We start from the raw sequence: 49,756 nt of genomic DNA on the forward strand, positions 1-49,756 counted from the left end.
AATATTCCCTCCTGATTTCTATCAAGGTCATGAACAACAATTAAGACACCACATCCCTTTTGCTTTAATTGATTTGCCCAAGCACTACATTTTCTTTTGATTTTTCCACAACCTTTACCAACAAACTTTTTAGCACCAATATTCTCTTTACCAGATATCCTCTTAATTAATAATCTAATGGATTCAACGTCTGAATCATCTTCAGCGATTATGCCAACAAGAGAGGTCTTCTTACTCATTATCGAATCCCCCCTCTTTCCAGTATTCACCAAGATTGCCTGATTCCTCCAAATAAGTTTTTAATGCTTTATAATCGTTTTTGCTCATATATTTATTTAACGGTTTTACAGTAGTGCCACTTTTTTCTGATTTTTTAACAAGTACAATATTATCAGGTTCAAGATGGTCTAAAACGAAATCTGAATGAGTGCTTATAATGATTTGTTTTTTCTTTGACTGTGTTTTTATTAGTTCAATAATGCTACTTAGCAAGCCGTGATGGATACATACTTCAGGCTCTTCAATCAACAACACTTTACTACTATCTGTTAAAATATAGTACACTAGAGCCAATGTTTTGAAAGTTCCCTCAGACAACTGATTTGGTGATAAATTATTGCCGTCTATATTTATATTAGGTACGACAAGTAACCTATTTTTCTCAATTTTATGTATTTTACCACCTGACCTCACCTCGTAAGAGCTTGAAGGCATCTCCACTTCAGTAAAAGAAATACTATCAATCAAACCAATGCCATTACTATTTACTGCATTTATATATTTTTTGTAGGAGACTTCATCAGCTTTAAAGGATTTATATAAATCTAATATAAATTGATCGTGCGAAGTAGAATATCTTGTTCTTCTAACAGGCTTATTATCTTCTAATTCAATTGAAACTGGGCAGCGTGAAGGATCTGAAAATTGGCTAGCACTGTAATAGCTTATACTATTCAATAATTCGATAGCCTCCTTTATTAAAGGATATCTATTGATCTCGACTATTTTTTCAATATACTTGTGATTAAACCACCATCTACGGTGATTAATCATTCGATTATCTGAAGTAATGTGACTTGATTCGAAATTAAGTACAAATTCGATCGGAATAACAAGCCATTCTGATTTTCCAGTGTAGTCTTTAAGATTACACTTTATCTCAGAAGAAATAACAAAATCTGTATTTTTTTCATCCGTATCATAGTTTATTCTGCCTTTTAAATACAGGCACTTATCGCCTTGCTCGATGTCAACACTAATTTTGCATGTATATGTAGAAAATTCAGTTTCTTGTATAGGAGAATACCTTATTCTACATGACTTCTTAAGCAACTGTATTCCATTTAGCACTGAACTTTTTCCTGCACCATTTATCCCAATTAGGCTTGTTAGCTCGGCATTAAATGGAACTGCTGTTTTAATGCACGACCTATATGCTTCTATGCAGAACCTCTTTATTTTCATTTCCCCCCCTAATAACGTCTGTGGATCAAAATTCAGTAGTGGTACGCAGGTTCTTTATACAGGTATTTTTACTGCCGGTGGCAATATCAAAATTTGCCCCCGTTTAAGTAACACAGGAACCTAGCAATACATTCCTTCCATATCACATGAGGTCCTTCATATAAAGCAGATATCCACTTAGCCCGTGGCCGCCCCGATGGAGTGCGGAGGCCGGGTGCAGACCGGAGCAAACCAATGGGCGACGTTAAGGCCCGAAGCGAGCGAATGTGAGCCGGTAAGCGGAGCGATAGCAAAGCGTCGAGGGTTCTTCGGTATCAGTGTTCAATCGTCAAAAGTCTCCATCTTCATTATTTGATTTGTGGTATTCATGATAATCTGCCTGATAACATCAAAAATTTCCGGAGTCCGCATGCTTGCAGTTGAAAAATGGGCACAGAATAAACACCCACTTATTGCCCTGTTTGCCCCCCAGGTTGCCGCTTTTGCACGTGAAGCACCGGATATACTCAAGCACCAGAAAAGTCACAGGCTCTTGTCTCACACCTTTCCAGTCCCCGACCTGCCTTCCTGGCACGCCATGTACCGTTCACATCGGCGATACATCAACCCTTTCCTTGAAATGATCTTCCAGGCTTCGCCATATGCACGACATTTGATTGAATTCGGGGCGGCACTCCAAGACATTCCCCGCCACCTGGAACAATTTAAAGAAAAGGGCATCAGTCCTGAACAGCTCAAAGAGGGGCAAGAGTACTTAAAAGAAATCTTGCAGATGTCTTTTGCCGAAATTCAGGGAGATTTAGACGACACTCCGCTTACACCGGAAGTACGTGCTGCAGTCCAGCAATACAAGGATAATGACGAAACGGCGCTTGCTTTCATGTTCCTGGTAGCTTATCCCTGCTGGTTCCTATACAAGGAATGGCCCTCCAGGCTTTACCACAAGGCAATCAAGGGAGACACCACTGCCATTCATAAACTATTACGCCTTGACCCCTTCACGCTCCATGATCCAGCAATCGGCAAACAAATTCAGCACATTCGAATTCATGGCCGCCAGAGCCTCTATGCGGAATTATTGGCCGCCCCATTAAAACCGGTCAGAGTCAAACTAACCAGTCGAACCATAAAAGACATGCTTGCCGGGGCTATATCTCTACTGGCTGAGGCTATCAAGCAACCTCTCACATCAACAGACATTCGCGACCTCTTTGATGCTGTGGCCCAGGATGCCGACAAGCAAGAGATTGACACGAGCCTTCCTGAAAGCCAGGAAGCATACTCCAAAGTTATTCAGCGTAACCGGCCCGATTGGAAACCGCTGTTACAGCCCGGACAGAAGAAAGTGAAGTAGTGTCCGGGTACACTCCCCGGCTGAAGAGTAAACCACCTCCTAAGATTTCTACTTTTCTTAGGAGGCAGTATGAAAAACCAAAGCAACACCCCCGCCGAATGCAATCCCATTCCCGAAAACAGCAATCATCTTCTTAATGTCAATTCTTCTGATGAAGCGGCAGGGTTCGCTGGCTCTGCCGGCACCCCTGCCGCAAGCTCGGAAGGATCCTTTTGCATGGCGTCATCTGTAACACGCCATGCGCAAAACCCACCTGCTGAAAATTTCCAGTTCCTGCTCTGCGGTTTCGACTCTCTGGATCTCGGTTTGTTTGTCAAATGGGAAACAAACTGGGAGGAGATTTGTTCTTCTCTCGAATCAAAAAAGCAAACTGCCCAGAACCAGAAAGGAATTACTGACACCACCGACATTGGCCGTGAATTTTTACACCTGCCCAGCGGCAAACCACCAAACTACCGCTTTCATCTTCAGTTCCTGGAATATCATCTGTATCTCGCCTCTTCCAAAGAGTACGGCACCTCGCCCAATGTCTATGTATCAATCAATTCCTCTGCACTTTGGCATTTAAAGATTGGCTGCCTCCTGGAACTGTTAGAGTTCGACCTGGCAAATTTCGGCGGCACAATAGAGCGTGTTCAACCAAGCCGTGTCGATCTCTGTGCAGATTTCAGACTTGATGCTCCACTTAGCTTTCCCTTTCTGGAAACCCACCGAACAGCAAGAAGCCGCAAAACGGAAACCTTCATGGACGGCACCACTCTGGAAACCTTCTATTGTGGGGCTCCTGGGGCACCGATGCGGCTCCGTATCTATGACAAGGGCAAGGAAATATGCAAAAGCAATAAATTATGGTTTGCCGCTCTCTGGAATACGGACGACCTTACCGGCATTTGGCGGGTGGAATACCAGATCAGGCGTTCAGTGCTCCGCCAATTCCGAGTAAAGGACCTGGACGGCCTCCTAGAGATGCTCGGTTCAATCTGGCAATACCTCACCTCGGAATGGTTCTCTTTGCGAATCCCAGACAACGACAAAGCAGAAAGGCGCACTGTTCATCCTTGGTGGCAGGCTGTTCAGGGATGCGGCGCTCTGCTTGGTGACAACATCGGAATAAAACGAATCTACGCCAGTGATGATGTGCAAAGCATCAAAGAGATACTGCCGCACGTGTTCGGCCGCATGATCACCATTGCCGCTCTCTCCGGCGTCAAGGAAAGAACAAAGTCAATCCATCACCTGTGCAAGCTTCTTTTTGACAGCACCGATGATGATAAGTTCAACGCAAAGTATCAGGAAAAACTGATCAAACTTGGCTATCGTGGAACCCTGGGAGGTGCTGAAGATGATTCCCTCCCCTTCTAGTCTGGAGCTTCTGACTGTTGATCAATTCGCAGTGTTGCTCAAGGTATCCAGAACCACTGTGTTCCACCTTCTGAAAACTGGCGACCTCCAGGAAGGTGTTCATTACATTCGTCTCGGTCGAATTCTCCGCTTTCGCTGGCAAGAAGAATTACTTTTCAGAAAGAGGCCAGGGAACAAAAAGAAGACAGCCTCCAAGAAGCGACCAACAGCACCGGGACGATCGGCACCATCAGCAACGGCAGCGGTGAATTTGGATTATGGGGCTTTGACTGTATGAAAGGTCAGGCCGCAGGCCTCAATAACCATGGCGTGTGGGCCTTTGCTTTCACGCCATCCACAACCGCCTTTGCTTTTCCGTGTGCCGGTGCATTACCCGATGAGGCTGAATCGCGTAGAAGATGCCGGAATCACTGGCGCTGTCTCTCGCGGCCTCAACAACAGATTGTAAAGGGAAGTTAAAGCCGCTATGCTCCCTCTCGAACTTTTGGCACATCGAAGGGAGGGTAACGGAATGGAGTAATTAAATGAGAGCAAGAAAGGGCACGCTAGCCCTGGAAACACCAGCAAAAGAAATAGGCAGCGTCAAGCGGCGCAAGGATTCGAAGAAGCTCTATGTGGACTTTTACTATTTTGGTCACAGGATCATCCGTTCCACTGAACTTGATGACACCCCGGCCAATGAACAGAAAGTCAGAGACTTCCTCAATCGGATTACGGGACGGATAGAAGCGGGAACTTTCAAGTTTGCTGAAGCATTCCCAGGATCAACCAGAAAGGAAAAGGCTTTCTTCACAAGCCTGGAAGGAAGGGAATATCATCCTGAGCCTCACCAGGTGCTTTTTGGAGATTACGTCAAAGAATGGATGAAAACCGTCTTCCCTTCTTTCGGATCACCAACTAAGCACCGGGATTACCAGGAATCAATCAGGAAGATTCTACCTTACTTCCGCAACATGACCTTTCACCAGATCACCGGCCAGGAGCTTTACAGATTCACCGAGTCACTGAAATGGAAGACCGGAGCCAACAAGGGCAAACCGCTGTCCCGGTCACGCAAGGTTAATATTCTGATTCCCTTCCGCGCTATCTGGAATGATGCCTGTGAGCATTACAGATGGGTGATAAAAAGTCCTTGTGACGGTATCCACAAGAAGCTGCCAAAGACCGAGAAGAAAGAGCGCCTTGCCCTTCGGTTCCACGACTGGCAACTGTTCCTTGAAAACCTGGAAGAGCATTACAAGCCTATTGCAGAACTGATGATCCTGACCGGAATGATTGTTTCAGAACTTTCGGCCCTGACAAAAGACAGCATTCAGGGGGAATACCTGAAACTGACCTCTTCTTATGTGCTCAAGGAAGAGAAAACCAGCATGAAGACCGCTTTCCGCAAGCGTGATATCTACATCACAGAGGCGATCAGGTCACGGCTGAACATTCTGACTGCAAGAGCAAAGACCCCTTTCCTTGTAACAAGCAGTCGAGGAACCAGACTGAACAGCACCGACTTTGCCAAAGTATGGAAGAAAGCGGTGGATAAAGCCGGGATAGCTCCAATGACCTCCTATATTGCACGACACTCTTTCGCCGCCTGGAGCCTTACCATTGGAATCAATCATCTTCGACTTGTAAAGCTCATGGGGCATGCATCTAAGCAAATGGTGTTTGAGGTGTACGGGAATTACGTGGAAGGTCTTGAAGAGGATGCGGAAGCGATTTACCACTACTTCGGCCAGGACTTCATCATGCCCCGGAAAAGCAAAAGCCCGATACCGTTTAGATACAGTACCGGGCACAGTGCGGGGTTCGATGCTGCTAACTTATCAAACCCATTAATGATTTAATGGAGCGGGAAACGGGATTCGAACCCGCGACCTTCAGCTTGGGAAGCTGACACTCTACCACTGAGTTATTCCCGCTTGGTGAGCATGTATAAATGCCAAGAGATCGCAGTTTTGTCAACAGTTAATTGGCCGTGACAGCTGCGCCAATCTAAACGATATGCTTGATGAAGAAGTCTTTGACCTGCTCCAGGTCGGCATCCATCAGGTCACAGCGGGTCGGTTTGCCGTGCAGAGCAGCTATCCCGGGTGGAATGGGCGTGGCCGCGCTGGTGGCTTTTTCCACCGCTTCTCCGAATTTTGCAGGATGGGCCGTGGCGAGGCATACACGTGCAATATCCGCAGGTAGCAGGTCCAGTGCCGCCCGCACGCCTACTGCTGTGTGCGGATCAAGAATGTAGCCGGTTTCCCGATTAAAGCTGCCGATGGTTTCTAGTGTTTGGGCCTGATCCACCGAAGCGGAAGCAAAGTCAGCCTGCACACGAGCCATTTCTTCACTCGAAAAGGTAATACGCCCCTGCTCCTTTAGTTGGGTAAAAGCACCCCGCACACGAGCGGAATCTTGGTTGTAGAGATAAAAAAGGTAGCGTTCAAAATTGGAGGCCAGCTGAATATCCATTGAGGGTGATGCAGTGGATACAACGTCTGAAAGCGAGTAATCACCATCGTTGACGAAGCGGGTCAGGATGTTGTTTTCATTGGTGGCCAGCAGCAGCTTATCAATAGGCAGTCCCATCTTCTTTGCAACATACCCGGCAAAGATGTCGCCAAAGTTTCCGGTAGGAACGGAGAAGGAAACCTTCCGCTCATCTTCATCTGTTACACGCAGCCAGGCATAGAAATAATAGACAACCTGAGCCAGCACGCGTGCCCAGTTGATGGAGTTAACTGCACCGAGGGAATATTTTTTCTTGAATTCAAGATCGTTGAAGAGCGCCTTGACGATGTCCTGGCAATCATCAAAAGTTCCGCTTACGGCGATGTTATGCACGTTTGCATCGGTAACGGTGGTCATCTGCAGGGCCTGAACCGGGGACGTTTTACCATGGGGATGCAGGATAAAGATGTTGATCCCCTTCTTGCCGCGCACACCGTGAATGGCAGCACTGCCGGTGTCGCCGGAGGTTGCGCCGATGATGTTGAGTTGCTCATTTCGCTCGGCGAGGATGTATTCAAACAAATTGCCGAGGAACTGGAGCGCCACGTCCTTGAATGCCAGAGTGACACCATGAAACAGTTCCAGAATATAAACGCCGTCGTGTTTGACCACCGGGGTTATTTCCGGATGGCTGAAGGTCGCGTAAGAGCGATTGATCAAATCCTTGAGGTCTGCAGGCGGGATGTCATCGACGAATCCCGAGATAATGTGAAAGGCAAGCTCTTGATAGGAAAGAGAGCGCCACTCTTCCAACTGCTGACGGCTGACCTGAGGGTATGCTTCCGGAAGCAGCAAACCACCATCTGTTGCCAGTCCCATCATGACAGCGTCTTTGAAGGCGATCGGCTGGATTCCGCCGCGGGTGCTGATATAGTGCATCAAGGTAACCTCTCTTGCGAAGTAAATGATCGGTAAATATAACAGAAAGGGATCGGATTGAAAAGAGGTTCACCCGCCAGAAGAGACAGAAAGCACTCCCTGGCGGAGTTCTCCGGGAGCCATCAGGAAAAATGCCCGAAACATGCAGTATTTATAGAATTCGCTGAACAGCAGGGAAAAGCTGCCGCCATGATTCCACCAGGTTTCCTTCAGATTCTTTGTATCAACCGGATGGGGATAAATGGCAATATCCTTGGGCAAAGCATTGCGCAAAAGGATTGAAGCCCTTTTCATGTGGTAGCGCGAGGTGATGAGTTTGATGGAGCGGATGTTTTTCTGTACGATTACATCACGTCCGTAAATGGCATTCTCCAAAGTGTTGCGTGAGTTTTTTTCCAGGATCACGCCTTCGGAAGATGGATCGCCCTGCCTTGGCCGATAGAGATCTGAACGACGCACTGATGGATCGACCCCGATAAGGAAAAGCCACGCAGCTTTGCCTTCGCGATACAACCGCACTCCCTCCTCTACCCTCCCCTTGCCGCCAGCCAGTACGACGATCGCATCGGCCTTTACCTCACGAGGGCGATAGGAAAAGGTTTTATAGGTAAAATCTATAAATAGAATTGCGACCACAACCAGTGCAATTAACAGCAATGTAAGCAAAGCCTTGATGATCTTCATAGGTAATCCGGAAGTTTTCCCTTGCAACCTTGGGGCGGATCTGATAAAAAATGTTTTTCAGAATTTAACGGAGGAATAACTATATGTCGAGAATTTGTGAAATCTGCGGTAAAGGTCCCAGCTTCGGTAACAACGTGAGCCACGCTAACAACAAAACCCGTACCGTATGGTACCCGAACCTTCAGAAGGTTAAAGCAGTGAGAAACGGCAACGTCAGATCCATCAAGGTCTGCACCCGTTGCATCCGCTCCGGCCACGTAACTAAAGCGCTCTAAGGGCAACTTACAACAGTTTGCAGTTTTTAGCCGCGGTGCATTTATTGCCCGCGGCTTTTGCCGCTTATTCATCCGATTTACACACCTTCTGCCCAATCAATTCCCCAATCGACAATTCGAATACTACGAAGCAACCTGCTATTCCTGCACCCTGGCTATGACTTCAATTTCAAGCAGTGCACCACGCGGCAGACTTTTAACGGCTACTGTCGAGCGCGCCGGTTTGTGAGCAGCAAAGCAGCTGCCGTATATCTCGTTTACTTCCGTAAAATAAGCCATATCGACCAGAAAGATGGTGCTCTTGATTACATCGTCAAATCCTGCCCCGGCAGCAGCGAGTGTAGCTTTGATATTGGCCATCACCTGTCTTGCCTGACCACCCACATCTTCCCCGACCATTTCACCTGTAGCGGGATCAAGGGGTATCTGTCCGGAGCAGAATAGCAATCCACCTGCCTGAACAGCCTGGGAATAGGGACCTATTGCTGCTGGAGCCTTATCAGTTGCAATCGATTTCAAGTTCATTGTTTTATCCTTTCCACTTTGATCACACCCTTAACCTTCATTATCGAATTCATAACCTTCTGCAGGTGTGCCAGATCGACAACGTTCACCTCAAAGACATTCTCACCGCGTTTGTCCACCGTGCTGTGAATCTGGGCACTGGCGATATTGGCCTCGCAGTTGGTGATGGCGAGAGTGATACCTGCCAGCACCCCCTTCACATCATGACAAAGAACGCGAATTCTGACCGGCAGTGCAGCACTCTTGGCCTTGCTCCAAGCCACATCTATGCGGCGCTGGATGTCGGTTTCCATGGCTATTTTACAATCAGCGGTATGAACAGTGACACCCTTACCGCGGGTGATAAATCCGATGATATCGTCACCAGGCACAGGATTGCAGCACTTGCCGAAACGTACCAACACATCGTCAATCCCGCTGATCTCAACCGCCCCTGACGATTTACCCTTGAGCTTGTCTATGACCGTGCTGAGACGGGACTCCTTGCGCTCGGCCCGCTCTTGAACCTTTTCTTCCGGCAAAAGTTTGCCGACAATCTGGCCGGAAGAGATTTTTCCATAACCTACGGCAGCCAACAGATCATCGTCACCAGCAAACCCGAACTCGCCAGCCACCTTTTTGAATTCACCGGTTTTCTGAACTTTCTGCAGATTCAGCGAATACCTGCGGAAATCTTTTTCGCAGATCTCTCGTCCCAGCCCGATACTCCGCTTGCGCTCTTCGGTCTTGATCCAGGTGCGAATCCTGTTGCGGGCTCTGGAGCTCTTGACGATCTTGAGCCAGTCCTTGCTGGGGGTGTGATGGGGAGAAGTAATGACTTCAACAATGTCACCATTCTTCAGTTCATGCTTCAGCGGGACCAACTTACCGTTGACCTTGGCGCCCACGCAGCGATGTCCCACGTCGGAATGAATGGCGTACGCAAAATCAATCGGCGTAGATCCTTTTGGAAATGACTTCACATCTCCCTTGGGGGTGAAGACATATACCTCTTCCGAAAAGAGATCGACCTTAACGGAATCCATGAATTCTCTGGAATCCTGCAATTCCTGCTGCCATTCGAGCAACTGACGCAACCAGGCAAAGCGCTTGACTTCTTTCTCGTCATAGCCCTTGCCCTCTTTGTACTTCCAGTGGGCCGCGATGCCGGCATCAGCCACCCTGTGCATCTCATGGGTACGGATCTGCACTTCCATGCGATCACCGTGGGGACCAATGACCGTCGTATGCAGCGACTGGTACATGTTCCCCTTGGGCATGGCGATATAATCCTTAAAGCGTCCAGGAATCGGCTTCCAGGCTGAATGAATCACACCCAGAACCTCATAGCATTCACGCACATCATCAACCAAAATCCGCAGGGCGATCAGATCATAGATCTCCTCGAATTCCACATTGCGCTTTTCCATTTTGCGGTAGATGGAGAACAGATGCTTACTGCGCCCGGAGACCTCTCCCTTGATCGAGTGCAACTCCAGTTTCTCAGCAATAACCGCCTTGGCCTCCTCGACAAAGGCCTCGCGCTCCTGCTTCTTCATCGAAATCTTGCGCGCCAGATCAAAATAAATTTCAGGGTTCAGGTATCTGAACGAGAGATCTTCCAACTCTACCTTTACCCAGGAGATACCAAGGCGATTGGCGATAGGGGCGTAAATATCCATCGTCTCACGCGCAATGGAACGTTGCTTGGTTTCCGGCTGGAATTCCAGAGTGCGCATATTGTGAAGACGATCGGCCAGTTTGACCAGGATTACCCGGATATCAATGGCCATCGCCAAGAGCATCTTGCGGAAATTTTCTGCCTGACTCTCTTCCTTGGTTTTGAAGTAGATCTTACTGATCTTGGTGACACCTTCGACCAGCGTGGCAACTTCATCACCAAACATTTCTGAAAGCTCTTCCGCCGTGGCCAGGGTATCTTCGATTGTATCGTGGAGGAAGCCGGTAATGATACTGGGGACATCCAGACGAAGTTCGGCCAGCAGACCGGCCACTTCCATGGGGTGAATAATGTAAGGCTCTCCCGACAGGCGCGTCTGCCCCTGGTGAACCTTGGCACAGTAGACATAGGCCTTGCGAATAAGGTTCATGTCAGCAGCCGGGTTGTATGCTGCTACCTTCTCAAGGATGTCATTGAGCCTGATCATAGTTCCATTGCCTGGTGAGAGTTGGGAATAAAGATGTTACGGGAAGGATAAAGAAAGGGTGAAACCAACCTGAAATTGGTTTCACCCAGAGAACAACTAGAGGGCACGCTGCTGCTTTTTGGTCAGCTCGAAGCTCACTTTACCGGCTGCAATCTCCCGCAAGGCACTGACGACCAGACGGTTGTTCTTGGATTCCACAAGCGGCTTGGCGCCTTTATAGAGCTGCTTAACGCGCTTGGAGGCCAGCATGACCAAAAGGAAACGGTTCTCTACTTTATCAAGACAATCTTCTACTGTTACACGTGCCATATGGTAACTCCTTCTGCTGCACATTTGAGATTCACGCCAGAACCTCAGGCTGGGGGACGTAAAATGTCCAAAGCAGTATAACATGCTCACTGGAAATTCGCTGCCTTATTACCCAATGTTTCTAAGGATGCGTTGACGAAAGATTTTTTTACCTTATCCAGCCTCAAATATCAAATAGTTTCGCCACTTGTTCCATCATTCGGAAGGTTTTGCGGCTGTGGGCAAGAACAATGGCGGAAAGTTCCTCAATTGCCTGCTCGATGCGGTCGTTGATAATGATGTAGTCATACCAGCGAGCCTCCTTGATTTCTTCGGCTGCCCGCGTGATGCGGCGTTCAATGACTTCCTGTGCGTCGGAGGAACGGCTTTCAAGTCGACGACGAAGTTCAACCATATTGGGTGGCAAGATAAAAACAAACACCCCCCCATCCAGGCACTCTTTGAGCTTCACCGCGCCCTGACAATCGATATCAAGCAGCAGATCGATTCCGTTGCGTCGGGCGTCCTCAAGAGTTGCCAGCGAAGTGCCATAGAGATTGCCATGCACTTCAGCCCATTCAGCAAAAGCATCTTCTGCAACCATAGCCTGAAACTGATCACGGGAAACAAAGAAATAATCTTCTCCGTCAACCTCTCCGGCACGTGGTGTCCGGGTGGTGTAACTGATGGACTCCCGCAGGTGGGGATAGCGCTGACGCAATTCCCGACAGAGGGTTGTCTTGCCCGCTCCGGATGGAGCGGAAATTATCATGATCAAGCCTTCGCGTTTCATGGCACACCTTTCGAACATTTTCCGGCACAGTAGCAAAAACAGATTAAAAAGAAAAGCCCTCCAGGCGGAGAGCTTCAATGGTTTCAGCCTCTTTTACAAGCTGCTATTTCTCTCACTCCACGTTTTGCACCTGCTCACGCATTTTTTCCATTTCCGCCTTGATCCTGATTACCAGCGAAGTAATTTCTGCATCACTGGATTTAGAACCGATGGTATTCACCTCACGGTTCATCTCCTGCATCAGAAAATCCAGCTTGCGCCCGACCGGCTCGTCCAGTAAAAGCGCCTCGTCAAACTGGGCAAAGTGACTGGCCAACCGCACCAGTTCCTCGGTCACATCACATCGGTCAGCCATCATGGCGACTTCCTGTGCCAAACGTGTCGGATCAACCTCCGCCCCTTCCAGCAATTGCCCCAAACGAGTCTGCAGCTTTTGTCGATATTCCCCGGCAACCAGGGGAGCACGATTGCCTACTTGTTCTGCCCACTCCGCCACCTGCCTGCGCCGGTCCGCCAGATCAGATAAAAGCGCCTCCCCCTCGCGCCCCCGCATGCCATCTATTGTTGCGACAGCTTCCTGAACAGCTTCGAGCAACTGCGGCAGATAGTCATGCTCATCTATTTCTGCGGAGGCACTATCCTTGAGCACTCCTTTCTGGGCAAGGACCAACTGAAGCGGCAGATCCCCGGTCATTCCAAGATCAGCGGCAAGCGTACGAAAAAGATGGGCATATCCTTGGGCAAGTGCAATATCCGCCTGGGGAATTGTTGCTGTGCCGCCAGCCTCTTCCCATAGGATGAAAATGTCGATCTTCCCCCTCTTCAACACCTGACCGACCGCCTTCTTGACATCATTCTCAATGGCAAGGAATCCGCGCGGCATGCGCACAGACACCTCACCATAACGATGATTGACCGAACGGATCTCAACCAGAAAGCGCCCCTGATCCGATACTGCTTCCCCCTTGCCGTAACCTGTCATACTTTTTATCATTCAGTCAGTCCCTTTCATATCGTCAATGCAGTGCCGAGACCACATCATTTACCGCCGATTTTTTCCAGATAGCGTTTGATGCCTTTTTCAAAAGTCTGAGCGATTTCACCTTTGGACGGATTAATTGCGTATCCCTGAAAATAGCCGACCATCAACGAAACCAGATAAATAAGAATTAACGCTATAACAATCTTACGAACCATGGCCTTCCAGCCGTTGCTCTCTACGGCTATGTTGTCGTCAATTTCCCAACCGCCACCCAAGGAGAAGTGTTCTCTCAGTTGCCGGATACGCTTCAATTGGACCCCGGCAATATGATTCACAATGGCATCGCGATCACGCTCGTCAATATAGATGAACTTCAAAGCAACACTATAACTTTCCCTGTCATTCCCCAAGACGGCATTAGAGTTTGAAAACATTACCTGCCCTACCGCTTCCACTATCCTGCGCGGAGAGGGCACCAATATTTCCAGTGGCACATATTGGCCCACAACAAAATTGTGATGCGCAACGATACGGATACCACCACCACTGATATTTGCAGCCAGAGGAATTATGGAGTCCCACGATGCATCCGGTTCATCCCCCTCACCGCTCGTGGATATCTGGTGGCGGCGTTCCGCCGGGAGATCAGTATCTGTTCCACTAAAACAAGTCTCCCAGCGCTGCTGCTTGCGACTCATTTCATCGTCAAGGCGCTGTTTACGCCGGGCACTCCATTCCTTTTCAAGCACTTCGGGATGTTGCTCATCTGAAACATGATATTTGATCGGAAGGAATGCATCGATGCGGTAAAACTCACGCAATTCATCGGTTACTATCTCACCGATCAGACGGAGCAGAATCTGGCGCGCCGTGCCCTCGGAAACAATTATGGCACGACAACTATAGGCAGCACCTTCCTTGCCACTTCGCACCTCCAGGATTTGACCCACATGCAGGCCGACGTTTTCAGGCAACTGGTCACGTGACAATTGCAAGGTAACCAGGTCTTCGTCTACCTCGTGGATGATAGCCCAGTCGCGAAAAGTAGCGGCATGCGCCATTGGGATTACAACTCCAACCTTCATGCCGATGGAGTAGTAACTGGAATAGTGTTCCATGTCGCTCACGGGAGTAATTCCGGTTCAGCAGGTAATCGACAGGCGTGGAATCCGGTCAGGGCAGTATGCGTCATGCAAGGGTGCCGTTCAATGCATCAAGCAATTCGCTGATGGCAATCTTATGTACGCCGGCGCCATGCTCCAGTGTTTCCAGATCGGCAATCTGGCACTCGTAGCATTCAAGATGATACTTTTTGAAAATTTGAAGGGTCTGGGGATAGCTGGTGATGATGTCAGCGATGATCATGTCTCTGGTTATCATGCGGGGCCTCGCTCGCTAAGGGCAAAGGATGTAGTAGCATCCTTGTTCATCGGGCTGTTCAGGTATCTTGCGGCCTATTCACTGAGGAAGTCGGCAATATACATTCTCTATTGACAAAGTGCAATCGGTACTGTTCAATTGCGACTTTATAGACATTAACTAATTTTTCATTGCACGTCAGTCTTTCACATCAGCCCAGGAGGAAATCAATGAACCCGTTGGCAAAAGAACTGAACGACCTGCTCACCCAGCATAACCCGTACGTACTGGAAATGTTGTCCGACTTAGGGAAGAACCTCTTCTTTCCCAAGGGAATTCTAACCCAATCGGCGGAGGCTAAAGACAAGGCACACAAATACAATGCCACCATCGGCATCGCCACTGAAAACGGCGGACCCATGTTTCTGCAGTGCATCCAGGACAAGCTGTCCGCCTTCGACCCCAAGGACATCTACCCCTATGCGCCTCCGGCCGGCAAGCCAGAACTGCGTGCTCTCTGGCGCGAGAAGATGCTGCGGGAGAATCCGAGCCAGAACGGCAAGCACTTCAGCAACCCCATCGTCACCAACGCCCTGACCCACGGTCTTTCCATCGTCGGCGACATGTTCGTTGATAAGGGGGATCACCTGATTCTGCCCGACATGCTCTGGGGCAACTATAACCTGACCTTCGGCACCTGCAACGGCGCCATCGTCAAGAAACATCCGACCTTCACCGCAACAGGCGGCTATGACGTGGAAGCCTTCAAGGCCGAGCTCAAGAATACCGCCGAAGAAAAAGGCAAGGCAATTGTCCTGCTCAACTTCCCCAATAACCCAAGCGGTTACACCCCCACGGTTGCCGAGGGTGACGCCCTGGTGGCCGCCATCAAGGAAGTGGCCGAAGCGGGCTGCAACGTGGTCGCCATTTCAGACGACGCCTATTTCGGCCTGTTTTACGAGGACAGCCTCAAAGAGTCCCTGTTCGGCAAACTGGCCAACCTCCACCCGCGGATTTTGGCGATCAAACTGGACGGCGCCACCAAAGAGGAATTCGTCTGGGGCTTCCGCACCGGCTTCATCACCTTTGCCGACGGCAACGAGTATGAAAATGCACCAGTCATCACCGCTCTCGAAAAGAAGGCCATGGGCATCATCCGCGCCAAGATCTCCAACTGTCCGCACCCATCCCAGACCTTTGTCATCGAGGCGCTCCGTTCTCCCCAGTTCCTGGCTCAAAAAGAGGAGAAGTTCCAGGTCATGAAAGGACGCTCCCTGAAGACCAAGCAGGTCCTCGACAGTGGCAAGTATGATTCTGCCTGGACATACTACCCCTTCAACTCAGGCTATTTCATGTGTCTGAAGCTGAAAAACGTGGATGCTGAAAAACTGCGCGTCCATTTGCTGGACAAATACGGCGTTGGCGCCATCTCCACCACCAAGACCGACCTGCGCATCGCTTTCTCCTGCATCGCCGAGGAGAACATCCAGGAATTGTTCGACATCATCTACCAGGGGGTTCTGGACCTAACCTGATCCCGAGATTCTATAATCAGCAAAAAGGGCCCGCGCATTGCGCGGGCCCTTTTTTTATATGCTATGCCTGATTATGCGGCCGACGCCGCTGTGGATGTCAGTCCAGTCCATACTTTTTCCTGAGCGCAATCTTCACCTCAGGCGGCACAAATCCGTCGATATTTCCTTTCAAGGAACAGACCTCCTTGACGATGGAGGAGGAAAGATAGCCGTACTGAAGAGAAGTCATCATGAAAAAGGTCTCAACCCCCTTGCCGATGCAGCTATTCATTTGGGCAATCTGGAATTCATACTCGAAATCCGAAATCGCCCGCAGCCCACGAATGATCACATGGGCCTGACGATCGGAAACGTAATCGATGAGTAGGCCGGTAAAGGTGTCGACCGTGACCCTGCTTTCATCGCCCAGCACCTCCTTGATCAGTGCAACCCGCTCTTCAAAGGTGAACAGTGCGTTCTTCTGGGAGTTACACGCAACCGCCACGATAACCTCGTCGAATACCTTCAGACCCCGTTTTATAATGTCCAGGTGACCAAAGGTAATAGGATCAAAGGAACCGGGGTAGACGGCGATTTTCTTCATGAAACCTCCAGTGTGTACAATTCCAGTGCCGTGTCACCATATACCCGGCGATCAATCTTCATAAAAGTCCCCAGCCGATCAGGAAGTATGGTACGCGCCGCGCTTTCGGCGACGACCAGGCTGTCGGCAGTCACCAGCTCATGGCTGCATAAAGCTTCCAAAACTGCCGGGTATAGTTCCGCGGCATAGGGGGGATCAAAAAAGACTATTCCAAACCTGTCTCCGTCCAGCAGGCGCAGCGCCTTGAGAACATCAATCGGCAGCACCCTGGCCCGTGCGGAAAGCCTGGTTTTTTCCAGATTCTTCTTCAGACTCGCAAGAGCATCTTTATCGTGTTCGATAAAACAGCAGGATTCAGCCCCACGGCTCAGTGCTTCGATGCCCAGACTTCCGGTTCCGGCACAGATATCCAGTACACGTGCTCCCGCCAGCTCAAACCGGCTCATTATAATGCTGAAGAGCGCCTCACGTACACGGTCCGCGGTCGGACGCGTCTTCATCCCCTGCGGCGCAACAAGCTGTGTCCCTCGCGCGCTTCCCGCTATTACGCGCATAAATGCTCCATCTTTCGATCTTTTAATCTGCGCACGCTACCTGAAAAGCAGAGACACGTCAAGCATGAAGGGCATCATTAACACCTCCCCCAGCCGGAAATTATTTATTGTAAATAGCTGAACTCTCTGTACAATAAGCGGAAGATTGTTTATCGCTAATATCTGGAGAAAAGCTAATGAAGGCAAACCGCCAGTTGCCCATTCCCGGACTGCACAACGTGGTACTGCTCGCTTCTCTTTTCCTTGTCACCCTGCCCACCCCCTCACCGGCTGTACAATGGACACAACTAGCCCAAACAGCGCGACACAACGTGGCCCTGGATACGGAATCAGTTCGCCTCACCAGCCTGGGCAGACTGGGCGTGTGGCTCCGGTTCATACCGCGTGGTGAACGTCAGCGCCGGGAAGCTGCTACGGAACATAGCCAGAAGGGGTATCGCCTTCATCTTGAATATTACGAGATCGACTGTGGGGAAAACACTTCAGTCATGGGACTGACTGACGTATTGGGGGCAGGCGGCAGAAGGCTTTCACGCAAAAAAGGAAACGGCAAACCCGAAACCATTGTCCCCGGATCTGCATTGGACCTGGCGGCATCCAAAGTATGCCCAAAACTGGAGGAGACACCTCAGGAAAATGATGAAGCCCCTCCTGCTTCTGACAAACCTGCCGCGCAGCAGACTACGGCGCCCGAGGATCTTCAGCAACAGATCAAAGACGCACTGCAACTCACTCAAAGGGAACCGTCAGATTTCAGGGCGTGGGTGGCGCTCGGCAACGCCTACTATGATGCAGAAATGCCGGACAAAGCCATTCCGGCCTATAATCGGGCGCTTGCGATTAAACCACAGGATACCGACGTGCTGAATGACCAAGGGGCCATGTACCGCCAGACCGGTGATTTTGAAAAGGCGGTGACCAATTTCGAAAAGGCTTTTGCCATCGATTCCAGCAACCTCGAAAGCCTTTACAACACCGGGTATGTTTACGCCTTTGACCTCAACCGGATTGACAAGGCCCTGCAGGTCTGGCAGCGCTACCTGAAGCTGGACAATTCAAGTGAAACCGCACGCCAGGTGCAATCATTCATTGAACGCTACGGGGAGTAGAAGTTAAAGAGACTGAAACCACTCCTGCTAAAGCGGTTGTAAACCGCTCTTCCGCATGTTATCTTACCCAAGTTCTACCCATTGCGCCCGTAGCTCAGCTGGATAGAGTCCCTGGCTTCGAACCAGGTTGTCGGCAGTTCGAATCTGTCCGGGCGCGCCAATAAACAACAGGCACTTACAGCGGTAGGTGCCTTTTTTATTATTCATGGGTCCACCTTTCCCCTGCCCGAACCTACTGTACTTAAACTGTAAAAAAAATGAGAGATCCCATGCTTTTAATCGGCAACTTTAATACCTTGCAAATAATCAGAATAACCGCAGCAGGCGCTGTGCTGTCTTCCGAGGCGGGAAATATCCTGCTCCCCGGACGCCTTGTCCCAAAGGGTGCCGAGCCGGGTGAAACGCTGAGCGTGTTTGTCTACGTTGATTCTGAAGGCCGCCTGACAGCCACCACCAGAAAGCCGTTCGCCGTTGTAGGTGATTTCGCTCTTCTGAAGGTAAAAGACAATGTAAGTGTCGGCACATTCCTGGACTGGGGGCTGGAAAAGGACCTGCTGCTGCCTTTTGGCGAACAGACTGATCAGCTGAGAAGGGGGCAGGATGTGCTGGTGTATGTGTACCTTCACAGCAGCGAACGGGTGGCTGCATCCGCCAGGCTTGATAAATTCCTCAAGCCGGCTGATGACACCCTGGCCGAAGGAAACGAGGTTGAGCTGCTGGTGTATGCCTTCAGCGATCTGGGTGCCAAGGTCATTATCAACAACACGTTCAGCGGGCTGCTCTTTCGCAACGAACTCTACGGCAACCCAGCCATCGGCGAACGGATGCGAGGCTATGTCAAAAAAATCCGCGAAGACGGCAAGGTTGATGTCACCCTGCGAATGGGGGGGACCCGGGAAGCGGCAAACGACCAGGACGTGATTCTGGATGCCTTGAAAGCCCGTAACGGGCTGCTGCCGCTGAGCGACAAGAGCACCCCGGAAGCCATTGCCGAACTTTTGCGCATGAGCAAGAAGAGTTTCAAAAGAGGGATCGGCGGATTGTACAAAGAAGGTCTGGTCGATATAACGCCCGAAGGTGTCAAGCTGCGCTCCCCCAAAAAATGACCATCTCCAGGTACTGCTCCAAAGTCACCATGCCTGCAGCTGAAAAGCCCTATCCTTCCATCCTGGACTTTTTGACCAGGCGGTTTCCCCGTGTTCTGCACACAGTCTGGCAACAACGGATTCAGGAAGGGAAAGTCCTCGATGACGATGGCAATCCGATAACAGCTGATACAGAGTACAAACCCCTCAAAAGAATTTTTTATTTCAGGGAAGTGAAACAGGAGCGGGTTATTCCTTTCACCGAAGGGATCATCTTTCAGAATGATGACCTGGTAGTTGCCTGCAAACCTCATTTTCTGCCGGTCACACCAAGCGGACCCTATGTTACCGAATGCCTGCTGAACCGTTTGCGAAAGAGTACCGGAAACCACGATCTGGTGCCGATCCACAGGATCGATCGGGAAACTGCAGGCATTGTGATGTTCTCTGCCAACAGGAAAACCAGGTCGCTTTACAATGAAATTTTTGTGAATGGTAAGGTGGAGAAGCTTTACCACGCGGTCTCTAAGTGCAATCACGATCCGGAAACAACGGAATGGAGCATTGAAAACCGGATTGTGACCGGAGAACCCTGGTTCATAATGAAGATTGAACCGGGAGATTCAAACTCCCGCTCGATCATCAGGCTTGTGGAACGAAAAGGTGATCTGGCGCGATTCCACCTTGTCCCTTTGACCGGCAAGACTCATCAGCTGCGGCTTCACATGAGCAGCCTCGGGTTCAAAATCCTGAATGACAGGTACTACCCCGAGCTGACACCGGAAACAGATGACGACTTCAGCAGCCCGCTTCAGCTGATCGCCAAAAAAGTACGATTCACTGATCCGGTCACCGGCACACCAATGGAATTCACCTCTGAACGTGAACTTCAATGGTGCCCTCTTTAATTTTCGAGAGAAACCCCAAAATCATTTTACAGGCTCAACAATGAAAATAACTCTCCTGACACATTTCAAAGAATTCGACAAACGCTCAAACACCGGCCAGCTGGTGCTTGAAATCCTGGGGGATGCGGCCGAACAGGTCCGCTGGGACAGGATCAATCCACCAGCACGACTGGTGGAGGAGATCGAGGCGGGGGGCGTGGCACTGGTTTATCCCGGGACACCAGACGAAAATAATGATGACCTGTCGGACATCACCCGCTTCATCCTGATCGACGGCACCTGGCACGAAGCGCGCAAAATCCACCAGCGCAGCCCGTATCTGCAAAAGGCCCGGCGCATCTGCCTCAAGCCGAGCGGCCCTTCACAGTACAACCTGAGAAAGAACCAGAAAAAAGCCTGCCTCTGCACTGCCGAGTGCGTGATTGAAATTCTTCGCAACACAGGCAATACAGAGCAGGCCGAACAACTCCAGGAACGATTCCTGGCTTTCATCAGACCGGCGGGTGTCATGCGCGGCGAAGCGATGGGTATGTAGGGCTCGGCCTCATTCCATTTCTCAGGATTCAAATTATAATAGAGGTTACGGCATGAACCAGCAACCGAACGACATCCTGCACGGCGTCACGCTGAAGATGATCCTTACCGAACTGGAGGCGGAGTACGGCTGGGAGGAGCTGGGCAGGCGCATCGAAATCCGCTGCTTTACCCATGATCCCTGTCTTTCCTCCAGCCTTAAATTTTTGAGGAAAACTCCCTGGGCTCGGGACAAGGTCGAGGAGTTGTACTTGAGGTGGAAGATGGAAGCAGATGAGCCATGAACGATAACGAATTGTTCTGGAAAACCGCAGATCAGTCCGCCCGGTTGGCGGAATTGATCACCATGGAGGGGGAGTTGAGAGAAATCCCCCTGCGCAGGGATGTGCGTTCTCTGGGGCTTTTGTTGGGAATAGTCATCAGGGAGCAGGCCGGAGAACAGGCTTTTGTGGCTGAAGAGGAACTCCGCCACCTGGCTATCAAACATCGCCAGCTGAATGAAGACCAGGGAGAGGCGTGTCTTGACTATCCCGGCGAACAGGAACTGCAGGATAAAGCAGAGGCTATCATCGGCAGGATGTCGATCGCCGGTGCCTATCAGATCGTCAAAGCCTTCTCAACATTTTTCGAGCTGACCAACCTGGCAGAAACCAACCACCGCAAGCGGCGTCAGCGTGCATCCCGGTTGACGAGCACGAGTACGGACAAGCCGGGCTCTCTGCGCGGCACCCTGCTCCGCATGCGGCAGAACGGGATTACGGTGGAGCAGGCTCTGCAATGGCTTGGTCAGGTGGAGGTTGTGCCGGTTTTCACCGCTCACCCCACCGATGTGGCACGACGGGTGATCCACTTCAAACGCCGCCGCATTGCGCGCGAACTGGAGGCGCTTGATCGCCTTCCCCTGACCGACACCAGGGCGCTGCACGGCCAAAGTGCCATGCTGGCCGAGATTACGGCGCTCTGGCAGACCGATGAGGTGCGGCGACGGAAACCGACGGTGCTGGACGAAATCAAAATGGGGCTGGACCATTACCCCGGCTCGTTGATCACACCTCTCCCGGCACTGTACGAGGATATTGCTGCAGCGATCCATGAAATTTACGGCCATGCACTCTGCCCCGCCGAGCTGCCGACAGTAGTCCGCTTCGGTTCCTGGATCGGCGGCGATCGTGACGGCAACCCTTATGTCACTGCCGATTCCACCCGTGAAGCCCTGCAAAAGGGACGCGAAGCAATCCTGGGGGAATATATTGCCTCTCTGGAAGAACTGCGCCGTTTTCTCACCCCTTCCACCTGCCGGGCACCTGTCTCTCAGCTCCTGGCAGAGTCCGTAAAAAACTACCAGGCAACCCTTGCTCTTACCAAACAGGAGAGCGATGCCATCCCCCCATGCGAGCAATATCGACGCTTTGCCGGCTTCATCCTCCATCGGCTGCGCCGAACACTCCAGGAGCCGGAGCATTCCGATGCTTATCCCGCAGCTGTCGAGTTCAGCAGCGACCTTCAGCTGATCAGGGAAAGCCTGACCGCCGGAGGGGGAGAACGGCTGGCCAACTCCCTGATAGACCCGCTGCTGCGGCAGATCGACACTTTCGGTTTCCATCTTCACTGCCTCGACATCCGCCAGCATGCCAAGGTTCATGCCACCGCTATCACAGAACTTGCCAGCGGCACCATGACCGGTTCGGAAGCCGCACTACCGCCGCCACTTTCGTCAACCACCAGCGAACTTCTGGAGACTTTGCGCGCCATAGCCGACCTGAAACGACACTTTCCCCCCCAGGCGATCCAGCGTTATGTAATCAGCGGAGCAAGCAGCGTTCAGGACTCCCTTTCGCTGGTCTGGCTGCTGGAACTCTGCGGAGTGCGTGTTGCGGCGAGTGAGGCTGGCGATCCCGGCCTGATGCCGGTTCCGCTGTTCGAGTCCATCGAGGATCTGCGCCAGGCACCGCATATCTGCAGAACTCTGTGGAATTCTGACGCCTACAAGCCATACCTGGATTCATGGGGACGCCGACAGGAGGTGATGCTCGGCTACTCCGACTCGAACAAGGATGGCGGCATGCTCACCAGCACCTGGGAGATTCACAAGACACACAGGGAGCTGCACCGGGTAGCGGAAGAGTGCGGGGTACGTCTGGTGCTTTTCCATGGCCGCGGCGGCACGGTCGGCAGAGGGGGCGGTCCAACCCACCGTTCAATTGTGGCCCAACCTGCCGGAGCCTTTACAGGGTCTCTAAAAATCACCGAACAGGGCGAAGTGATCAACTGGAAGTATTCCGATGCCTCCCTGGCCCAGCGCAATCTGGAGTTGATGGTCGCCGCATCATTGGAGGCACTGTCACTTTCTCCTCTGCAAGAGCAGCAGCCGGGCACCGAGTGGACACAGACCATGGAAGCGCTATCAAGCGATGCCTACGCCTTCTATCGGAAGCATATTGCGGAGAATCCCGATATTTTCCCCTATTTCGAACAGGCTACCCCGGTTCTGGAATTTGAACTGGCCAAGATCGGTTCGCGTCCCGCACGCCGGGGAGCTACCCGTGACCTCAGCGACCTGCGTGCAATCCCCTGGGGCTTCGGCTGGATGCAGAGCCGCCACGTGATTCCGGGCTGGTTTGGAGTCGGGTATGCCCTGGAGCGCTATCTGGCCAGCGGCGAAGAGACCTTGAAACAGCTTCAGGTCATGATGAACAGCTTTCCCTTTTTTACCGATCTGCTTAGAAACGTGGAACTTGCCCTGACCAAGGTCGATCTTCCCCTGGCCCGCCGCTACTCGCTGCTGGTGCACGATGGGGAACTGCGCGAACGGGTGTTTTGCATGGTGGTCGAAGAGTACCAGCGCACCCGGCGCATGGTGCTGGCGATCACCGGACAATCGCACCTGCTTGAAAACAGTGCTCCCCTGGCGCGCTCCATCCGCCTGCGCAACCCCTATGTGGATCCGCTCAGCCTGATCCAGATCGAACTGCTGAGGCGGAAACGTGCGGGAGACGAAAACGAAGAATTGAATTACGTCCTTGCCGCCACCATCAGCGGCATTTCGGCAGGACTTCGGAACACGGGATGATTGTAGGGGCGACCGGCCGGTCACCCTTACGCGGTCCCTTACGTTCACAATTGGTATCTCCGAATCAGGAAGGAAAAAAACAGCAGATGCATCAATTGAAATATCTGACAGGCTATTCCGAGCAGATCCTCCACCAGGTTGGCCGCCTGATTGCGGAAGACAGGCTGGGTGCCTTCATCAAGCATAGATATCCGACTGCCCATGCGATCACAACCGACAGGGCTCTCTATGATTTCACCATGGAAATAAAGAACGAATTTCTGCGAACAGCCCAGCCACTGAGCAGAGTGGAATACGATGGCAGGATCCACGTGATTCAGCATGCCCTGGGAAGTCATACGTTTGTATCCAGGGTACAGGGCGGGAAACTCAAGGCAAAGCATGAGATCCGGGTCGCATCGGTCTTCCGGCAGGCACCTGCGGAGTTTCTGAGGATGATTGTCGTGCACGAGCTGGCCCACCTGAAGGAGAAGGACCACAACAAAGCTTTTTACAAGCTGTGCGAACACATGGAGCCGGCCTACCATCAGCTGGAATTCGATACCAGACTGTATCTGACACAGATGGACCGGGAAAAGATTGTCCGTACTTGTGATTGACTTTCGTACCTGCCAAACCTGTTTTCTACCAAACTTACCGTTTCTCACACAAAGGCACTAAGGCGCAAAGTATTCCAATTCCACCGGGTATCATGCCGGGCAACTTCTTCGTGACTTCATGCCTTTGTGTGATCACCGTCCTTAAAGGCTGCAATGAATACAACCAGAACCCCGGCCCCGAAACCTAAACACCAGCCCAAAGGCGTTACCCTGCTCTACGAGGATGCCGACATCCTCGTGGTGGACAAGCCGTGCGGTCTGCTGACAATAGGTACGGACCGGGACAAATCCCGCACCGTGCACTCAACTCTCAACGACTATGTCCGCAAGGGAAATCCCAAGTCGCGCAACCGGGTCTACATCGTGCACCGCCTGGACCGTGAAACCTCCGGAATTCTGTTATTTGCCAAAAGCGAGCAGGCCAAGCAGTTCCTGCAGTCCGACTGGGACAACACCACCAAGATGTATCTGACTGTGGTGAATGGACGTCTCGCCTCCCCGCAGGGAATCCTCAGCAGCTATCTGGCCGAGAATGCCGCGCTCATGGTCTACTCCACCCCCGACCCCGCCAAGGGCAAACTCTCCCAGACGGCCTATACGCTGGTTAAGGAGCAGAAAGGGCTCAGCCTGTTGCAGATCAACCTGCTTACCGGCCGGAAGCACCAGATCCGGGTACACTTTGCAGAAAAAGGGCACCCTGTTGTCGGGGACCGAAAATACGGCAAGGGTAATGCTTCCTATCCGAACCTGGCGCTGCATGCCTGCTCAATTACCTTCACCCACCCGGTCAGCAAAAAACGCCTTCAGTTCCAGACCAGGATTCCCGACCTTTTCACACGTTTGGTCGGATCATTCCAACTTCCAACTCCAGATACCACACCATGACCATCCTTTTCTGGCTCGCTGTAACGACGCTGATCCTCACCATCCTTGCAGCCTTTGACCTGTTCATCGGTAACCGCTCCGTGCGTGCCCTGCGCGACGTTTCAGCAACTCCGCCCGCCGATCCCTTGCGGGTTTCCATCATCGTGGCGGCCCGCAACGAACAGCGCAACATTCGTGAGGCCCTGCAGTCACTGCTGGATATAGACTATCCCGACTATGAACTGATTGTGGTCAATGACCGATCGGAAGATGCCACCGGCCGGATACTGAACAACATGAGCAGCACCAGCCCCCATCTGAAGGTGATCCATGTTGATGCCCTGCCCTCGGGATGGCTGGGTAAAAATCACGCCCAGTGGGTTGGCGGCATGCGAGCCACCGGAGAACTGCTGCTCTTTACCGATGCAGACATCGTCATGGAGCCGACCGTTATCACCCGCGCCGTAAACTTTGTGGAGCAGAACAATCTCGACCACCTGGCCGCCACCCCTTCAATGCGCATGCCGACTGCCTTTTTGGGCATGTTCGGAGCAGCCTTTATCATCTTCTTTTCCCTTTTTTCACGCCCCTGGAAAGCCAGGGACCCCAAAAGCCGCTGTCATATCGGCATCGGTGCCTTCAACCTGGTGAGAACCTCGGCTTACCGGCAGGTGGGAGGACATGAAACCATTCGTCTGCGGCCGGATGACGACATCAAGCTGGGCAAAATCATCAAACAGGCGGGCTTTCGTCAGGATGCCGCCTATGCACCGGAATTTTTGGCTGTAGAGTGGTACGCATCTGTAGGAGAGGTCATCAAGGGATTGGAAAAAAATGCCTTTTCCGGGGCAGACTACAACATACCATTGGTGCTGGGCGGAGTGATGTGTCATCTGTTCTGCAGCATCTGGCCTTTTGCGGCAGTTTTTGTTACCCACGGTTGGATACAGGGAATGTATCTCGCCACAGCAGCCCTGATCATGCTGATGGTGGCGGACAGTGCCCGCTTCCATTATTCCCGGCAATGGTACGCTGTCGGCTATCCCCTGATGTCGGCGCTGTTCATCTACATCCTGCTGCGCACCATGCTGCTGAACCTGATACAGGGGGGCATCTCCTGGCGCGGCACTTTTTATTCGCTGAAAGAGCTGAAGGCCAACAAAATATAACCCTCCCCCTATTCTCAACTCCGCCCCCGCCCCAGCTGAATCCAGCTTAAACATCGTACTTCTTCATTACCAACAGCTCCCCCATGGACAGTCCGTCTGCCTTTTCAACGCCCAAAAGGCTGATACACTTTTCCAGCAGGCTATTGAAAAACCAGAGAAGGAGAACTCAATGGCTAAAGTGATGAGCGACGACCCTCCCACACCCGAGAACAACCTTCCTGACCGGATGCCGTTGCTGCCGTTACAGGACACAGTCATCTTTCCCATGATGCGCCTCCAGCTGGCGGTAGAACGGGAAAAATCTCTTGCTGCAGTACAACAGGCACTATCCCAGGACCGGCGTATTTTTGTCGTATCCCAACGGGAGACTTCAGATGGAGAGCCTGGCGATGAGAGCCTGTACCAGGTCGGTACAATTTGCATCCTGCTCCATTCCGTTCCCCAGGAACAAGGGGCAGTAATTCTTGTGCAAGGGATCACCAAAGCCAGGATCAGCTCTATCTGGCACGAACCGACCTACAGGGCTGTCACCGTTGAACAGTTCCCCGATACCGAGGTGGTGGATGAGGTTGAAGAGCGTGCAGTGATGCGAAATGTACTGGAACGGTTTGGAGCCATCGCATTTTCAGGCGACAGCATCCCCCAGGAACTCGTCTATTTTCTGCAGAATATATCTGATCCCATGGTTGTCGCTTTTTCCATTGCAGGAAGCCTCCACCTCTCCGTTCCGGAAGCTCAGTCTATTCTTGAGATGACAGATCCGGTCCGGCGTCTGCACATACTGTATGGCATTCTGGCCAAAGAGGCAGAAGTTGTCTCCGTTCAAAATGCTATAAAATCCGCTGTCGATGATGAAATGAAAAAGCATCAGAAGGAATATTATCTCCGCGAACAAATGAAGGCGATTCAGAACGAACTGGGGGGCAACAGCGCCCGCTCGGATGCTTCCGAAATGAATGAAAAGATTCTCGGCAAACAGATGCCGGAGGTGGCGGAGAAAGAGGCGCTCCGTCAACTGGCTCGCCTGGAGCGGATGTCCCAGGAGGGGCCGGAGGCAGAAACTGTCAGGAATTACCTCGACTGGATGGTCGATCTCCCCTGGAATACATTCTCTGATGATTCAATCGATATTGGAGAGGCGAAGAAGGTACTGGATGAGGACCACGCCTTTCTGGAAAAAGTAAAGGAGCGGATCCTGGAGTTTCTGGCCGTGCACAAACTGCAAAACACTTCCAGGGGATCAATCATCTGTTTCGTTGGTCCCCCTGGTGTGGGGAAAACTTCGCTGGGAAAATCGATTGCCCGGGCCATGGGGCGGAAATTCGTCAGGCTTTCTTTGGGAGGCATACATGACGAAGCCGATATGCGTGGCCATCGGCGCACCTATATCGGCGCCATGCCGGGACGGATCATCTATGCCATGAAGCAGGCGGGCACAAAGAATCCGGTGCTCATGCTGGATGAAATAGACAAGATCGGCAGCGACTACCGTGGGGGAGATATCTATTCTGCGCTGTTGGAAATCCTGGACCCGGAACAGAACAATAATTTCACCGACCATTACCTGAATGTTCCCTTCGACCTCTCAAATGTGGTGTTTATTACCACAGCTAACACGCTGGAGCGCATCCCTCCCCCGCTGCTCGACAGGATGGAAATAATCCAGCTGGCAGGCTACACCGAGGAAGAAAAACTGGACATTGCGATGAGGTACCTCATTTCCCGACAGATAGAAAGGAATGGTCTGGATGCATCCAAAGTCACCTTTCTTCCTGATGCAATCACCACCATCATCGACAAATATACCCGGGAAGCGGGCTTAAGAAACCTGGAACGAGGTATCGGAAAGATTTGCAGGAAGATCGCCAGAAAGGTAGCCGAGGGTTTGGTGGAGCACCAAAATGTCGGTGCATCCCACGTGGAGGAGTTGATGGGCGAGCCGCCGCGGGTTTTCGATACGGAGCTGGACCAGGATGAGGTGGGAATCGCAACCGGACTGGCCTGGACACCTGCGGGTGGTGAAATTCTCTTTGTCGAGGCGATGGCGATGGAGGGAAAACCAATGCTTCATCTGACCGGCTCCCTGGGAGACATCATGAAGGAATCGGCAGACGCCGCCCTCTCCTATATCCGTGCTAATGCTGATCGCTTCAACATCCCCACCAGCCGTTTCCGAGACACATCTCTCCACATCCATGTTCCGGCAGGTGCGCTCCCCAAGGATGGGCCATCAGCAGGAATAACCATGGCCACTGCGGTACTCTCCACACTCTGCCGCAAGCCGGTCCGCCGGGAGGTCGCGATGACAGGGGAAATCACTCTGCGCGGCAAGGTTCTCCCGATAGGGGGAATTAAAGAGAAAATTTTCGGTGCAGTCCGGGCTGGTATAAAAGTGGTAATTATTCCGGAAGGCAATCAGCGCGATCTGGTCGACATTCCACGGCAGATCCTTCAAAAGGTGCGGATCGTTCCGGTTAAAACCATTGATGATGCATTTGATGAAGCCTTCGTTGCCTGCCCCGGGCCGGTTGAAGCAGTGGTTCCCGGAGCCAAGATGCCGATACCGATGCAGGAAAAAGAGGCCGTGATTGTGCGGGAGAATTCAGAAAGTTGAAGAGATTCCACTTAACACGAAGTACAGCAGGAAAAGTACATAAAAAAAACGGCTGCAAAAGCATGTGCCCTTGCAGCCCGTTTTTAACTTACACCACTCCAGTTTTAAAGCCTAAGCGCCGCTGACGATGCTATCCAGGATTTTATTCGCATCTTCCAGTTTGTCCTTCAGCACCCTCAGCTCATCGGCAGAATATACCCCGCCTCCACGTGCGATCTCACCCTGCAGTCGATCAATTCGCTGCTGTATTGAATCCACCTGATTTCTGCAATTCATTGCAACCAACAGGCACTCATCCTTCTGCAATCCCTCATTCATTGCACCCGTCGCTTCAATGGCATATCCCGGCACAGCATTTATCATCAATGCGGTTGCCAGCATGGGAATTATACGAGCTATGCTTCTCATGGCCAACCTCCTGATTCATTAATATCTGCAACTTTGTAATTACATATTAATGACCTTCATAATTAATTGCAACTGAAAATCATTATCATTTTACAAAAACGTCTAACAGATTGTTGAAATTCTCAGGTTGTTCAAAAATAGCGACCTACGCCCCCTTCGGGGCCGATTTTTCGCAGAGTAACTTCAGTAGTGCCGCTTATGTGATTTCAGTAGGTTATGTTGAAGTTACTCAGGCGTAGCAACGCTACGCCGCACAAGGTGGCTTTCGAGGACGGCGGCGAGATGGCTGTTTTTCAACAACCTCCTAATTTCGTTCCAACGCTGCCCGGTCCCATCCAGCCAAATTGGCTCCAGCCTCATAGGTGCTCTGCATGAAATCCAGCAGCATCTGCTCAGGCGACTCTGCCTTTCGCACATCATCATACAGCAGGACCCATTCTTTCAGCTCGGAATTATAGAATGCCTGCTGTGGAAGGATATGTGCTTTATCGAAACCGGGCGGTTCGGGAAAAGTATAGGAATAGAAGGCAGGGGCGCAGATACTGCTCGCGGAATTTTCACGCTCAGTTGCACCGGAAGCTCGTTTCCCGGGCCAGAAGCCATGACTGATAACTTCGTGGGAATAGGCCTCGCGGGTGATTGAATCCGCACCTTCCTTTTTCGGCGCACGCTTTCCGGAGAACCGCGATACCGCAAGATCAAAGCTTCCCCAAAAGAAATGGACCGGGCTGCATTTGCCGATAAAACGAGCCCTAAACTGGTTGAAGACCTTGTCCGCCTGCAGCAGGATGCGCCAAAGCCGGTTGCTGTATTCCCCATCATAGGCGTTATTCTGAACATCCTTCTGGAACGGAATAGGATTTTCAACCTCAACCGGAACCGGCCAGATTTCCACCTCCAGTCCCAATTCCTTCAGCAGAGAGGTAAATCTGCCATAGAAACCGGCGACCGAACCGGGAATGAGTGCCATGGTTCCTATCATGCCGTTATCACAAGTAATCGCCAGTCTGTGTTCGATAAAATCGAATGAAACCTCGAAGTTGCGTTCCGGATGATGGATGGTCGAAGTAGTGAGGCCGCGTGGTGTCACAAAAAAAGAGACATTCCACCAATGATTGATCAGCGGCGTCAGCGCCAGGCGGACTTTGCCTACGATCTGAGTCCACATGTGCAACGTTGCGTAGGTATGTTCCCATTCAGCCAACGGCAGTTCCGGCCATGCGTGGGTAGCCATGATTCCTCCTCGCCATTACGTTCTACTCCACTATCTGGTCATCCAAATAGCAATATCGCCAGTTTTCCCCCGGCTGAAACGACTTGATCACCGGATGGTTCGTGGTATGAAAGTGCCGGGAGGCGTGCTTGTTTTTTGAACTATCACAGCACCCCACGTGCCCGCAGGTTTCGCAAAGGCGCAGGTGAACCCAGGAATCGCCGCTCTTCAGACACTCTTCGCAGCCGTTCGTTTTCGGCGCAGGCCTCTGTACGTGGTCAAGATGCGAGCACTGTCTCGTCATTAGCTTCCTCCCTTCCCTGTTTTTCTAAAACCTTAACGCATTGTCGAGGAAACTCAAGGTCTGGCCTCTCCACTACCTGATCGCTGCATTGATGAATCGGCACGTTGCCAGATTTCTGTCCATTTACGGTTCTGGGTTCTCTTTTGGGCCTTGATTTGTAATTCAGCAGAACAAATGCCACGCTGCCTTTGGCTACAAATATTTCAGACTGCACATGTCTTTCAAATATCATCTACCACTGAACCGCTTGATTCCCTCCTCCACCACCAGCCTTGCCCTTTCAGGGCCGTTGCGCCCTAGGGGACGAAAAATCTTTTGCGTGATGTGATTATAGGAGATGAAGAAATGCTCGATTTCCTCAAGCAATCTGCCATTAAGGTCTGCCAGAGAGTGAACATCGCCATGGGTCCGTGAGGCTGATGCGACGGCAATAAGGCGATCATTCTGCTCAGCCTGCCCCTCCTCCACCTGTTCGGCTTCAATTACACCCACCAGCCGGGCAGGCACGAGACAACCGGGAAAAACCGCCTCATCCATCAGAAGCAAGACATCCAGCGGATCGCCGTCGCCTCCTACAGTACCTGGCAGAAAACCGAAATCAAACGGAAAGGCAGCGCCTAGAGGTAACACACCACTCAGACGAAAAATGCCCGGATCTTCCTCGTATTTGTACTTGTTGCGACTACCTTTGGGGGTTTCGATGACGGTATTGATCCCGCCACTTATTCGATCAAAAGGGCCGAGACCAGCAAATGGATTGGACGTTGGGCCGGAAGTCATAAGTCGCCTCCACTAGGGGGTTATAGGTATCTCGTAACATAGTTTCCCTGCAAATCAACCGGCAGAGGGAGGGACAGGTGTGCAAGTGCGAGAGGGTATAGGAGCAGGACTGCAGGGGCAGATTTTGTAAGGGTTGGTTTATAAGAGCAGGATGAAGGTCAGAATTGTACCGGTCCCCTGTTTCACATGAAATGCAATGGCGGGGCGAGGCATGCCTCGCCCCTACGCGTCATATCTTTTCTGCGTTTTCGTCATGGCGGATCGACTTACTCCTCGATCCATCCTCAAAAAACTCCTCCTCAAGCAGAAGCTTGTCGCCGGCATCGAATTGCTTGCGGCTTTGGAGAGTCCCCTGGCGGTAGACCTCGTCGGTTTTGATTCCTTTGCTGTTGATGTTGCGCAAAAGCCCCTCCGCCCGGCCGTTTTGGTAATTCCCCTCGAAAGCAAGGGAGCCGTCTTCGTTGTAGTTCCGGACCATTCCGTGGGGACGGGAGAATTCCCAGACGGGGCGGTCTTTATCCATCCCTTCATAGGCAGTTGTGTAGATCCCTTCGTGTTCTATAACGCCGTTGTCATGGTAACTCTTGAGAACAAAAAACTGGTCATCTTCGGCTCGTCCCGACCGCTTTTTCTTTCCCGATGCCGTCTCAGCCGCATCTTTTGCAGCAGCTTCAAACTTTGCTGCATGGCTTTTGAGTTTTCCATTGAGGTAATACGATTTATGTTCGAGCGGCTTCTCTTTGTCGCTGAAACGCACTTCATCGAGCAACGCTCCGCTTTCTGCGTAAAGCAGATATTTACCTACAGTTTTCCCGTTATTAATCGAAAATGAACGACGCAGCCTGCCGGTGGCGAAGTATTCTTTCTGCTCGTATTGCCGGTCGTTCCCCGGTTCCGTAAAGATTTTAGCCAGCCTTTGGCCTTCCTTATCGGTGACCTCCGTCTGAACGAGCTTGCCGTCGCGGTGGGTCAGCCTGGTCGCCCCACCTCTGCGCCCGGAAATTTCAACAGTAGCCTCTTTGCCGTTCCGTCCGCACCATTCCGCATCTTTTGGGTGAACCGGCTGGGGACCGCAGGATAGCTGGATTATCTCTCCGTCCTTGTCGAACGCAACCTCTCCCTTGCCGGTTTTATTTGCTTTCTCGACAATATAGACGGTTTTGAGAGCGCCGCTGGGATAAAATTCGCGAACGACTCCATTTGCGATGCCGTGATCGAAAGGTATTTCGCACGAAAGATCTCCCTTTTTAGAATATACCCGCGCAATACCGTGGAGGGTGCCGTCCTTGGCCGTAAAATCAATCTTCTGATTGGTGGAAACGAAGGCCCATCCTTTCTGCAGCTCCCCCTTGTGCCAGAGGAATTCGGCTTTCACTTTCTTTCCGTTGTGGTCGTAGCAGCGCTCCGTTCCATCCCGTTTCCCCTTCGGTACCGGATTGGGGCCGGGCCCCTCGTCTTCGTCATCACCCACGGCGACGGGTGTGTCCCCCATCCGGCAAATCGTGTTGTAGTCCAGAATTTTTACCCCAAGTTTCATCGGGAAATGACATTCATCGGCTGAACCAAGTGCTGAACCGGCAACCAGGATTAAGGCGGCTATAGCCGGAATCTTCTTGAAACGCTTCATATTGTTTCTCGTAATCATCTCTCTGCTCCTCCAGTATTTTGTTATGCAAACACTTTGTTTATAGCTTTATCGGCAAGAGGGCCTATCGCTTTGGGATGATCGCGCCGCAGGGAGCAAAAACTTAACAAGGACAATCGTAATCGTTACTCCCCTTGAAGATATAACCCTTCATTTTGCTTTTTTTCGCAGGAATAAATTCAAAGGACTGGGGCACGCCCCGGGTATAGGTGTCTCTCGACAGGAACTCAGGATTTCCATCATTGTCAATGTCCGTAAGGTATTCAAGCTCGTTTCCTATATACTGATCGAAGCTGAGTTTGCTGCCTTTGGCGCTCATTTCCACCTTCCATAACACACCCAGAATGCCGCCATCATGGCCGCAATAAGGAACTCCTGACTGGGCATACATGGAGACCCACTTTTCAGTTTTACCTGAGTGGCTGAACTCAAAAATCTTGATGCTCTCGTAATACTCATCTTTGACATAGGGCTTGATATCGCTCCTGTACGCCTCCAATGCCTTGAAGGCTTTGGTAGCCATGGCAGCGGTTTCCTTGTCCGGTTTTCTTCCTACTGATACGGGAGATATCGGCAGCCTAACAGCCTTGGCAAAATCGCCGGAGCATTTTTCCGTTGTGGCAACAAGATGCTCCAGCCCTTCGTTAAATACATTCGTGGTGATTTCTTTTCGTGGAGTTTTCTTTTCCTTCCACTCTTGAATTTCTCCGCAATGCGGAATTTTCTTGCTTACGATCTTGAAACTAAAAGGGGCATCAAATATTTCATCAACGGGGCACCTATTCTAATTACTCTCAGAGTGCGATTCAGATAAGACTACTTTGATGTACATCCTTGCCTGGAAGCAGGCGGCTCAAGTTGATTGAGGAAAGGGAAGCATGAGCCGCAGATGTAGGTGAAAGAAAGAGAACTACACCGAGAAAAACGTATACGAAACCGCTCACCGCTTCCCACTCTCCACCGTCACATGCCATGCCGCGCTTTCCCCGCGCAGTTCGGGGCGGTACATCGGCCAGACGGCGGCGGGGAGGGCTACCATTTTGCCGGCGAGTTCCGGCTTGACCAGGTAGCGGAAACGGTGCTCACCCGGAGGGAGTGAGGTGATGAAGAAGGCCATCTTTTCGTCATGGCGCTCGCGGTGGGTCGACCAGCCGTCGTAATCGTCACCGGCGAAACGGCCGTCGTCAGAGGTTTCCCGCACTTCGAATCCGGCTGGGAGGGGATCTTCGATGATGACATAATCGAGAGATTCGCGATTGGCTACCGTCAATTCCACCTCCACCTCGTCACCGGTCCGGAGAGCTTCCCCCTTCAGCGGGAGGCGGTCCACCATCCAGCTTTCTCCCTCCTTCCGGGTGGCGAGGCGTGAGGCCGTGCGGGTTACGGTCAGGCCGAGGGCGCCTGCCGCCCGTTCCAGCGGCAACCGGTGCGAGAGGACGCCTGCGACGAATGCCGCTCCAGAGGCATTGTTCCGCTCGAACTTCAACCGATTTGTCCCGGCAATTAGATCGGCCATGGGGAGAGCAATGCGGCTGCGCCCCTCGGCAAGCTTGCCGTTGCGAACGCTGAAGCGTTCGATCTCGCGGTCGTTGAGCAGAAGCCTGCCGTCATAGCTCCCGCTCTCGCCGGAGAAATCGGCCAGCGACTTGATGACAAGAGCGGTGGCGCGGGTATTTCCCCACCAGCGGCCGACCCGTTTGCGGACCAGGTATTCGGCCAGGGAAGGCGCCAGGGGATCGGCCGGACTTATGCGGACCATGTTTTCCAGGAGGGCGGCAGTGGCCTCAACAGCCGAACCGGCCCATGGTTCGGAGTACCGTGAGACTTCATCGTCGACCTTTACACGGGCGGCGGTCCCTTCCCGTACCACGCTCCTCTTAAGCTCGGCCAGGAGTCGCTGTGCCTTTTCCCCCTCGCCGAGGTTGAGGAGCGCTTCGATGTAGAAGATGCGCTGGGGCGGGGCGATGCGATCCCACTCACGGTCGATCATCTCTTCCACTGAGCGCTCGCGGGCACCGGCAAGGGTAAGGGCGCGGTAGGCATAGGGAGTGAGATCGCCCCCCGCTTCGACGATTATCTTGCGTAGCGCGGCAACACCTTTCTCCATCGCCTCCGTTCTAATCGGAACGCCGGCTTTCCGGGCGAGTGAGAGGCCGTAAATCACATAGGCGGTCATGGCCGGGCTGGTGGAGTCTTCCTTCCACCACCCCCAGCCGCCGTCTTCGTGCTGGAAGTCGTAAAGGCGGCGCAGGCCGCTGTCCACAACTTCGGGGAGCTTGGTCGCCAGATCGGGAGGGAGTTCGGCCCGCCCCGTTGTCGCAAGCCCTCTCACATAGACCGCCGGGAGGAATCGGGACATGGTCTGCTCCACGCAGCCGTAGGGGAATTCCACCAGTTCCCGAATACTTTCGCCGAGGCTGGCAAGAAGGGTGGGAGCGAAGGTTATGTCGAGGGTCGCGCTTCCGGGAAGGGCATCGGCAGGAAGGTCGACGGAGGTCGTGGCGGAGGTTTCCTTCACTACCATGTTCCCCGCAATTTTACGGTCGATGCCCTTCTGAAACACCGGCACCGTCAGCTCCAGGGCGTCGCCTCGGTCTCCGGCATCGGCGGTAAGACGCAGCATCGCCTCTCCCGGGGATTCCGCCCGCACCGGCAGGTCGTGACGCGCAGTGGCTCCGGCGGGGACGGCTTGCGCGAAATCGGCCGGGGCGAGAAGGGTGAGTCCGGTGGCGGCAAACCGCCCTTTCACAGGCCGTTCTTCGCCGGTCATATTGGTCACCAGGCCGGGAACCGACAGCTCGTCACCCTGAATGAAGAAGCGGGGCGGGGCCAGCCGCGCCATGACATCGAGTCGGCTGATGAACTTTCCACGCCCGGTGCCGAAGGCGCTCTCCCCGGTATGGGCGATGGCTGTTGCGCACCAGGTGGTGAGGTTGTCGGGGAGGCGGAATGAGACATTCCCCTTCCCATCGCTATCGGTAGCCACCTCGGGATTCCAGAAGGAGGTATCCTTGAACAGTTTCCTGATTTTTATTTTCCCCCCGGCTTCAGGGGCAGGCGCCATGGCTTTGTCCTTGGAGGCTCCTCCGAGGTAGACGCGGGGAAAGGAATGGAACGTCTCGACAAGGTGTTCGCGGCTCCCGCGGAAGAAGCGATGGATGTCGACGTCCTTCTCTCCGGAAATGGCGTAGATTGACTCATCCACGACCCCTACAGAGAGCTCGGCGGGGCGGGGTTTCCCGTCCGCACCCATGGTGGAGAGGGCAAGATTAACCGTATCGCCCGGCGCGTAGACGGGGCGCTCCGGCTCCACCGTTACGGCCAGGCTGTGGGGCTGGTCCTGAACCTTCAGGGAGGCGGTGCGGCTGTAAAAACGCCGGTCATGGACAGTAACGGCCGATACGTAGAGAAGCGGGGCGAAGTCTTTGGTGACCGGAATTTCCACCAGTTCGACGCTGCCGGAGAGAGCGATCGTCCGGCGCTGGTAGACATCGCGGCCTTCGAGGGTGAGGAGCAACGTGCCGCCGGTGGCCGGGGTGCGGATGAGGAGCTTCGCGGTCTCGCCGATTCGGTAGCTTTTCTTGTCGAATTCCATCTCCAGCTCCCGCCAGACACTCTGCCAGGAGTGACCCTGCTTCCAGACCCAGATGGTGTCGAAGCCGGTGGCAATCCGCCCTCTGCTGTCTGCAGTCAAAGCGGCCAGACGCCAGAAACCGGGTCGGGGGAAGGTGAAATTGTCTACGGCTCGTCCGGATTTATCAGTGGTAAGCTTGCGAGGTTCCAGCGGAAAGATCGTCTGCTTGCCGGTTTTACCATCGTATCGCTCTTCCGCCGCACCGACGACCAGAGTGGTGGATACCGGCTTCCCATCCCGGTCCTTCGCGGTGAAGGCCACCGGTATCGTCACGCCGGGAGATGTCACATACTGCTCCGCCCGCACGTCGAGGGCGATCAGCGACGGTACGACCGGAATGGAGGCAGAGGCGGTGATCTGGCGGGATGCCGCGTCGGTCACCGTCATCTCCACCCGGTACACCATTTCCGTTTCAGCCTCGGTAGTTGGGACGGTAATAACCGCCTTGCCGGTTTCGTCGGTAACCGTTTCACCCTCGTGAATGAAATCGGCATAGCCGTCGGCGGCATAGTCGACTTCCTCTTCGCCTTCGCCGTACCGGTAGCTCTGCTGGGCGTACACGCTGTACTTTACCGGCGCTGCCGCCACAGGTCCGCCGGTGTAGGTGCGGGCAACGAGGGTGAATTCAGCCGGATCGCCGCTTAGCACGTATGGGCGGGCCGGCGCGGCCTTTACCTCGAACTCCGGCTTGCGGTACTCGAGGACGTCGAACGTCGTTCGCCACTCCGTTTCACCGGATCGAACCGTGACCGTGTATTCTCCGAGGGCGCCATCGGCGGCAAGGGGGAATTCTCCCGCTAATGCCCCGGTTTTGGTGAGGGGGACCTCGCGTTCAAGAACCGTCTGCTCGTGGCTGTCGGTAACTTTCAGCTGAACGGAAGAAACGCCGGGAAGGGCGTAGTCGTCGCCGACCCTCTTCCGAAGAACTCCTTTAAAATAGACCGTCTGGCCGGGGCGATAGGCGGGGCGCTCGGTATAGAGGAACCCGGCGAGCTCGTTCTTTTTTTTAAGGTCTGCAGCGGCAACATTCAGAAACGCGAGATTTTCGCCGCTGCTCCCCACCACCCGAAGCTCTCCTGCGGCGAAGGGGATGGAGATGAGGCCGTCGGCGCCGGTGACGCCGAGAAACGATTCCTTACCGGTGCCTTCAGCCGGAAAAGCTGCCGCAGAGACGCCGGAAAGGGCCTTTCCGGTGGAGAGGTCGGATGCAAAGAGAAGGATGGATGTAGGTGAAACCTTTGCCACCAAGCCAAGTCGTGTAACCTGAAAAGCGGATCGAACCTTTGCGCTCCCCGCCTGCGCCTCCACCACGTATGCACCGGAGGGGAGAAGGGGGAGCGTAACCGTCGCCCGGGTAAGGGAGCTCCCCTTGCTGGGCGGATTCAGGCGGACCGGCATCTTCTTTACCTGCCGCAGAGAAGCGGGCGGAATCTCATCCGGCCGCTGGAGCGATAGGCGTCCGGCAACAAGGTCGTCCTTGGATACCGAGTAAACCCTCACCTGGGCAGCCGGATTCCAGACCCCCTTCAGACGGAACTTGACGCGGCTTTGCGGGAGATAGACCTCGCCGAACTCATAGAGAGAGAGTTCCAGAGGATGGACCTTCACCGGAACAGTGACACTTTTTTCTTCCCCCTCGGCAACCGTCACTTTGACTTCTTTTCCCGCGAAACCGCTGCCGGAGGCGTCCACTGTGACTTCGCCGGGGGCTACCCGTGAAAAGAAGGTTATCCCGTTTTTACCCAGCAACTTCGAATCGTAACCGGCGCCGTACACCGAAGCCGATCCCCATGTTATCGCCCGCTCGCGCCCCTCGTGCATCCCGACAACCCGGACTGTAAGCCTCCCGGGGTGCAGCATCTTCAGGTCGGCCAGTTCGCGGCGTTCCCCCCGCTTGACCTGAAACGGAGTTGACCTCTGCGCGATCCATTCCTTATCTTCAATCGTGGCGGTCTGCCATCCTTCTTCCACGCCCCTGACGAGAAAGCGCCCGTCGCTCCCGGTTTTGGCCGAACTCTCTCCGGAAACCGTCACGGTCACCCCTGCCACCGGCTTTCCGGAGGTGGTCACCACCCTCCCGGAAACCTGCGCCTCGCGCTGCAGCGGAACCGTCACCTCAACCGGCTTTACCTCAAGCAGCAGGTATTCCTTCCTTACCGCAAAACCTTCCTTTCGCACGGTGTACTGATATGTTGCGGGGGAAAGCTCCAGCCTCGCCTTGCCGGTTCCATCCGTCGTGACCTGCTTGGGCTTGCCGCTCCCCGTCACAATCGACAGAAGAGCTCCGGAAACGGGAATGTTCGATTCCTCGTTCACGACCGTTATAGTCGCCGCCACCGGCTTTGCATCCGCAAAGGCAGTGGATGAAAAAGGCGAAATCAGGATAATCAGAACCAGTGAGAGTCTGTGGAGCAACTTCATTCGGACCTCCAGAAGTAATTTCAAATCATTCAATAATAGTGTCGCCCATTGCCGCCAAGGGCGAAAAACCTAAGTTTATCTTTTTCCAGACACGCCGCCGGTTTCCCGCGACGTGACGACAGCGGCCCGAAACCGGTACAGGCGAACCCGCAGAGGATCGCTTTCGCCAAGTCGCTTCATGGCGGAACGATACGCCCACGCGGCGGTCTTCGCCTCCCCCGGCACGATGGCCACCCCCCGGAGGTCATTTTCCACGAAAAGCCCTTCCCTGGTCGGACTGATGAGCTCCGGGGAGGAAACCGGCTCGGGAGTATCGGGAAAGGTAAGCTGAACACGGGCTTCCAGCGCCGTGCGGCGGTCGATTCCGGTTGCCCGCTCATCGTGGAGAAGCGCCAGGCGAATGTTTTCATCGATCTCTTCCGCGAGAGTCGATTTTCGCGGTTGAAATCCGCCGAAGCAGGCCACCACCCGTCGCCCAATGAAAAACGTAACGAAGCAGCTCCGACGTGAGGCGGCAATGGCGGCAGGGGGATCAACCTTCGGCCCGTACCCGAGCCTTTCCAGGAAAACCCCCTTTGCATAACGGATGACGGTTTCCCTTCCTGAAGGGGAGTTGATCACCGATTCCGAAACTGTCGATCTGATTGCCGATTCAGCGCCGAAAGCGCACGACTGAGGAAGGGGAGCGCACAAAACGAGCAGCGCCACGCAGAGAATGAAAGGGCGGAGAGAAGTCATCGCCCGCCCCCCCCGACAAGGCGCGTGGGAGCGGGATACCGGTCGCGGGAAAGCACTTCATCCTGCACCCTGTCTCCGGATCGGATGATGCGGCGGGTAAGCGCCGAATACCCGCTCCCCCCTTTCTGGGGAGACACTGCCCACTTAGACGACGAAACCACAGCAGTCTCCGGCTCCAGAGGGATTATCTCGGTTTTCAGTTCCACCCGAAAGTTTTTGGGACGTATTCCCCGAAACGCAGCGGTAAGCCGCTCGCTTGACGCATCCATTCCGAGCTGCAGCGGCACTTCATGCGGGTTTCTCACTTTCAGGTCCTTGAGCCATCCGGCAACGGTCGCGTCCCGCCCCGGCGGCACATAATGCACCACGCGGGAGTGAGGATGGCGTTCCACGACCTGCAACCCCGCATCCAGCGCAGCATTGTAAATCGTTGATGCTATCTGGCAGATTCCTCCCCCGGTCACATCTTCCAGCGTTCCCTTGTCGGTGACCATCGGCGCGATCTCGTACCCTTTTTCGGCAAGGCGCACGCCGAGAATGTCGTTTAGACTCAGGGTCGCCCCGGGGGGGACAATAATCCCGTTCAGGTCGGCCGCAGCCCGCGCTGCGTTATGGCGCTGTTGCGGCGAGCGTCCCGCCAGCGGCGTGGAGAAACCGCCCCAGAGGTGCGTGTACCCTTCTGCGGCGGCAGTGGCGGCTGTTACCAAGAGCGATAACGCTAAAATAGCGAGGATGAGTCTGGACTTCATTTTATACATCCTCATATAAGACCGTTGCAGCTGATGTGGATCGGGAGTTGTGACGATGAACCGTACAGTCCAAAAGGGAGGTGGTGATCAGATGCGCAGCCAATCACGGTGCCTGAATAATTCCTACTTCCTGTCTGATTTCGTCCTGCGCGCTACGCTCTTCTTGGGCGGTTTGGCAGATGGTATGACTTCTCCGAAGTCGATGATGAATTCGCCCCCTTTAGCCACATCCAGCCGTACCTCGGCCGGCATGTCGCCGGTGCCCATGCGGGTCAGGATCTTTTCAGAGAGTTGGGGCAGGACCGTTCCGCGCATGATGTGGTCGATGTTCCTGGCCCCGGTTTCCACCTCCGTACAGCGTGCGGCAATGCATTCCACTACTTTGCCGGAGCAGGTCAGTACCATCCTGTGACTTTCCAGCAGCCGGGCAGCCAGTTTTTCCAGCCTGAGAGAGACAATCTGCTTCATGAAGGATGAGTCCAGCAGGTAGAAGGGGACAATCGTCATGCGTGCCAGGAGCGCCGGTTTGAAATGGCGCGAGAGCAGAGGGCGGATCGCCTCGGTCAGGGCTTCGGGGGTGGGCCGCTCCCCGCCTGCGCAGAGTTGGCTGATCTGTTCCGAAGCCAGGTTGCTGGTAAGAAACAGCACCGTGTTCTTGAAGTCGATGTCCCGCCCTTCGCTGTCGGAAAGGCTCCCCTTGTCGAAAACCTGATAGAAGAGATTGACGACGTCCAGGTGGGCCTTTTCCACTTCGTCCATCAGTACCACCGAGTAGGGCTGGCGCCTTACCGCTTCGGTCAGCAGGCCGCCTTCGCCAAAGCCGACATAGCCGGGGGGTGAGCCGATCAGGCGGCTGACAGTGTGCGCCTCCTGAAATTCGCTCATGTTGATGGTGGTCAGGAAACGGTCACCGCCGAAGAGCAGGTCGGCCACCGCAAGGGCGGTTTCGGTCTTGCCGACACCCGATGGACCCACCAGCAGAAAGATGCCCTGGGGCCGGTCAGGATCGTTCAGGCCCGCCTTGGCGGCCCGCACGGTCTCGCCTATGATGCGGATCGTTTCGTCCTGCCCCTTGATCCGTTTTTTCAGGTCGTTCTCCAGTTGCATGACGCTGCCGGCCTGGTCGCGCAGCACCTTGCCCAGGGGGATGCCGGTCCAGTCCGACACCACTTTGGCAACCACGTCCGGATCGACCTCGATCCGCACCAGCGGCGCACCGTCCTGGATTTTATTCAGGTCTCCCGTCAGCGTTGCTATCTCTAGCTTGATCTCTGTGCGCTTGCCTTCAGTTCCTTCCTGTCCGGCAATTTCGCCCAACTCCCGGCGCAACGCCACCAGCCGCTGGGCCAGTCCCTGTTCCTGCTGCCAGCGCTCGGTCAGTTTGGCCAGTTCCGTCTGCAATTCATTCAGCCGCAGATCAATCCCCGGCATCCGCTCTGCATCGACCGCCGCGCCGTGCAGGCTGTCCCGTTCCAGGGCCGTTTTCTCCCGCTCCAGTGCTTGGATGGCGCGCTCGCGGTCCTCGATGATTGACGGCTTGGCGGTCAGCAGGATCTTGACCCGTGCGGCACTGGTGTCCAGCAGGTCAACCGCCTTGTCCGGCAGCTGCCGGCCGGAGATGTAGCGCCCGGACAGCTCGGCCGCGGCCATGATGGCATCGTCCCGCACCACCACGCCATGGGCCTGCTCGTAGGTCTCCTTCAGTCCGCGCAGGATCAGCACTGCAGTCTCCACCGATGGCTCGTCCAGCTTCACCGGCTGAAAGCGCCGGGCCAGGGCGGCATCCTTCTCGAAGTACTTCTTGTATTCCGACCAGGTAGTGGCGGCCACCGTACGCAGTTCCCCCCGGGCCAAGGCCGGCTTGAGAAGGTTGGCTGCATCCCCTCCCCCGGCTTGGGCACCGGCGCCGATCAGGGTGTGGGCTTCGTCGATGAAGAGGATGATCGGTTTGGGCGAGGCCTTGATCTCGCTGATTACCGACTTGAGTCGGTTTTCGAATTCACCCTTTACCCCGGCGCCAGCCTGCAAAAGCCCCATATCGAGGCCGACAATCGAGACGTCCCGCAGGATATCGGGCACATCCCCCTGCACGATGCGCAGGGCCAGCCCCTCCACCACGGCGGTCTTGCCTACTCCGGCCTCGCCGACGACGATCGGGTTGTTCTTGCGCCGCCGGGCTAGAATGTCGATCATCTGGGATATCTCCCGGTCGCGTCCGAAGACCGGGTCGATCCCCCCGGCGGCGGCGTTGGCGGTGAAGTCGGTGCAGAAGCGTGCCAGGGCGCTGTTTCCCGCAAGTGGGGCACCGTCGGCCGTTGGAACTGACGACCCGAATGCGGCCTCTGGAGAACCGGCAGTATAGCTGGCGAAACGGGCCTTAAGCCCGTCGCGCCCGATCGGCAGCAGCAGATCCACATAGCGGCCGGTGGCCAGTTGCAGCGGACGGGTCAAAAGCGCCAGCAGCAGCGCTCCGGAACGGATCTGATCATCCCCCAGATCGAGGGAAGAAACCAACCAGGCATCCTGCAGCCACTCCAGCATCACAGGTGAAAAAACCGGCTTGCCGGCATTACCGGTGTGGAGCCCGCTAAAGCTCCGCTCCACCTCCGCCCGGACAGCAGCCGGCTCGATCGACCATGCCTTGAGGGTACGGGGAATATCGCCGTCCGGCTCATCCAGAAGACGGGCAAGCAGGTGCTCCACCGTAACCTCGTAATGGGTCCGGCTGACACAGGCGCCGGCGGCCCCTTCCAGGGCGCGGGTACAGTGTGGATTGAGGCGGTTGAGCAGGGCTTTGAGGTCAGCGGTAAGCACGGAAACTCCTATCTATATTGGTGGTATTTATGTGGGATGAACACGCGAGATATTTACAGTGGAATCTTGTTGTTCGTGATTTGATTGCTAAACAGGTAGTCAATTTTGAAGCCCATACCCTTCCACAAAACTCTTCTTCACCCACCCCTGTTTGACAGTTTTACCTTTTAGCCACTGAACTTTCACCCAATCGTCCTTTACATCCAGAACTTCAAGAGAATGTCCCGACTTAAGCACAGCCACCTTGCGGGCTTTCGCAGAAGGAGAAGTTCTGATGTTCACCAGCCGCTCTGTCGAATTGATCCTTGTTACAGCAGCCTTGGGGGGCTGTACAACTTCGGGAGCCTCCTCAGCAACAGCCCGAGCCGGTTCAACCACCTTGGGCTGTGCGACTGCCTGAACCTCATTAACCAGAGCAGACTGGGCTTCAGATTTTCCAGCCTCGATCGCAGAGCCAGCCATCTGATCAGCCTGACTTGTCATCGTTCCTTTGTTAAGGGTGCAAGCGGATATCATCAATATCGAACATGCTAGTAGTAGTAAGTGAGTTCTGCTGCTGAATCCGGTGGTCATTGTGTCGCTCCTTTGAGTAAGTTTCAAGGCACCACGGCCTGATATTGTATTTTCATTGCCATACAATCTATTAATTAAACAGTATTTAATAACTTAAATTTTATGCAGAATCAAGACAATCAAGTAAATCTCAATAAAAGCCTGCAAACCTTTGGTGTCGAAGGGCTGCCTGCCCTTGCCACGGGCCAGTGACCGTTACATCAACCGTAAGCACGTAAGTTTTTTAATTTCCCCTCGCGCATTTACCAAAACAAAAAGCCCCCGCCGTGCGAACATCACATCCTCGCACGACGGGGGCTTCACATGGCCCATTGCATGTAACTACTATCCGCTAGAGCGGATCCAACCCCACCACCATCCTGAGGATGTTGAGCGAGTCGCGGATGTCGATGGTGTCGTCAGGCGCCGGGAATCCTCCCAAGAAGGGAGCCACGTCGTAACGCAACTTCTCGTAGTTGGATGGGCTCTCCAGCCCCACCACCTGGCGCAGCGATTTAAGGGCGTCAGGCAGGGTGTAGCTGTTGGGAGCAAAGTCGGCCGTGCTGACAACGATATCGGCCAGTTGCAGGTTCTGGTTGTTGCAGCTCACCAGCCGCCTGGGTGTCTTGATCAGCTTGCCCGCTTTGCCGAGGGTCACTTCGTAGTTGCCGCTGACCATGCCGGTAATCATGTAGTTGCCATTGGCATCAGATACCGCCGTATAGGCCGGCGAGCCCCCAGGGAGGTGGGGGTGACGGTCACACTGACTCCCTCCACCGGGGTGCCCAGCTGATCCACCACCTTGCCGATGAATGCAAACACCGGCGGTGGCAGGACTGCGCCGCCGATGTTGATCAGAGAAAACTAAGAAACTAGGGACACTTCCCATATTTCCTGTTGCCAATCCATATTTTGATCGTATTATCAATGTCATGCCAAGAAATAAAGTAAAAATAAAGTAAAGGGGTCAGCCCTTGAAAATAGAATATTGCTGCTGAATTTTCTTGATTTCCCTCTGCAACGCTTTATCGCGTATCAACTGCTTTGAAAAGTTCTTCGATATCTTGGCAACCGCCGAATAACTAATACCACCAAATTTTTCGCCTATCTCGGCATTTGTGGCCCCGGATTGCTTTTTCAGTAAATAAATTAGCATGTTCCTGGGTTGGCTACGCCTGGCACCAGCTATTTCTGCAAGCGCAACTCCGTAGTGATTGCAGACTGCTGCTATGATTTCTTCTGTTCCGATATTTGTTCGTAAGCCCTTACGATGGGATACTTCCGTTCTTTCCAATTGGTTGTCTGCCAAGCGGGACAACACAGATCGGATGAAATATTCATTACCGATCATTATTCCGCCGTAAACTTCTTCCAGAGGGCTTGTCAGTTCCTCACCCTGAACGCTTTCCACATAAGTCTTATAGCGCTCTTTAGCCGCTTTCGTGTCGGCGCTTAACATCTCAAGCAGCAGCGCTGTGACGACGATCTTATCCTTGCTATTGGAAATATAGGAGCAATAGCTGCTATGGGAATACTCTTCAGGCCGTTCAACCATGTTAGCGCGCACAGGATTCAAATGCAGGTAACGGCTCAATTCAAGCAGATAACTGTCTTTATCGACAAGGATGGCTTTATATCTACCCTGGAACAGATGGCCGCTTCGTTTCCTCTTTATGTTGATATATGTGGTGTAAGAACTGTTAAGGTAATGCATAATTTTGCCGAGATTAGCGTCGGGTGTCTCGATAACCAAATGGTAATGATTTGTCATGAGAACAAAAGCGTGCAGAAAAAAAACCAAATTTAGCCTCTGCTTCCGCAATGTATTCCTTAAACTTATGGTAATCCTTTTGTGAGAAGAATATCTTCTTCCGTTCGTTACCACGCGCTGTTACATGATAAATAGCGCCCTCGTATTCGATACGTAGTGGTCGTGCCATAACGCAGCCTCCTCAAATCTTATGAAGAGAATATAACTTTATTTTCTATTTTCAAGGGCTGACCCTAATGCTTTTTTCCTTTTCAAGGGCTGACCCTAATGCTTTTTTCCCTTTTTTTTCTTTTTTTTGGTGCTTTCGCTGTCGAGCCTGGTCTTGTGCTGTGGCAAGATATCTTGGTCCATGCCTATCTCCCAGAGCTTCTTTGCCTGCTCTTCAGTTACAGAAAAGCTGAATTTATGTAGGTGAAAAATGTTTTTGGCTTTAGCTATATTTTTATCATTTAGGGCATCGGCTATTTTTTGCAACATGTTATAGTCGCTTTGAAACTTGGCAGCATCCAATTGGATACCCGCTTCTTTAAGTCTGTTTTCAAGACGAACTTTATCATTATCCAACACAACCCATGTAGCGCCGTGCACAACCAGAGCAGTGCCATAACCTATGGTTGGTACTCCAACTGAGTCTAAATAAACTTTATCTTTAAAGCCTTCTCCATGAACTATAAATCAAATACAACATCATGTAATGTTTTTGGAAATAAATTATGATTATTTGTTGGCATAACTAATTGCTTCTTTGTGGTATTTCAAAACGGCATAAGCCGACTTGATGATATTTATTAATACGTAAAAATCCTATATTGTCTAATATATTTGTAAGTTCATAAATGTATGATTTTCCTTTGTATCTAAAAACACCATTTCTAGCTCCAGTGTATTTCTTGGTTTTATAATCAATCATGGCGGCTGATCCTACTGAAATTTCGTCTAGTACTGTGCACTGTTTTAAATCAAGTATTTTAGCGGTACTCTCTTCGAAAAGTACAAATTCCTCATCCTTTTTTTTGCCATCAAAAGCCACATGATAAAGTCTAAAATCATAGCTTGCAAAAGTTACAGTCCCTGATTCTTCCCACTCGTCCTTTGGTATTTTATTCTCTTGAAGATAACGCCATACATGAGGTAACCAATAAACTGATTTAGACGGTTTAAGCCTTGGGCATTTAGTGAGGTATCTTTGCAGGATTTGGTTGTTGTAGTCGTCTGTCGTAACAATTGGTTCTATGAATTCAACACGTTGTCCAGTTTTTAAATCATCCAACAAGGTGGTGCAGAAACTTCTGTCTGTGCGTTCCTTCTTTGTAAATTTTTCTTCTGAATACGGTTTTTCTAATTGCATTTTTTCTGCAGCAGAAATGATTGCTTCTCGTTCGGTTGTTTGTAATCCAGGTTTCCTGACAAAGCTCGCTGCCGTTACAGTACTATTGAAAGCTGCAATTCTGGCTTCGTATTCCGACTGCAGACAATCATCTTCATCTTTGCAGGCATCACGTACATTTTTAATCCAGTCCCGCTGCTGTTGCTTCAGTTCCTCTTTATACGAAACCAAGTCAAGCGATTTTTTGTAAAGCACTGCAAGCTCATCATCAAGTACCGAGAGACTCCCATTATAGCAAATTGTCTTTTCTGTTTCGGTATGTGCTTTCTTACAGTCGAAGCTGACGGCGAAAACTTGGGTAACATATAAGAGCATCACTGCAACAAACATTATAATTTTTCTCATATAATCTCATTTGTCATATACATTTGTTCAGCCCAGCATTTTATGACAAAATCCTTCTCCCCGTCCTTGCGAGCCATCATATATTAAGGTCTCCTCGTCTTTAGTTATTAACTATCCGAATCAAATTCAAAAGAACATGATATGTCTTTACCATCGACCGGATTGCGTACAGGTTGGATAACTACCTTCCAATTCTTTTTAAACGTAAGGGACTTTTTATGAACCGTCCAAAACATAACTTCTTTGTTCAGCGATAACAGGCCTAATAAGTTTTCAGGACCACTAACATTAGGTTCCTCACTAGTCAGGTAGTTGGCATAATACTCAAAGGAATAACCTCCATTTCCAAGTCCTGATACATCGTCCTGAAGCAATCCGTCCGGGGCTAGATCCTGACGATCAACGGTAATACCTTTTTCATCCAGATCCAGGAGTATTGTGACAAAAATTGGCCGTTTGAACCCAGTTCTTGAGTCCGGTTGAATGAAGAGCAAGTTTGTAGCGTCCATTCTTTCGCCGTATTCAGAAAATGACCTGTCATATTTGCTCCACTTATAGCTGAATAAAGAGTTATACATGTTCCGGTCTTTGGGGGTGTTGCCCATGTCAACGAAATGCTTTTGATTGTAAAAAGCCATTTCACGCAATTGCATATACATCTGTTTTTTCTCTTCTACGGTACTCGCATTTACTGTCGGTTCGGGTACGGTAGCCTCCTGAATATTCTTCCAGATGTAGTTACATACTTCAGGCTTGTTACTTTCAAGTGTTTCGGATATTTCAACGTCTTTGGCTTTGCTCACTAGTTCTTTTAACTGTGTCAGCTGTTCTGTGAGCCGCCTCATTACCGTATCTTTTGATGGTCCTATCGCAGTGGGAGCAGTGGCGCGGGCCAAATGTAGAGAATGATTTAACCCCTTTATACGCCGTTCATAATCGCCACCAAGGTACTCTGCCTTCGTCGTTTTCAGCGATTTCAACCAATCTCTCTGATCCTTAATCAACTTCTTCAACTTATTAGGTCGGCTTCTCAGCTCTTTTCTAGTTTCCGCATACACCTTTGCAAGCTCGTCATCCAATGCTGAAAGCTTGGCATCAGAGCAAACTGTCTTCTCCATGGTCGTTTTTGCTTTAGCGCAGTCGAAGCTGGCTGCGAAAACCTGAGACACAGATAAAAGCAGCAATGCGAAAGTTATAGAGATTTTTTTCATATTTTTCCCTTTGACCTATTAATAAATTTCCTCGATTTAACGTATTACAGCAAAGGCTTCTTTCCCATCTTTGCCGGCCATTCATATGCCTTTGCACTCTGAACATCCTCAACAATAGCTCTTATAAAACATGATTGGGTGGCAAGTCCCCTCAGGAAACGATCCAGCAGCGCACCGAACAGAAACATTTCCCCGAAAGAGCTGAAAGTTTCCCTCTCCAGCTTAATTTTGATTCCCCAACCACGCAGCATCGTTCTTTCGGACAGTCTGTCCGATGGCTTTATTTGAAGATCAACAATTCCCTCAATTTGATTTATGTGGAGTTTGGCCGAGTCTTTGGAAAACTAGGGACACTTCCCATATTTCCTGTTGCTAATCCATATTTTGATCGTATTATCAATGCCATGCCAAGAATTGCACGCATCATAGCCGCTGGCTATCCGCATCATATAACGCAGCGCGGCAACAATCGCATCACCGTCTTTTTCGATGACGAAGATCGGCAGATGTATTTAAAATTGCTGTCAGGATACGCACAAAGATATCACCTAT

Annotated in this window: 46 protein-coding genes, 2 tRNA genes and 1 pseudogene (1 of these 49 running past the window's edge); 17 read left to right on the plus strand and 32 right to left on the minus strand. The window is 52.4% G+C overall.

Annotated features, from left to right (window positions below):
* Nucleotides 1-239, minus strand: the beginning of a protein-coding gene (locus tag KJB30_RS04705) for a DUF4276 family protein (protein WP_214296777.1). 340 nt of this gene lie to the left of the window's left edge; 239 of the gene's 579 nt are visible here — the first part of the coding sequence; it begins with the start codon at nucleotides 237-239; its stop codon lies off the left edge, out of view.
* Nucleotides 232-1,464: an AAA family ATPase gene (locus KJB30_RS04710; protein ID WP_214296778.1), complete on the minus strand. Its 1,233-nt coding sequence runs from the start codon at nucleotides 1,462-1,464 to the stop codon at nucleotides 232-234. The genes KJB30_RS04705 and KJB30_RS04710 overlap by 8 nt, the downstream gene beginning before the upstream one ends.
* A 409-nt stretch (nucleotides 1,465-1,873) precedes the next feature.
* On the opposite strand from KJB30_RS04710, the gene KJB30_RS04715 reads away from it, so the two are divergent.
* The 3 genes from KJB30_RS04715 to KJB30_RS04725 all read left to right on the plus strand — a co-directional run bounded on the left by KJB30_RS04715 (nucleotide 1,874) and on the right by KJB30_RS04725 (nucleotide 6,021).
* The gene (locus tag KJB30_RS04715; RefSeq protein ID WP_214296779.1) at nucleotides 1,874-2,818 is read left to right on the plus strand and encodes a hypothetical protein; all 945 of its coding nucleotides are present in this window, start codon (nucleotides 1,874-1,876) and stop codon (nucleotides 2,816-2,818) included.
* Nucleotides 2,819-2,887: 69 nt separating this feature from the next.
* A complete protein-coding gene (locus KJB30_RS04720) occupies nucleotides 2,888-4,180 on the plus strand; it encodes a replication initiation factor domain-containing protein (protein ID WP_246545496.1) in 1,293 nt (430 codons plus the stop codon).
* 524 nt (nucleotides 4,181-4,704) lie between these two features.
* Complete coding sequence (locus tag KJB30_RS04725) at nucleotides 4,705-6,021, plus strand: Arm DNA-binding domain-containing protein (protein WP_214296780.1); 1,317 nt, start codon at nucleotides 4,705-4,707, stop codon at nucleotides 6,019-6,021.
* Here KJB30_RS04725 and KJB30_RS04730 read toward each other — a convergent pair.
* From KJB30_RS04730 to KJB30_RS04740, 3 genes are all read right to left on the minus strand, one after another.
* Nucleotides 6,022-6,096, minus strand: a tRNA-Gly gene (locus tag KJB30_RS04730).
* A gap of 73 nt (nucleotides 6,097-6,169) precedes the next feature.
* On the minus strand, nucleotides 6,170-7,555 hold the full coding sequence (gene thrC, locus KJB30_RS04735; protein ID WP_214296781.1) for a threonine synthase: 1,386 nt from the start codon (nucleotides 7,553-7,555) through the stop codon (nucleotides 6,170-6,172).
* A 69-nt stretch (nucleotides 7,556-7,624) separates the two neighbouring features.
* Complete coding sequence (locus tag KJB30_RS04740) at nucleotides 7,625-8,239, minus strand: YdcF family protein (protein WP_214296782.1); 615 nt, start codon at nucleotides 8,237-8,239, stop codon at nucleotides 7,625-7,627.
* A gap of 83 nt (nucleotides 8,240-8,322) precedes the next feature.
* Here KJB30_RS04740 and rpmB point away from each other — a divergent pair, with 83 nt between their 5' ends.
* Nucleotides 8,323-8,514 (plus strand): 50S ribosomal protein L28, encoded by a 192-nt coding sequence (gene rpmB / locus KJB30_RS04745; RefSeq protein WP_214296783.1) that lies wholly within the window; start codon nucleotides 8,323-8,325, stop codon nucleotides 8,512-8,514.
* 138 nt (nucleotides 8,515-8,652) lie between these two features.
* On the opposite strand, the gene KJB30_RS04750 is transcribed toward rpmB, so the two are convergent.
* From KJB30_RS04750 to KJB30_RS04780, 7 genes are all read right to left on the minus strand, one after another.
* Nucleotides 8,653-9,039, minus strand: a complete 387-nt coding sequence (locus KJB30_RS04750; protein WP_214296784.1) for a RidA family protein — start codon at nucleotides 9,037-9,039, stop codon at nucleotides 8,653-8,655.
* A complete protein-coding gene (locus tag KJB30_RS04755) occupies nucleotides 9,036-11,186 on the minus strand; it encodes a RelA/SpoT family protein (protein WP_214296785.1) in 2,151 nt (716 codons plus the stop codon). The genes KJB30_RS04750 and KJB30_RS04755 overlap by 4 nt, the downstream gene beginning before the upstream one ends.
* Before the next feature lie 96 nt (nucleotides 11,187-11,282).
* On the minus strand, nucleotides 11,283-11,495 hold the full coding sequence (gene rpoZ, locus KJB30_RS04760; RefSeq protein WP_214296786.1) for a DNA-directed RNA polymerase subunit omega: 213 nt from the start codon (nucleotides 11,493-11,495) through the stop codon (nucleotides 11,283-11,285).
* Nucleotides 11,496-11,658: 163 nt separating this feature from the next.
* Complete coding sequence (gmk, locus tag KJB30_RS04765) at nucleotides 11,659-12,267, minus strand: guanylate kinase (RefSeq protein WP_214296787.1); 609 nt, start codon at nucleotides 12,265-12,267, stop codon at nucleotides 11,659-11,661.
* Between the two features lie 112 nt (nucleotides 12,268-12,379).
* Nucleotides 12,380-13,261, minus strand: coding sequence for a YicC/YloC family endoribonuclease (locus tag KJB30_RS04770; RefSeq protein WP_214296788.1), 882 nt, complete (start codon nucleotides 13,259-13,261; stop codon nucleotides 12,380-12,382).
* A gap of 44 nt (nucleotides 13,262-13,305) precedes the next feature.
* A complete protein-coding gene (locus KJB30_RS04775) occupies nucleotides 13,306-14,367 on the minus strand; it encodes a PilZ-like domain-containing protein (RefSeq protein ID WP_246545511.1) in 1,062 nt (353 codons plus the stop codon).
* A 70-nt stretch (nucleotides 14,368-14,437) separates the two neighbouring features.
* On the minus strand, nucleotides 14,438-14,629 hold the full coding sequence (locus KJB30_RS04780) for a DUF1858 domain-containing protein (RefSeq protein ID WP_214296790.1): 192 nt from the start codon (nucleotides 14,627-14,629) through the stop codon (nucleotides 14,438-14,440).
* Between the two features lie 209 nt (nucleotides 14,630-14,838).
* On the opposite strand from KJB30_RS04780, the gene KJB30_RS04785 reads away from it, so the two are divergent.
* The gene (locus KJB30_RS04785) at nucleotides 14,839-16,143 is read left to right on the plus strand and encodes an aminotransferase class I/II-fold pyridoxal phosphate-dependent enzyme (protein ID WP_214296791.1); all 1,305 of its coding nucleotides are present in this window, start codon (nucleotides 14,839-14,841) and stop codon (nucleotides 16,141-16,143) included.
* Nucleotides 16,144-16,240: 97 nt separating this feature from the next.
* On the opposite strand, the gene coaD is transcribed toward KJB30_RS04785, so the two are convergent.
* Together coaD and rsmD are read right to left on the minus strand one after the other, a co-directional pair.
* Nucleotides 16,241-16,726 carry a pantetheine-phosphate adenylyltransferase gene (coaD, locus tag KJB30_RS04790; RefSeq protein WP_214296792.1) on the minus strand — a complete coding sequence of 162 codons (486 nt, stop codon included), beginning with the start codon at nucleotides 16,724-16,726 and terminating at the stop codon, nucleotides 16,241-16,243.
* Nucleotides 16,723-17,280 carry a 16S rRNA (guanine(966)-N(2))-methyltransferase RsmD gene (rsmD, locus tag KJB30_RS04795; protein WP_214296793.1) on the minus strand — a complete coding sequence of 186 codons (558 nt, stop codon included), beginning with the start codon at nucleotides 17,278-17,280 and terminating at the stop codon, nucleotides 16,723-16,725. The genes coaD and rsmD overlap by 4 nt, the downstream gene beginning before the upstream one ends.
* Before the next feature lie 176 nt (nucleotides 17,281-17,456).
* On the opposite strand from rsmD, the gene KJB30_RS04800 reads away from it, so the two are divergent.
* The 11 genes from KJB30_RS04800 (at nucleotide 17,457) to lon (ending at nucleotide 29,232) form a co-directional block, all read left to right on the plus strand.
* Nucleotides 17,457-18,389, plus strand: a complete 933-nt coding sequence (locus KJB30_RS04800; RefSeq protein ID WP_214296794.1) for a tetratricopeptide repeat protein — start codon at nucleotides 17,457-17,459, stop codon at nucleotides 18,387-18,389.
* A gap of 83 nt (nucleotides 18,390-18,472) precedes the next feature.
* Nucleotides 18,473-18,549, plus strand: a tRNA-Arg gene (locus tag KJB30_RS04805).
* Nucleotides 18,550-18,658: 109 nt separating this feature from the next.
* On the plus strand, nucleotides 18,659-19,495 hold the full coding sequence (locus KJB30_RS04810) for a CvfB family protein (RefSeq protein ID WP_214296795.1): 837 nt from the start codon (nucleotides 18,659-18,661) through the stop codon (nucleotides 19,493-19,495).
* Nucleotides 19,492-20,382: a pseudouridine synthase gene (locus KJB30_RS04815; protein WP_214296796.1), complete on the plus strand. Its 891-nt coding sequence runs from the start codon at nucleotides 19,492-19,494 to the stop codon at nucleotides 20,380-20,382. Before KJB30_RS04810 ends, KJB30_RS04815 begins: the two co-directional genes overlap by 4 nt.
* Nucleotides 20,383-20,422: 40 nt before the next feature.
* Nucleotides 20,423-20,917, plus strand: coding sequence for a DTW domain-containing protein (locus tag KJB30_RS04820; RefSeq protein WP_214296797.1), 495 nt, complete (start codon nucleotides 20,423-20,425; stop codon nucleotides 20,915-20,917).
* 52 nt (nucleotides 20,918-20,969) lie between these two features.
* Nucleotides 20,970-21,200, plus strand: a complete 231-nt coding sequence (locus tag KJB30_RS04825; RefSeq protein WP_214296798.1) for a VF530 family protein — start codon at nucleotides 20,970-20,972, stop codon at nucleotides 21,198-21,200.
* Nucleotides 21,197-23,986, plus strand: a complete 2,790-nt coding sequence (gene ppc / locus KJB30_RS04830; protein ID WP_214296799.1) for a phosphoenolpyruvate carboxylase — start codon at nucleotides 21,197-21,199, stop codon at nucleotides 23,984-23,986. The genes KJB30_RS04825 and ppc overlap by 4 nt, the downstream gene beginning before the upstream one ends.
* A gap of 86 nt (nucleotides 23,987-24,072) precedes the next feature.
* On the plus strand, nucleotides 24,073-24,585 hold the full coding sequence (locus KJB30_RS04835) for a M48 metallopeptidase family protein (RefSeq protein WP_214296800.1): 513 nt from the start codon (nucleotides 24,073-24,075) through the stop codon (nucleotides 24,583-24,585).
* Between the two features lie 153 nt (nucleotides 24,586-24,738).
* On the plus strand, nucleotides 24,739-25,470 hold the full coding sequence (locus tag KJB30_RS04840) for an RluA family pseudouridine synthase (protein WP_214296801.1): 732 nt from the start codon (nucleotides 24,739-24,741) through the stop codon (nucleotides 25,468-25,470).
* Nucleotides 25,467-26,618 carry a glycosyltransferase family 2 protein gene (locus KJB30_RS04845; RefSeq protein ID WP_214296802.1) on the plus strand — a complete coding sequence of 384 codons (1,152 nt, stop codon included), beginning with the start codon at nucleotides 25,467-25,469 and terminating at the stop codon, nucleotides 26,616-26,618. The genes KJB30_RS04840 and KJB30_RS04845 overlap by 4 nt, the downstream gene beginning before the upstream one ends.
* Before the next feature lie 169 nt (nucleotides 26,619-26,787).
* On the plus strand, nucleotides 26,788-29,232 hold the full coding sequence (gene lon / locus KJB30_RS04850) for an endopeptidase La (protein ID WP_246545497.1): 2,445 nt from the start codon (nucleotides 26,788-26,790) through the stop codon (nucleotides 29,230-29,232).
* Nucleotides 29,233-29,343: 111 nt separating this feature from the next.
* Here the strand turns inward: lon and KJB30_RS04855 are convergent, their stop codons facing one another.
* The 18 genes from KJB30_RS04855 to KJB30_RS18385 form a co-directional block, all read right to left on the minus strand.
* Nucleotides 29,344-29,640, minus strand: a complete 297-nt coding sequence (locus KJB30_RS04855) for a hypothetical protein (RefSeq protein ID WP_214296803.1) — start codon at nucleotides 29,638-29,640, stop codon at nucleotides 29,344-29,346.
* 304 nt (nucleotides 29,641-29,944) lie between these two features.
* Nucleotides 29,945-30,874, minus strand: coding sequence for a DUF5996 family protein (locus KJB30_RS04860; RefSeq protein ID WP_214296804.1), 930 nt, complete (start codon nucleotides 30,872-30,874; stop codon nucleotides 29,945-29,947).
* A 22-nt stretch (nucleotides 30,875-30,896) separates the two neighbouring features.
* Entirely contained in the window at nucleotides 30,897-31,157 is a 261-nt protein-coding gene (locus KJB30_RS18380; protein WP_214296805.1) for a UBP-type zinc finger domain-containing protein, read from the minus strand.
* A 228-nt stretch (nucleotides 31,158-31,385) separates the two neighbouring features.
* Nucleotides 31,386-31,937: an inorganic diphosphatase gene (locus KJB30_RS04870; protein WP_214296806.1), complete on the minus strand. Its 552-nt coding sequence runs from the start codon at nucleotides 31,935-31,937 to the stop codon at nucleotides 31,386-31,388.
* Between the two features lie 229 nt (nucleotides 31,938-32,166).
* Nucleotides 32,167-33,582, minus strand: a complete 1,416-nt coding sequence (locus tag KJB30_RS04875; RefSeq protein WP_214296807.1) for a toxin-antitoxin system YwqK family antitoxin — start codon at nucleotides 33,580-33,582, stop codon at nucleotides 32,167-32,169.
* A 103-nt stretch (nucleotides 33,583-33,685) separates the two neighbouring features.
* Nucleotides 33,686-34,105, minus strand: a complete 420-nt coding sequence (locus tag KJB30_RS04880; RefSeq protein WP_214296808.1) for a hypothetical protein — start codon at nucleotides 34,103-34,105, stop codon at nucleotides 33,686-33,688.
* Between the two features lie 417 nt (nucleotides 34,106-34,522).
* Nucleotides 34,523-39,637, minus strand: coding sequence for a carboxypeptidase regulatory-like domain-containing protein (locus tag KJB30_RS04885; protein ID WP_214296809.1), 5,115 nt, complete (start codon nucleotides 39,635-39,637; stop codon nucleotides 34,523-34,525).
* A 75-nt stretch (nucleotides 39,638-39,712) separates the two neighbouring features.
* The gene (locus KJB30_RS04890; protein ID WP_214296810.1) at nucleotides 39,713-40,375 is read right to left on the minus strand and encodes an AMMECR1 domain-containing protein; all 663 of its coding nucleotides are present in this window, start codon (nucleotides 40,373-40,375) and stop codon (nucleotides 39,713-39,715) included.
* Complete coding sequence (locus KJB30_RS04895) at nucleotides 40,372-41,124, minus strand: VanW family protein (RefSeq protein WP_246545498.1); 753 nt, start codon at nucleotides 41,122-41,124, stop codon at nucleotides 40,372-40,374. The genes KJB30_RS04890 and KJB30_RS04895 overlap by 4 nt, the downstream gene beginning before the upstream one ends.
* A 123-nt stretch (nucleotides 41,125-41,247) precedes the next feature.
* A complete protein-coding gene (gene tssH / locus KJB30_RS04900; protein WP_214296812.1) occupies nucleotides 41,248-43,938 on the minus strand; it encodes a type VI secretion system ATPase TssH in 2,691 nt (896 codons plus the stop codon).
* A gap of 99 nt (nucleotides 43,939-44,037) precedes the next feature.
* A complete protein-coding gene (locus tag KJB30_RS04905; protein ID WP_214296813.1) occupies nucleotides 44,038-44,511 on the minus strand; it encodes an SH3 domain-containing protein in 474 nt (157 codons plus the stop codon).
* Between the two features lie 331 nt (nucleotides 44,512-44,842).
* The gene (locus KJB30_RS04910) at nucleotides 44,843-45,379 is read right to left on the minus strand and encodes a carboxypeptidase-like regulatory domain-containing protein (protein WP_214296814.1); all 537 of its coding nucleotides are present in this window, start codon (nucleotides 45,377-45,379) and stop codon (nucleotides 44,843-44,845) included.
* 78 nt (nucleotides 45,380-45,457) lie between these two features.
* On the minus strand, nucleotides 45,458-46,312 hold the full coding sequence (locus KJB30_RS04915) for a helix-turn-helix domain-containing protein (protein ID WP_246545499.1): 855 nt from the start codon (nucleotides 46,310-46,312) through the stop codon (nucleotides 45,458-45,460).
* Nucleotides 46,218-46,430, minus strand: coding sequence for a hypothetical protein (locus KJB30_RS17965; protein WP_246545513.1), 213 nt, complete (start codon nucleotides 46,428-46,430; stop codon nucleotides 46,218-46,220). Before KJB30_RS17965 ends, KJB30_RS04915 begins: the two co-directional genes overlap by 95 nt.
* A gap of 95 nt (nucleotides 46,431-46,525) precedes the next feature.
* On the minus strand, nucleotides 46,526-46,933 hold the full coding sequence (locus KJB30_RS04920; RefSeq protein ID WP_437179723.1) for a glycoside hydrolase family protein: 408 nt from the start codon (nucleotides 46,931-46,933) through the stop codon (nucleotides 46,526-46,528).
* Between the two features lie 61 nt (nucleotides 46,934-46,994).
* On the minus strand, nucleotides 46,995-47,993 hold the full coding sequence (locus KJB30_RS04925; RefSeq protein WP_214296816.1) for a lysozyme inhibitor LprI family protein: 999 nt from the start codon (nucleotides 47,991-47,993) through the stop codon (nucleotides 46,995-46,997).
* Nucleotides 47,994-48,100: 107 nt separating this feature from the next.
* Nucleotides 48,101-49,204, minus strand: coding sequence for a lysozyme inhibitor LprI family protein (locus KJB30_RS04930; RefSeq protein ID WP_214296817.1), 1,104 nt, complete (start codon nucleotides 49,202-49,204; stop codon nucleotides 48,101-48,103).
* Nucleotides 49,205-49,248: 44 nt separating this feature from the next.
* Nucleotides 49,249-49,521, minus strand: coding sequence for a type VI secretion system baseplate subunit TssF (locus tag KJB30_RS18385; protein WP_214296837.1), 273 nt, complete (start codon nucleotides 49,519-49,521; stop codon nucleotides 49,249-49,251).
* Here KJB30_RS18385 and KJB30_RS04940 point away from each other — a divergent pair.
* A pseudogene (locus KJB30_RS04940) lies at nucleotides 49,489-49,756 on the plus strand (hypothetical protein); the annotation flags it as partial. The gene KJB30_RS18385 and the pseudogene KJB30_RS04940 sit on opposite strands and share 33 nt — an antisense overlap.

This window comes from Pelotalea chapellei (genome assembly GCF_018531195.1).
Taxonomy (GTDB): domain Bacteria; phylum Desulfobacterota; class Desulfuromonadia; order Geobacterales; family Pseudopelobacteraceae; genus Pelotalea; species Pelotalea chapellei.

Excerpts from the sequence above, each read along its gene's own strand:
- KJB30_RS04810 (WP_214296795.1), top strand. The coding sequence starts at position 18,659 with ATGCTTTTAATCGGCAACTTTAATACCTTGCAAATAATCAGAATAACC.
- KJB30_RS04710 (WP_214296778.1), bottom strand. The coding sequence starts at position 1,464 with ATGAAAATAAAGAGGTTCTGCATAGAAGCATATAGGTCGTGCATTAAA.
- KJB30_RS04775 (WP_246545511.1), bottom strand. The coding sequence starts at position 14,367 with ATGGAACACTATTCCAGTTACTACTCCATCGGCATGAAGGTTGGAGTT.
- KJB30_RS04860 (WP_214296804.1), bottom strand. The coding sequence starts at position 30,874 with ATGGCTACCCACGCATGGCCGGAACTGCCGTTGGCTGAATGGGAACAT.
- lon (WP_246545497.1), top strand. The coding sequence starts at position 26,788 with ATGGCTAAAGTGATGAGCGACGACCCTCCCACACCCGAGAACAACCTT.
- KJB30_RS04780 (WP_214296790.1), bottom strand. The coding sequence starts at position 14,629 with ATGATAACCAGAGACATGATCATCGCTGACATCATCACCAGCTATCCC.
- KJB30_RS04880 (WP_214296808.1), bottom strand. The coding sequence starts at position 34,105 with ATGGCTACCAAAGCCTTCAAGGCATTGGAGGCGTACAGGAGCGATATC.
- KJB30_RS17965 (WP_246545513.1), bottom strand. The coding sequence starts at position 46,430 with ATGGCACGACCACTACGTATCGAATACGAGGGCGCTATTTATCATGTA.
- KJB30_RS04825 (WP_214296798.1), top strand. The coding sequence starts at position 20,970 with ATGAACCAGCAACCGAACGACATCCTGCACGGCGTCACGCTGAAGATG.
- KJB30_RS04835 (WP_214296800.1), top strand. The coding sequence starts at position 24,073 with ATGCATCAATTGAAATATCTGACAGGCTATTCCGAGCAGATCCTCCAC.
- gmk (WP_214296787.1), bottom strand. The coding sequence starts at position 12,267 with ATGAAACGCGAAGGCTTGATCATGATAATTTCCGCTCCATCCGGAGCG.
- thrC (WP_214296781.1), bottom strand. The coding sequence starts at position 7,555 with ATGCACTATATCAGCACCCGCGGCGGAATCCAGCCGATCGCCTTCAAA.
- KJB30_RS04815 (WP_214296796.1), top strand. The coding sequence starts at position 19,492 with ATGACCATCTCCAGGTACTGCTCCAAAGTCACCATGCCTGCAGCTGAA.
- rsmD (WP_214296793.1), bottom strand. The coding sequence starts at position 17,280 with ATGCGCGTAATAGCGGGAAGCGCGCGAGGGACACAGCTTGTTGCGCCG.
- KJB30_RS04755 (WP_214296785.1), bottom strand. The coding sequence starts at position 11,186 with ATGATCAGGCTCAATGACATCCTTGAGAAGGTAGCAGCATACAACCCG.
- KJB30_RS04855 (WP_214296803.1), bottom strand. The coding sequence starts at position 29,640 with ATGAGAAGCATAGCTCGTATAATTCCCATGCTGGCAACCGCATTGATG.
- KJB30_RS04845 (WP_214296802.1), top strand. The coding sequence starts at position 25,467 with ATGACCATCCTTTTCTGGCTCGCTGTAACGACGCTGATCCTCACCATC.
- KJB30_RS04725 (WP_214296780.1), top strand. The coding sequence starts at position 4,705 with ATGAGAGCAAGAAAGGGCACGCTAGCCCTGGAAACACCAGCAAAAGAA.
- ppc (WP_214296799.1), top strand. The coding sequence starts at position 21,197 with ATGAACGATAACGAATTGTTCTGGAAAACCGCAGATCAGTCCGCCCGG.
- KJB30_RS04820 (WP_214296797.1), top strand. The coding sequence starts at position 20,423 with ATGAAAATAACTCTCCTGACACATTTCAAAGAATTCGACAAACGCTCA.
- coaD (WP_214296792.1), bottom strand. The coding sequence starts at position 16,726 with ATGAAGAAAATCGCCGTCTACCCCGGTTCCTTTGATCCTATTACCTTT.
- rpoZ (WP_214296786.1), bottom strand. The coding sequence starts at position 11,495 with ATGGCACGTGTAACAGTAGAAGATTGTCTTGATAAAGTAGAGAACCGT.
- KJB30_RS04740 (WP_214296782.1), bottom strand. The coding sequence starts at position 8,239 with ATGAAGATCATCAAGGCTTTGCTTACATTGCTGTTAATTGCACTGGTT.
- KJB30_RS04905 (WP_214296813.1), bottom strand. The coding sequence starts at position 44,511 with ATGACCACCGGATTCAGCAGCAGAACTCACTTACTACTACTAGCATGT.
- KJB30_RS04840 (WP_214296801.1), top strand. The coding sequence starts at position 24,739 with ATGAATACAACCAGAACCCCGGCCCCGAAACCTAAACACCAGCCCAAA.
- KJB30_RS04715 (WP_214296779.1), top strand. The coding sequence starts at position 1,874 with ATGCTTGCAGTTGAAAAATGGGCACAGAATAAACACCCACTTATTGCC.
- KJB30_RS04925 (WP_214296816.1), bottom strand. The coding sequence starts at position 47,993 with ATGAGAAAAATTATAATGTTTGTTGCAGTGATGCTCTTATATGTTACC.
- KJB30_RS04720 (WP_246545496.1), top strand. The coding sequence starts at position 2,888 with ATGAAAAACCAAAGCAACACCCCCGCCGAATGCAATCCCATTCCCGAA.
- rpmB (WP_214296783.1), top strand. The coding sequence starts at position 8,323 with ATGTCGAGAATTTGTGAAATCTGCGGTAAAGGTCCCAGCTTCGGTAAC.
- KJB30_RS04885 (WP_214296809.1), bottom strand. The coding sequence starts at position 39,637 with ATGAAGTTGCTCCACAGACTCTCACTGGTTCTGATTATCCTGATTTCG.
- KJB30_RS04910 (WP_214296814.1), bottom strand. The coding sequence starts at position 45,379 with ATGGGAAGTGTCCCTAGTTTCTTAGTTTTCTCTGATCAACATCGGCGG.
- KJB30_RS04930 (WP_214296817.1), bottom strand. The coding sequence starts at position 49,204 with ATGAAAAAAATCTCTATAACTTTCGCATTGCTGCTTTTATCTGTGTCT.
- KJB30_RS04800 (WP_214296794.1), top strand. The coding sequence starts at position 17,457 with ATGAAGGCAAACCGCCAGTTGCCCATTCCCGGACTGCACAACGTGGTA.
- KJB30_RS04895 (WP_246545498.1), bottom strand. The coding sequence starts at position 41,124 with ATGAAGTCCAGACTCATCCTCGCTATTTTAGCGTTATCGCTCTTGGTA.
- KJB30_RS04750 (WP_214296784.1), bottom strand. The coding sequence starts at position 9,039 with ATGAACTTGAAATCGATTGCAACTGATAAGGCTCCAGCAGCAATAGGT.
- KJB30_RS04870 (WP_214296806.1), bottom strand. The coding sequence starts at position 31,937 with ATGACTTCCGGCCCAACGTCCAATCCATTTGCTGGTCTCGGCCCTTTT.
- KJB30_RS04890 (WP_214296810.1), bottom strand. The coding sequence starts at position 40,375 with ATGACTTCTCTCCGCCCTTTCATTCTCTGCGTGGCGCTGCTCGTTTTG.
- KJB30_RS04770 (WP_214296788.1), bottom strand. The coding sequence starts at position 13,261 with ATGATAAAAAGTATGACAGGTTACGGCAAGGGGGAAGCAGTATCGGAT.
- KJB30_RS04875 (WP_214296807.1), bottom strand. The coding sequence starts at position 33,582 with ATGATTACGAGAAACAATATGAAGCGTTTCAAGAAGATTCCGGCTATA.
- KJB30_RS04785 (WP_214296791.1), top strand. The coding sequence starts at position 14,839 with ATGAACCCGTTGGCAAAAGAACTGAACGACCTGCTCACCCAGCATAAC.
- KJB30_RS18380 (WP_214296805.1), bottom strand. The coding sequence starts at position 31,157 with ATGACGAGACAGTGCTCGCATCTTGACCACGTACAGAGGCCTGCGCCG.